Raw genomic sequence first — 57,671 nt, 5'->3', positions numbered from 1 at the left:
GATTTGGTAGGGTAGGCCAGACGGTAGTTAATAAATTTGCTGCACTCGGTGCAAAAGTGTCAGTAAGTACGAACAGTATAAGGGAATTAGCGCGCATAACAGAGATGGGTTTAAAACCAATTCCGATTGAGAAACTTCATGAACACACGAATCGATGTGACATATTAATAAATACTGTTCCTGCACTAATTATTGATGAAAAAGTAATTGGGGAATTACCGCCTAATGGTATCATTATCGACTTAGCATCTAAACCAGGAGGAACGGATTTTGAATATGCCAAGAAACGTGGAATCCAAGCAATATTAACTGGTAGTTTACCAGGTATTGTTGCCCCAAAAACTTCAGGTAGAATTTTAGCGGATGTAATAAAGCAAATTTTGCTAGGAGAAGGTGATAAATCATGAATTTAGAAGGAAAACGTATAGGAATTGGACTAACAGGTTCACATCATACATTTTCGAAAGTATTTGCACAGATAGAGAATTTGATTGAAAAGAAAGCTGATGTTTATCCGTTTGCTTCCTATACGGTACAACATACAGATACGAAATTTGGAAAAGCAGAAGAACATATAGCAAAACTAGAAGAATTAACTGGTAAAAAAGTGGTTACAACCATGCCAGAAGCAGAACCATTCGGACCAGAAATACCATTAGATTGTATGATTATCGCACCATTGACAGGAAATTCAATGGCAAAATTAGCAAATGGCATTACGGATAATCCTGTATTAATGGCGGCAAAGTCTACGATTCGTAATCAAAATCCAGTTGTACTAGGAATGACTACCAATGATGCGCTTGGATTAAATGGTGTTAATTTCATGCGTTTAATGAATAGTAAACATATCTACTTCATTCCATTTGGGCAAGATAACCCAGAAAAAAAACCGAATTCACTCGTTTCGAAATTGGACTACATGGAGGATGCGATTCTATCTGCCATGAGTGGGAAACAAATTCAACCAGTTCTTATACCATTTTCTAGTGAAAATATGTTAAAATGAAACATTAAAGAGAATATTTTCATAATATTAGGAGGAGTTTTGATATGACAGAAAAATCAGCAGTTAATATAGCAGTTGTTGGAGCTACTGGGGCCGTAGGAGAAAAGATTATTAAAATACTAGAAGACAAAGATTTTCCAGTCGATACGTTAAAACTATTATCATCAAAACGCTCAAGCGGTAAAGAACTGACATTTAAGAATCAAACAATAGTAGTAGAAGAAGCAAAGCCTGAAAGTTTCGAGGGAATTGATATCGCCTTATTCTCAGCAGGGGGATCTGTATCAAAGCAGTTAGCACCTGAGGCTGTAAAACGTGGTGCAGTAGTTGTAGACAATACAAGTGCTTTCCGAATGACGGAAGATGTTCCTTTGGTTGTACCTGAAGTGAATAAGGAAGACATTGCAAAACATAAAGGCATTATTGCAAACCCGAATTGTTCGACTATTCAAATGGTTGTGGCGTTAAAACCGCTAAAAGATAAATTTGGTCTGAGCCGTGTTATTGTTTCAACCTATCAAGCTGTTTCTGGAGCAGGGGCAAGTGCATCAACTGAATTAGAGGAACAATCAAAGCAGTTCTTGAATAAACAAGAAATGGAAGCAAATTTGTTACCTGTTAAGGGAGATAAGAAACATTTTCCAATTGCGTTTAATGCGTTACCACAAATAGACGTTTTTCAGGAAAATGGCTATACATTTGAAGAAATGAAAATGATTAACGAAACAAAGAAAATTATGCATGCACCAGAATTATCCGTTGCAGCGACATGTGTTCGTTTGCCATTTTTCACATCACATGCAGAAAGTGTGTATATTGAAGTAGAGAAAAATGGTGTAACGGTTGAGGATCTGTGGAACGAATTAGATGCAGCAGGTGGCATAATCTTACAAGATGATCCATCAACTCAAGTGTATCCTACACCATTAAGTGCTGCAGGGAAAGAGGAAGTATTTGTTGGTCGGGTTAGAAAAGACCTGGATAATGAGAAAGGTTTTCATTTATGGATTGTATCAGATAACCTTCTTAAAGGTGCTGCATGGAACACTGTTCAAATTGCTGGGGAATTAATTCAAAATAAGTGGTTATAGGAGGAAGTTCAATTAAGATGGAATGCCGTGTTTTTTGATCTTCCTCTATAAGGTGAATTTTACAGAGGTGTGAAAAATTGCAGGTACTCGTTCAAAAATTTGGCGGTACTTCCGTCCAATCTGAAGAGAAAAGAAAACATGTCATCAAGCATATAAAAAACGCTTTAATAAATGATTATAAACTCGTTGTTGTTGTATCTGCTTTGGGGAGGAATCCTGACCCGTATGCAACGGATACACTACTAAGTATGGTAAACTATCCAGCAAATCATAACTCGAAACGTGAACTTGATTTACTCATGTCGTGTGGTGAAGTAATATCAGCGGTCGTTTTATCAAATGAATTACAAAAAGAACATATAGCAGCTACTACTTTAACAGGTGCTCAAGCTGGTTTTATAACAACAGATGAATTTACGCAAGCAAAAATTAAAAAGGTAAAGCCAGGCCGTATTAGGGAAGAATTAGAAACGTATGATGTTGTTGTTGTTGCCGGATTTCAAGGACAAACAGAATCTGGAGAAATAACAACCATTGGTCGTGGTGGCAGTGACACAACAGCAGCAGCTTTAGGTGGTGCATTACAAGCAGAGAAAATAGAAATATTTACAGATGTAAATGGGATCATGACCGCAGATCCCAGAGTCGCCCGTAATGCAAGGTCACTTGATGTCGTTACCTATTCAGAAATTAGTAATCTTGCTTATCAAGGTGCTAAAGTGATTCACCCCAGAGCTGTTGAGATTGCAATGCAAGCAAAGATTCCGATTCGAGTAAGATCTACTACCTCCGATGAATCTGGAACATTGGTTACATCTTCAAGAGAAATGGAAATGGGGATTGATATACCAGATAGATTGGTAACAGGAATTGCCCACATGTCATCGATTACTCAATTAAAGGTTCAAACGAAAGAAGCATCCTACCGAAAGCAGTCTGATGTGTTTAAAGCAATGGCAGAAGCAGGCATTTCTATCGATTTTATTAATATTTCTCCAACTGGGGTAATTTATACTGTACCAGACATCGTAGCTGATAAGGCCGTTCAAATATTAGAAATGATTGGATTCCATCCAGAAGTAACAAAGAATTGCGCGAAGATATCTGCTGTTGGTGCAGGCATGACAGGCGAACCAGGGGTTGCAGCCAAAATTGTTCAAGCGTTGACAAATAAAGGTGTGCAAATCTTACAATCAGCAGATAGTCACACAACAATTTGGGTACTTGTTTACGAGAAAGATATAGAGGTTTCTGTAAATGCCTTACACGATGTTTTTGCCCTTAATAATTAGATAGGAAGTTCAAAAAGTCAGGTGAAATTCACCTTTTTGAATACGAAATAATAATTTAACATCAATATTTTTAAGTAGGTGAAGCATATGTATTTCGGTCAAGTGCTTACGGCGATGGTAACGCCCTTCGATGAGAAGGGTGCTATCCAATATGAGAAAACAAGTGATTTAATCGAATATTTATTAGCTAATGGTACGGATGGATTAGTTGTAACTGGTACAACAGGAGAATCTCCAACTTTATCGACTGATGAAAAGGTTGATTTCATTAAGCATATTGTGCAAGTAGTGAATAATAGGGTACCAGTAATTGCCGGTACCGGTAGTTATGGTACGGATGCATCAATCTCTCTAACAAAACAAGTTGAAAAAATAGGTGTCGATGGGTTTCTTATCGTTACACCTTATTATAATAAACCGAATCAGCATGGCATGTTTGAGCATTTCAAATCGATAGCAGCTTCAACCGAACTACCGATAATGCTGTACAATATCCCAGGGCGTTCGATTGTTAACTTAGAAGTTGAAACGATAGTAGCGCTTAGTAAGATAAAAAATATCGTGTCGCTAAAAGAAGCAGGATTAGACCTTGATCATGTAGCGGAAATTATTGAAAATACTGCAGATGACTTTAGTGTGTATAGTGGTAATGATAGTTTAACGATTCCGATGTTATCGGTTGGTGCAACGGGAGTTGTATCCGTTGCATCCCACATCATCGGTAATGAAATGAAAAACATGATTAGGCTGTTTTTAGATGGGAAAGTAAATGATGCTGCACAGCTACACCGTAAAATGCTACCTGTTATGAATGGATTATTTACTTCCCCATCCCCAAGTCCAGTGAAAGCAGCATTACAGTTAAATGGAATCGATGTTGGTGGCGTACGCTTACCGTTAGTTGACTTAACAAAAGCTGAAAGAGAAAAATTACATGTATTATTAAAAAATATCGACTAGTGATAGTCGGTATTTTTTATTCCATTTTTTCTCGCATTGTAATACTGGATTACGTCCATACTAAAACGTGAATGACAATAGAGAAGGAGTGAAGGTAGATGAATAAAGAGGAAGAAGAAAAGAAAGAAGACCAGTCCAATTCGTCTTCTTTGGTGCAAAAAATTCAGTCCTTGGGCCAAACAAATGTTGTACAGGCTCCAGATTCAAATATCCACGTTTTGACGATTATTGGGCAAGTGGAAGGCCATATGCAACTACCACCACAAAACAAAACAACCAAATATGAGCACTTATTACCACAATTGATTGCTATTGAGCAGAACCCCAAAATTGAAGGTGTCGTCATTCTTCTAAACACTGTTGGGGGAGACGTAGAGGCAGGACTTGCATTATCAGAAATGATTGCGTCTCTATCGAAGCCTACCGTATCAATTGTATTAGGTGGTGGTCATTCGATTGGTGTCCCTATTGCAGTATCAACAGATTACTCATTTATTGTACCTACTGCAACGATGACCATTCATCCAGTACGCCTTACAGGATTAGTAATTGGTGTTCCGCAAACATTTGAATACTTAGACAAAATGCAAGACAGGGTTATTCAATTTGTAATCAATCATTCTAACATTAAGGAAGAAAAGTTTAAGGACTTAATGTTTGCCAAAGGAAACCTTACAAGAGATATTGGTACAAATGTTGTTGGAACAGAAGCGGTAGAATATGGTTTAATCGATGAAGTCGGCGGTGTAAATGAAGCAATGAAAAAAATGAACGAATTTATCGCTAATAATAAATCGTCAGAGAATCAGGTGATCCAATGATACTTTATACACCGCTATCCGAGTCAGATATCTTTCCATCATCAGAGAACGCTTATAAGAATAGAGAATGTATTAATTATAATGGAAAAATGATTATTGCTGATAAAACAGATGACGGTTCGTATCAAATGGTTCAATTAATTTCAACCGATCCACAAGATTATCTTGATCAAAGATACATTCCTGGTACATTCCTATCTTAAGTGAAGTCAGACGATAGGTTAATGTGATATAATAAAAACCCTTGCCAATTTTTGGGCAAGGGTTAACTTTTCATGTATAATTCTATATATAGTCTACAATAAAAAATAGAATGATATTTTCGAGAGGCATTCCTGGAGTATAGAGGTGAAAACAATGGCAAGGAAACGTAAGAAACGTAAAAATAGCAAAGGTAATAAACGAACCTCGCAGATAAGATATGAACTGATCGGACTTTTATTTATATTTTTGGCTATTTTTGGAAGTGGTGCTAGTGCGATTAGTGATGGCGCAATACCTGGTGGCTTAGAGCATATTTTTCGGTTTTTATTAGGAATCTGGTATTTTGTAGCGTCTGTATTTTTACTAGTAACTGGCGTTGTCTTATTAATAAAAAGGCGATACCCTGATTTTCGCCATAAAAAAATTATTGGGTTTTATTTATTTTTCCTAGGTTTATTACTTATAACACATATTCAAACCTTTGAACGATTATTAATTCAGGACGTATCTATTATCGGTTCAACATGGAATCATTTTATTTCCTATGTTAACGGACAAGGTACCCATGTACAAACTGGCGGTGGAATGGTTGGTGCCTTACTCTTAACTTTTACAAATTATTTATTTTCAATGGTTGGAGCAAAAATTGTTGCAGTATTTACGATGCTGATAGGAATTCTCTTTATTACAGAACTTTCATTAGGTGATATTTTTGCTAAGCTATTTAATAGAATGAAAGAATCATTTGTGAAAATAAAATCTAAAATAACAGAAGTGAAATTACAAAGGGAACAAGAAATTGACACAGATGAAGTAATTACTGAAACAGAGATTATTGATAACACCGTTAATGAGGTTGAACCATTAATTAACGATTTCACAGATGTAGCATATTCACAAGCTGAGGAGCAGGTAGAAAAAGTGGTTGCTGAAAAAGTTGAACCAGATGCAAATAGGGAAGAAACAGCTCCAGATATTGACTATCCTTTGCCAATGACAGAAACGGAAAACTATGAATACTTACTACCATCACCTGATTTATTAGCAGAACCAGCACATAATACACAACAACATGAAAAATCACAAATCCAAGCAACGGTTAGGAAGCTAGAACGTACGTTTAAAAGCTTCGGTGTAAGAGCACGAATTACAAAAGTTCATGTTGGACCTGCTGTTACGAAATATGAAGTCTCGCCAGAAGCAGGAGTGAAGGTAAGTAAAATTGTCGGATTACATGATGATTTAGCATTGGCACTTGCTGCTAAAGAACTTCGTATTGAAGCACCTATTCCAGGGAAATCAGCTGTTGGTATTGAAGTACCTAACAAAGAAGTTGCGATGGTATCCTTAAGAGAAGTAATGGATAATACATGGAATAATAAAACAGCAAAATTACTTGTAGCATTAGGAAGAGATATTTCTGGGGATGCAGTCGTTGCTGAACTGAATAAGATGCCCCATTTGTTAATCGCTGGAGCAACAGGTAGTGGGAAAAGTGTTTGTGTAAATGGAATTATTACGACCTTGCTAATGAGGGCAAAACCACATGAAGTGAAACTCATGATGATTGACCCGAAAAAAGTAGAATTAAATGTATATAACGGGATCCCGCATCTACTTGCACCTGTTGTAACCGATCCAAAAAAGGCATCAAGGGCATTGAAAAAAGTTGTCTCTGAAATGGAAAGAAGATATGACTTATTTTCAGATACTGGTACAAGAAATATTGAAGGATATAATGAATATATACGAAAATACAATCAAACGACAGATGACTCCCAGCCACATCTACCATATATTGTCGTAATTGTTGATGAGTTAGCTGACTTAATGATGGTTGCCTCGAGTGATGTGGAAGATGCAATTACTAGGCTTGCACAAATGGCTCGTGCTGCTGGTATTCATTTAATCATTGCAACACAAAGACCGTCCGTAGATGTCATTACTGGTGTGATTAAAGCGAATATCCCGTCTCGAATTGCTTTTAGTGTTTCTTCACAGACAGATTCGCGAACAATCTTAGATTCTGGTGGTGCGGAGAAACTATTAGGAAAAGGGGACATGCTCTTCCTTCCTGTTGGTGCATCGAAACCAAAAAGAGTTCAAGGAGCATTTTTATCAGATGAAGAAGTGGAGAGAATTGTAGATCATTGTATTGATCAACAGAAAGCTTCTTATCAAGAGGAAATGATACCTGATGATAACGAAGAAGTGCTTGATGAAGTAGATGATGATCTCTACAATGATGCTGTAGAGTTAATTACAGAAATGCAAAGTGCAAGTGTGTCCATGTTACAACGCAGGTTCCGTATCGGGTATACACGTGCGGCTCGATTAATTGATGCGATGGAAGCTAGAGGAATTGTTGGACCATATGAAGGAAGTAAACCTAGAACCGTATTAGTATCCCAAGTAAAAGAAGAAAAGACATCATAAATATTGGGTAATAAAGCACGAATTTGAGAATAATCATATGTAGCAGACTTGAAATCAATAGCAAGTCTGTTTTTTTTCACGTATAATGGATGATAAATGGAAAAATTGTGCAAAATATAATAAGGGCCTAAACAACTTTTTGGGAGGATTATTTATGCAGCCAATAACGGAAAAATATTTAAAAGAAAAAGGATTGCGTATTCATTTTATTCAAAGTAAGAAATATAAAACAGTTAATATTGTTGCAAAATTAAAAGCACCGCTTGAGAAAGAAACGGTGACAAAAAGAGCGTTGCTTCCTTATATTTTAAAACAAGGAACGAAAAATTACCCAAGTAGAAAAGATTTGCAATTAAAGCTCGATGACCTATACGGGGCGGTCCTGGCTGTAAACGGAGGGAAAAAAGGTGAAAACCATCTTATTTCTTTAAGGTTAGAAATAGCAAATCCAAAATTTATCCCAGAAGCACAAACCATTATTAAAGATGGTATTGAATTATTCAGTGAAATTCTTTTTCATCCAAACGTTCGTGGGAATGCTTTTGATGAGAAGGTATTTGAGCGTGAGAAAGATACATTGAAACAGAAAATTCATGCAGTGAAAGATGACAAAATGCAATATGCGAATACAAGATTAATCGATGAAATGTGTAAAGATGAACCCTATGGTTTGCATGTGCATGGATATGAAGAAGAACTAGCGCGCATGACCTCAATAGAATTATATGAATACTATAAGACACGATTAACCGAAGACCAACTAGATATTTATGTGCTTGGTGATTTCAATGAAGATGAAGTACTTACACAATTGAAATCGTCCTTCAATTGGGAAGGAACTGGGTCCAATGTGCAAGTTTCTAGTAAGCAGGAGCAGAGTAACGAATCACATGAAGTAATTGAAAAAGATAACATAGGGCAAGCAAAGCTACATATCGGATACCGGACGAATGTGAGGTATAAGGATGATGATTATGCTGCACTTCAAGTGTTTAACGGTTTATTCGGAGGTTTTCCAAGCTCGAAGCTATTCATCAATGTTAGAGAAAAGAATAGCTTAGCGTATTACGCTTCTTCAAGGATGGAAAGTCATAAAGGCCTCCTATTTGTATTTAGTGGCATTGCTCCGAGTGACTTTGAAAAAGCAAGAGACATTATTCGGGAGCAGATGACAGCAATGAAGCAAGGGGATTTTACTGATAAAGAATTAAATGAAACGAAGGACTTAATTATCAATCAATTGCTTGAAACAATGGATCATTCACAAGGTTTAATTGAATTATTATATCAGCAAGTAATCGGTGAGAAGGAATTAGCACCAGATGATCTCATTGCAGCGATTAAAAATGTAACGAAAGATCAAGTCGTTCAAGTTGCACAGAAAATCAAGGAAGATACCGTCTATTTGTTAACCAGTGAAGGAGGTCAGGGAAATGAATAAGCAAACGTATGATTATATTCATGAAACAGTTTACGCGGAAAAATTTGATAATGGATTAACTGTTTTCTTGTTACCGAAGCCTGAAATGGCAAAAACATATGGGATTTTTTCAACTGATTATGGTTCGATTGATCAAACGTTTGTCCCAATTGGTGAAACGGAGCAAATCACAGTTCCTGAAGGGATTGCGCATTTTCTTGAGCACAAGCTGTTTGAAAAAGAAGATCATGATGTGTTTAGTGATTTTGGGAAACAAGGTGCTTCAGCTAATGCTTTTACATCCTTTACCAAGACTGCTTACTTATTTTCTGCTACGAGCAATATTGAAAAAAACGTGGAAACATTAATTAATTTTGTCCAAGATCCCTATTTCTCCGAAGAATCAGTGGAAAAAGAAAAAGGAATCATTGGTCAAGAAATTAAAATGTACGATGATCAACCCGATTGGCAGTCATTTATGGGAACGATTAAAGCGATGTTTAAAAATCATCCAGTAAATATTGATATTGCGGGTACTGTAGAATCCATTAGTAAGATTACAAAAGATGATTTATATACTTGCTACAACACGTTTTATCACCCAGAAAATATGACATTATTTATTGCGGGTAATTTCGATCCTGAGCGCATGATGGAACAGATTAAAATGAATCAGGAACAGAAGAAATTTGAAAAAATGCGAACGTTAAAACGTGACTTTCCCGAAGAACCAAAAGAAGTTGCGATGAGGGAAAATAAGATTACAATGGCAGTATCTATTCCGAAATGTACGGTAGGTATTAAAGAATCTTCAAGTCCACTTAACAATGAGGAATTCCTTAAGAAGGATTTACTCCAAAATATGCTTCTTGATCATTACTTTGCAAAGGGTGGAGATTTTTACCAGGATCTTTACCAAGAAAACTTAATTGATGATAGTTTTTATTTTGAAACAACATTAGATAAGAATTTTGGTTATTCACTTATTGGTAGTAACACAACAAAACCAGACGTATTTGCTAAAAGGGTTAAAGAAATGCTATTATCGACAAACAATATCACATTAACAGAAAGTGAATTTGAGCGGATGAAGAAAAAGAAAACGGGACAGTTATTACGTGCAATGAATTCTTTGGAATTTATTGCAAATAAATATATTCATTATGATACATTAGGAATAAATCTATTCGATATTGTACCTACTATCGGGTCATTAAGCGTAGATGAAGCTAATAAATTTCTGAAACAATGGATTGAAGAGGATCGACTAGCTGTCTGTCAGATTAGCGCGGAATAGGAGAAAGTAATGGGGAAGAATGTATTAATTATTGGTGCAAGTGGGGATATTGGTTGTTCCATTGCTGAAAGGCTTTCCGCCGAGGGATACCAGTTAATCCTACATTATAACCAAAACAGGCCAGTATTGGATAAATTACGTGAGAAGCTGGATGATTCCAATATTCTAAGTGTGATTCAAGCTGATTTAAGTAAGGAAAACCAGATAAAGGAATTTATAAGTCATCTCGTTTTTCCAGTTGACGCAATTATCTTTGCGAGTGGAAAGGCTCATTTCGGTTTATTTCAAGAGACGGCTGAACAAGTCATGGATGAAATGTTAAACCTTCATGTAAAGGCACCATGGATGATTACAAAAGCGATGCTTCCTGGGATGATACACAATAAGTTTGGAAAGATTATCTTTATTAGCTCTATTTGGGGTGATGTTGGGGCAAGTTATGAAGTCATTTATTCCTCTGTAAAAGGGGCACAGAATAGCTTTGTAAAGGCACTTGCGAAAGAAGTTGCTCCAAGTGGTGTTTCGGTAAATGGAATCAGTCCTGGCTACATTGATACAAAGATGAATAGTCATTTAACGGAAGAGGAGAAATTGGCTATTTATGCTGAAATACCAATGAACCGTGCAGGAACAGCGGATGAAATTGCGCATGTCACTAGCTTTTTATTGGATAAACGTTCTAATTATATTCAAGGTGATATTATAAACGTTACTGGCGGTTGGTAAGGATACTTCTTCTAAAATGCATGTATAATTGGATTAAAGTATCAAATACTATACTTGTATTAAATCCAAGGAGGCAGATATCATGTCAGTTCTTGATAACTTTGACACATGGAAAGGTTTCTTATCCAATCGCTTACAGCAGGCCGAAGCACAAGGAATGGATCAACAAACGATAACAAGTGTTGCTGCAGAAGTAGGAGATTACTTAGCGCAGAATGTTGACGCGAAAAATAAAGAAGAAGCGGTTCTAAAAGAACTTTGGAATGCTGCTTCAGAACAAGAACAACAAGCTATTGCTAGTACAATGGTAAAACTTGTTCAAAATCAAGGAAATGCTTAATAAGTGATTTTTCGAAGAAGCTGTATACTCTCACGAGTACAGCTTCTTTTCATACTTATACATAATTAAATGAATTTTCAGGTGAAAGATAGTATTAAAATTGGTTGGTAAAATTTTCATCTTACGCTTTCCACTTTGTGTAAAATCATTTATCATAGAAGTATATATTGCAATTCATTATTCGTTTGGTTACTATTAGATAAGTATACCAAAAGTGGAAGTGCCGTTTAGTGACGAACGAACAAACCCCGTAGAAGACAAAGGAAATACGCACGAGCGTAGCGTTTAAGGAAGTACGACTGTGTCGAACTGCTATCGCAGGGTGGAGAGGGAGAAGTCGCGAACAGCATGGGTGCTGGAGCTGGACGATAAAGGGGCGGATGATAATGGAAAAAACAGAATGGTATCTTGAATATGAAATCCAAACAAATCGTCCTGGTTTATTAGGTGACATTTCTTCGTTATTAGGTATGTTATCCATTAACATTATATCAATCAATGGTGTCGAAAACTCGAGAAGAGGAATGCTGCTTCTATCTGAATTTGACGAAAGTATAATGCGATTAAAAACCATTTTAGGAACAATGGATACAATAAATGTAACAAAATTACGTAAGCCTAAATTAAGAGATAAGCTTGCTGTACGCCACGGAAAGTATATTCATTCCGATGTGGATGATCGAAAAACATTTCGTTTTGTGCGAGATGAATTGGGATTATTGGTCGATTTTATGGCTGAACTGTACAAGCAGGAAGGGCATAAATTGATTGGAATCCGTGGTATGCCACGTGTAGGAAAGACGGAATCGGTTGTTGCTGCAAGTGTTTGTGCTAATAAAAAATGGTTATTCGTTTCAAGCACGATGCTAAAACAAACAGTTCGAAACAATTTAATTGAAGGTGAGTATAATACGGACAACATATTCATTATTGACGGTATTGTCTCAACGAGAAGGGCGAATGAAAAACATTGGCAATTGATTCGAGAGATTATGCAAGTACCGGCAGTAAAAGTGGTCGAGCATCCAGATATATTTGTTCGCACAACAGAATATAATCTTTCTGATTTTGATTATATTATTGAAATACGTAGTCATGAAGATGAAGAAATCACGTATGAAACAATTGAAAAACAACAGTTTAATGAAGGAAATGGTTTTTCTATGTTTGATTTCTAAAACGGAAGGTGTTTTATTATGGATATAGGGGCAAGGTTGAAAGAGGAAAGAGTCTCGAAAGGCCTATCCTTAGAAGAATTACAAGAAATAACGAAAATTCAAAAACGCTATTTAGCTGCTATTGAGGAAGGAAAGCTTGAAATTCTACCAGGTAAATTCTATGCTAGGGCCTTTATTAAGGAATATGCAAATGCTGTAGGATTAGATCCTAGCGAGTTATTGGAAGAACATAAAGAGGAAATTCCGAAAACAGAAGAGGACAGTACTGTTCAGTATAGCAGAATGCAAAGAACGAAAAAGGATAGTAATTTAGAGAAAAGCTCTAGCTTTTTTTCGATCTTTCCAACAATTATTGTTGTATTATTAATTATTGGTATTATTCTTGTGCTTTGGTTTTTTATAAAAGAAGATGGTTCTGATAATGGCTCAGGTACAGAAACAGATCAAAAGAACACGGAAGTGATTATAAATAATCCGAACGATGTGGCAAGCGAAGATAATGATAATACGGAAAATAACGAGGACGAAACAGGGGAAACTACGGAAACAGAAGAACCTGTAGAAGAAGAGCCTGAAGAGGAAGAAGGTCCTCAAGCAGAATTTGTTGTCGTAGAAGAAGGTACAGGTTCAACCCCGGAATCTACCCTTGAGTTAAACAATACTGGGGAAGAAGTTATTGTATTGTTAGAATCTGCTGAAGGAAATACATGGCTTGATGTAACAGATGCGGATGGGAAATCATTTTATAGTGCGAACTTTGATGAAAACACTTCACCACATGAGATTGATATGAGTGATACCGATCGCATTTTCTTTAATGTTGGAAATGCACCCGCATTAAAGATATCTATAAATGGGGTTGAATTAGAATATCCAGTCGATATAAGTAATGTACATCAAAGGCTGTGGGTTAATATAAATAACGAAACTGAATAAATAAAGTACAAACCCTTCCCTATTAGGGAAGGGTTAACTTAGGTGAGAAGATTAGACATTTTTTGTATATACGTTGCTATTGATATAAACTTCTGCGTAAGTGCTTTGTTGATTTCCGCTACGGGCAGTACGCTTTCCGCGGGCACGGCTTCAGCCCTCCTCGCGAGCAAAGACCGCTCACTGCGGGGTCTTCAGGCACGTGCTTTTCCCGCAGGAGTCGACTGCCCTCCACTCCAATCAACTATTTTATCAGTGCTAAACTATGACATTATTTGAGTAGAGAGCAATATGTAGTGGAGGAAACACACGAAGACTCCTACGGGAGGCTCACCAGCCGCCTGCGGAGTGTGTTTCCGGAACGACGTACTTCTCACTATACTGAATTAAAGAAATCAACACTTTATACAAATTATGTCGCAGTTATATTTTACGTCACAGCTTTTTATTTAAGTAAAAGCAACAAACCTTTGGGAAAACAGCCACAGATTTAAAAACAGGAGGAAAATGTTACAATGAATTTACCAAATAAACTTACGCTATCAAGAATTTTTTTAATTCCAATATTTATTATTTTATTAAGTGTCCCATTTGAATGGGGAGAATGGAATATTGGAGAAAATACGCTACCAGTATCCCATTTTGCTGCTGCTCTATTATTTATTGTTGCGGCTTCCACTGATTGGATTGACGGATACATTGCAAGAAAACATAATCTTGTTACAAACTTAGGGAAGTTCTTAGACCCACTAGCAGATAAATTACTCGTATCAGCTGCACTGATTTTATTCGTGGAATTAGAGCTTGCTCCTGCATGGGTTGTTATTATTATCATTAGTAGAGAGTTTGCAATTACTGGTTTACGCTTAGTAGCTGCTGGAGAAGGGATTGTCCTTGCAGCTGGGAAGATGGGGAAAATCAAAACTGCTACGCAAATGGTAGCCATCGCTGTATTACTATTACATAATTTTCCATTTTCATATATAGGGTTTCCTTTTGGAACAGTAATGTTGTATATTGCATTATTCTTCACCGTTCTATCTGGTATTGATTATTTTGTTAAAAATTGGCATGTAATGAGGGATTCCAAATGACAAAACAATTTAAAGCAGAAATTATTGGTGTTGGGACAGAGTTGTTGTTAGGGCAAATAGCAAATACAAATGCACAATGGCTTTCAGAAAAGCTTGCTTTACTTGGTATTAATGTATATAAGCATGTTGTTGTTGGAGATAACCTGCAGCGTGTAGAGGATGCATTCAGAGACGCACAAATTCGTTCGGATATTGTTATTGTTACTGGAGGACTTGGCCCGACTGATGACGATCTCACTCGAGAAGCATTCAGGAATATGAGTAATCTAGAGATGGAAGAACATATACCGTCAATAAATAAGATTGAAAGCTATTTTAAAAAGCAAAAATCAGCCATGACACCGAATAACCGAAAACAGGCTCGTGTATTTAAAGGGTGCAGTGTGCTCGACAATAAAGTTGGAATGGCACCAGGAATGATCGTTCTTTATGAAGAAAAAGTGTGGATTTTCTTACCAGGTGTCCCAAGGGAAATGAAACAACTTGTAACAGACAGTGTATTACCATTTCTCGGGAAACACACAGGTAGCGAAGAAATTATAAAATCACTCGTCTTGAAGTTCATCGGTATTGGTGAATCACAGCTTGAGCATGAAATTAGTGATATTATTCAGGCGCAAAGTAATCCAACGATTGCACCGTTAGCTCAAAATGATGGAGTGGTGATTCGATTAACTGCAAAAGAGAAATCGGAGGAAAAAGCAAACGCGTTATTAGTACAAACGAAACAGCAAATCATGGAACGTGTTGGAGAGCACTTATTTGGTATAGATGAGCAAACACTAGGGCAACAGGTTATATCATTATTAAATAAGAAGAAGATGAAGATAGCGGCTGCGGAAAGTTTAACTGGTGGCATGTTTATGGATAAACTTATTTCAGAAAGTGGTGCTTCCTCCGTTTCTCGTGGTGGAATTGTCTGTTATGATGTGAAAGTGAAAGAAGAAGTATTAGGTGTTTCTAGTAAAACCATTCGTGCGCATGGAACTGTAAGTGAAGAATGTGCTTTAGAAATGGCAAATAATGTTCGTAAAAAGCTAGATTCAACGATAGGGATTAGTTTCACTGGTGTTGCTGGACCAGAGGAAGTAGAAGGAAAGTCGGTTGGTACGGTTTATATTGGTGTATCTACTAATGATGGGTATCATAATGTACAGGAGTTTCATTTCTTTGGCGATCGTAACACAGTAAGAGGCAGAGCAACTTTAAAAGGTTTAGAAATTATTTTTAAATACCTAAAAACGATAAAATAACGCTCTTTTTTTAGTAGAATGTTATATTTGATAGATATTTATATATGTGAAATTAGATTTTTAACGATTTTTTCTTTCCAAAACATAAGAACATCTATTCGACTTTTACTTGGCAAATAGGAGAAAACATTGTATGATGGAAGTAGTTAATTAAGGAGGTAGTCAGATTTGAGCGATAGAAAACAAGCATTGGATATGGCTTTGAGGCAAATAGAGAAGCAATTTGGTAAAGGTTCCATCATGAAACTAGGTGAAAATGAACAACAAAAAATCGATACGATATCAAGTGGTTCACTAGCATTGGACGTTGCATTAGGTATTGGTGGGTATCCTAAAGGTAGAGTTATAGAAATATATGGTCCGGAATCATCAGGTAAAACAACCGTTGCACTTCATGCAATTGCTGAAGCACAAAAGAAAGGTGGACAAGCAGCTTTCATCGATGCTGAGCATGCCCTTGATCCAATTTATGCAAGAGCATTGGGCGTTAATATTGACGAATTATTACTATCCCAGCCAGATACAGGTGAGCAGGCATTAGAAATTACGGAGGCACTTGTTCGTAGTGGTGCTGTAGATATCATTGTTGTCGATTCAGTGGCAGCATTGGTTCCAAAAGCAGAGATTGAGGGGGAAATGGGTGATTCCCATATGGGCCTTCAAGCACGTCTTATGTCACAGGCTTTAAGAAAGTTATCAGGTGCAATTAATAAGTCACATTCTACTGCTATTTTCATTAACCAGGTTCGTGAAAAAATTGGTGTTATGTTCGGAAACCCTGAAACAACAACTGGTGGTCGTGCACTTAAATTCTATGCATCTGTAAGACTAGAAGTACGCAGGGCAGAACAATTAAAACAAGGTAATGAAGTTGTTGGTAGCAAGGCTAGAATTAAAGTTGTTAAAAACAAAGTAGCACCACCATTTAAACAAGCGGAAGTTGATATTATGTATGGTAAAGGTGTCTCTATAGAAGGTGAAATACTTGATATCGGAGCGGAACTTGATATTGTAGAAAAAAGCGGTGCTTGGTATTCTTATAATGGTGAAAGACTTGGACAAGGTCGCGAGAATTCGAAAATATTTTTAAAAGAAAATCTTGATATAATGAATGAAATCCATAAGAAGATTCGTGATCATTATAATTTGGACGGCGAACATGTTATAGAAGAAGATAAAGATGTTGTGCAAGAAAGCTTAGATATGTAATAGGTTAAATCCCTTATGTTTTCATAAGGGTTTTTTTATGTGCATCTTGTGACGTATTCTTGACATTTGTAATAATGACAATTACAATTGAAATGTATAATTTTATAATTTTTATAAGAATAATTGTTGATTATGCACTTTAAAATGTTACATGCCGACAATAAGAATGTACAACTTTATAGCAATAGGAGGTGAAATCATGGACATTATTTATTTAATCATCTCCATTTTGCTTGCTCTAATCGTCGGATTGTTTGTTGGTTATCTAATACGTAAATCTATTGCAGAAGCAAAAATTTCTAGTGCGGAAACTTTAGCAAAACAAATTGTTGAAGAGGCACATCGAAATGCAGAATCCTCCAAAAAAGAGGCACTTCTTGAGGCGAAGGATGAGAATCATAAACTTCGTCAGGAAACAGAAGAAGAATTGCGCGAACGTCGTATGGAAATACAAAAGCAAGAAAATCGTCTGTTGATAAAAGAAGAGAATCTTGACAGAAAAAGTGAAACATTAGACAAACGTGAGACGTTGTTAGAGAACAAAGAACAAGCGCTAACAACAAAACAACAACAAATTGAAGAAATGGAAAGCAAAGTGGAAGCTATGAAAGAACAGCAGCAAGCTGAGCTTGAACGCATTTCTGGGTATACAACAGACCAAGCAAAACAGATTATTTTAGAGCGAATAGAAAAAGAAGTAAAACACGATTCAGCTATAATGATTAAAGAAGCTGAAAATCGTGCGAAAGAGGAAGCAGATAAGAAAGCGAAGAACCTTTTATCTCTTGCCTTGCAACGCTGTGCTGCAGACCATGTTGCTGAAACAACCGTTTCTGTTGTAACCTTACCAAACGATGAAATGAAAGGTCGTATTATTGGTAGAGAAGGGCGTAATATCCGTACATTGGAAACGCTGACTGGTATTGACCTTATTATTGATGATACTCCAGAAGCAGTTGTTTTATCTGGGTTTGATCCAGTAAGACGGGAAATTGCACGTATGGCCTTAGAAAAACTTGTACAAGATGGTCGTATTCACCCTGCTCGAATTGAGGAAATGGTAGAAAAGGCCAGACGTGAAGTTGATGAGTATATACGTGAAGTTGGTGAAGAGACAACGTTTGAGGTTGGCGTACACGGTCTACATCCAGATTTAGTGAAAATTCTTGGTCGCTTAAAATATCGTACAAGCTATGGTCAAAATGTATTGAAACACTCAACAGAAGTTGCATATCTTTCTGGTTTACTTGCTGCTGAACTTGGCGAAGATGTAACGTTAGCTAGAAGAGCAGGTCTCCTTCATGATATTGGTAAAGCAATTGATCATGAAGTAGAAGGAAGTCATGTGGAAATAGGGAAAGAACTTGCAATGAAATACAAGGAACATGAGGTTGTCATTAATTCAATTGCTTCTCACCATGGAGACGAAGAACCTACTTCTGTTATTGCTGTATTAGTTGCCGCAGCTGATGCATTGTCTGCTGCAAGACCAGGTGCCAGAAGTGAAACTTTGGAAAACTATATTAAGCGATTAGAGAAATTAGAAGAAATTTCCGAGTCATTTGAAGGTGTTGAGAAATCATTCGCTATTCAAGCAGGTCGTGAGATAAGAATTATGGTGAAACCTGATGAAATTGACGATCTAGAATCTGTTCGTATCGCAAGAGATATACGGAAACGAATAGAAAATGACCTCGATTACCCTGGCCACATTAAAGTTACAGTAATAAGAGAAACAAGAGCAGTTGAATATGCGAAATAAGGAAAAGCGGTCATTCTGGCCGTTTTTTTATTTACGCGCTTAAATAAGGTATAATAGGTATATATTTTTAATAATAAGAGGGCTCTTTTCGAAATGTTTGTTACTTTGTAATCTTCGTAGTTGGTATAAAATGCGAAGTAATTTGAGATAATGTTCTTCCGCCGTTCCGGCAATACACTTCGCTTTTCGCGGGCGGCTGGTGAGCCTCCTCCGTGCTAACGCACTACGCAGTCTCACCTAGGCCTATCCTCCCGCAGAAGTCTACGTGTATTGCCTCCACTAGGTTTGTGCTATTCGACTTACTAATAATATTATTACTAGTATGTGGTTGATTGGAGCGGAGGGCAGCCAGTCGACTCCTGCGGGAAAAGCACGTGTCCGAAGACCCCGCAGCGGCGGTTTTTCCGCGAGGAGGCTGAGGCCGTGCCCGCGGAAAGCGTACTGGCTGCCCGGAGCGGAAATCAACAAAGCACTTTCTTCGCATTTTATACATATTACGATAAAAACAACAAATTTTTAGGTAGGTGGGACGAATAAACGTAGCTCCAATCTTCTCGAAAATAGCCAAAAAGAAAAAGTGAAATAATAGATAGGATGATTGAAAATGAAAATATTATTTATTGGCGATGTTGTAGGTTCTCCAGGTAGAGATATGGTAAAAGAATATTTGCCAAAGTTAAAAGAAAAGTATCGCCCAAATGTCACCATTATTAATGGAGAAAATGCTGCGGCTGGAAAAGGGATAACAGAAAAAATATATAAGCAATTTCTAGAATGGGGCTCCCAAGTTATTACAATGGGGAATCACACGTGGGATAAAAAAGAAATTTTTGAGTTTATTGATGATGCCAAATATATGATTCGTCCAGCGAACTATCCTGAGGGCACACCAGGAAAAGGGATTGTCTTTTTAAATGTAAATGGTATTGAAGTAGCAGTTATTAACCTTCAAGGTCGTACATTTTTACCTGCAATCGATGATCCATTTACAAAAGTAGATGAGCTTATTGAATTAGCGAAGAAACGCACGAATATCATTTTTGTTGATTTTCATGCAGAAGCAACGAGTGAAAAACAGGCGCTTGCATGGTATGTTAACGGGAGAGTAAGCGCGGTTGTAGGAACGCATACCCACACACAGACAGCGGATGACAGAATCCTTCCAGATGGTACTGCGTATATTACAGATGTTGGTATGACAGGTCCATACGATGGTATTTTAGGTGTAGATAGAGAATCCGTTATTAAACGTTTTTTGACAAGTTTACCTGTTCGATTTGAAGTGGTGAAAGATGGTAGAACGCAGCTGAGCGGATTTTTAGTTACAATTGATAATAATAGTGGAAAAGCAACAAAAGTCGAACGGATCTTAATTAATGACGACCATCCATTTTTTAGTTGAATACCTAGAATCTCTTAAATAAGTAATTATTATAGGGAATAAGCTTAACCTTCTAAGAATATAGTAGCAATAGAACTACATTAGTAAATGAAGGAGGTACTAGTAATGGATGTATTAAAAGTTTCAGCAAAATCAAGTCCAAATTCAGTAGCGGGTGCACTTGCGAATGTTTTACGTGAACGTGGTACAGCGGAGATTCAGGCAATTGGCGCGGGGGCATTGAACCAAGCGGTTAAAGCTGTAGCTATTGCTAGAGGATTTGTAGCACCAAGTGGGGTAGATTTAATTTGTATTCCAGCTTTTACAGATATAATGATTGATAATGAAGAGAGAACTGCAATCAAATTGATTATTGAACCTAGATAAAATGATATTATTCTTGTAGCCTTCCTTTTGGGGAAGGTTTTTATTTGCGTACTGTAAGAATTATTGTTAAATTTAAGATTAGGAGTTATACTATAATATTGTAATCTGTTATACATAGATAATCGTTTAGAAAGGAGTTTATCAATGAACGAAGAACAGCGTAAAGAACAAGCTCAAATTATCCAAGTAGACCCTGGCAACACAAATAAAGATAATATAAATCGCATAAAAAGTACATCTAGTGATGAAATGATAGCTAAATATTTCAGTACAAATCAAGCACCGGACATAAAGAAAGCAAGAAAGCGTTATAAAGAAGAAGTGAAATTTCATTATGATTTTTCCATTCCAGAAGATATGCAGGCGATTGGAAAAGGGAAGAAATTTTTGATTCGTACATATGGCTGCCAGATGAATGAACATGATACAGAGGTAATGGCTGGTATATTAAGTGAAATGGGCTATGAATCTACGTCTGATACAAATGAAGCCGATATTATTTTATTAAATACTTGTGCCATTCGTGAAAATGCAGAAAACAAAGTATTTGGTGAAATTGGTCATTTAAAACCGCTTAAATTAGAAAAACCAGATGTTATTCTTGGAGTTTGTGGCTGTATGTCACAAGAAGAGTCGGTTGTTAATCGTATCATGGAAAAACATCCACATATTGATTTAGTATTTGGAACACATAATATCCATCGCCTTCCACAACTTGTTAAAGGTGCAATGTTTAATAAAGAACAAGTTGTTGAAGTATGGTCAAAAGAAGGGGACATTATTGAGAACCTTCCAAAAGTACGTAAGGGCAAAATAAAAGCATGGGTTAATATTATGTATGGTTGTGATAAGTTCTGTACGTATTGTATTGTTCCAATGACCCGTGGGAAGGAACGAAGCCGTAGACCAGAAGATATTATCGGGGAAGTTCGTAGACTGGTTGCTGATGGTTACCAAGAAGTTACATTACTTGGACAAAATGTAAATGCATACGGTAAAGATTTTGAGGATTTGGAATATACGCTTGGTGATCTAATGAATGATATTCATAAAATTGATATTCCAAGAGTCCGTTTCACAACATCACATCCAAGAGACTTTGATGATCATTTAATTGAAGTACTAGCTCAAGGTGGAAATCTTCTTGATCATATTCATTTACCAGTTCAATCCGGAAGCAGTGAAGTACTGAAGAAAATGAATCGTAAATATACGAGAGAAGATTATCTAGAGTTAGTCGGTAAAATAAGAAAAGCGATTCCAAATGCTACGCTAACAACAGATATTATTGTTGGTTTCCCAAATGAAACCGAGGAACAATTTGAAGAAACAATGACACTTGTTGAAGAAGTAGGCTTTGAGGCAGCGTATACATTTATTTACTCACCTCGGGAAGGAACACCTGCTGCAAGAAAAAAAGATGATGTTCCAGAAGAAGTGAAGAAACAACGGTTATATCGTTTAAACGAGCTTGTTAATAAGCAGGCAGCAGAGTCTATGAAAAAATATAAAGGCAAGGTAGTAAAAGTCCTAGTTGAAGGCGAAAGTAAAAAAGACCCTGATGTATTAGCTGGATACACGGAAAAGAACAAATTAGTAAACTTTAAAGGTCCTAAATCAGCAGTTGGCAAAATTGTAGATGTCGAAATAACGGAAGCAAAAACATGGTCCTTAGATGGCATAATGGTTGAAAAAACAGTAGAGGTGAACTAACATGGCGGAATATACACGTAAACAGGTATTAGATGAAGCAAAAAAAATTGCTGAAATGTTGACAAATACAGAGGAAATTGAACGCTTCAAACAAGTAGAAGCAAAGATTAATGAAAACCAAAAAGTTCAGAAGTTAATCCAGAAGATAAAAACATTACAAAAACAAGCAGTTAACTTTCAAGCATATGGCAAACAAGAAGCGTTAAAAAAAGTGGATGAAGAAATTAATCGACTACAAAATGAAATTGATGATATTCCAGTTGTACAAGAATTCAAGGAAATTCAAGTGCTTGTAAATGAAGTTTTACAGCTTGTTTCTGGAACTATATCAAGAGAACTAACCAATAATATTATAGAATCAACTGGTGGCGACATACTATCAGGTGAAACAGGTTCAAAAGCTAAGAACAAAGCAGGCTCAGGCTGCGCACACTAAGAAGAAGAACCAGACAATGAAACAATACTGTCTGGTTCTTTTTTAAGCCTTTAAATATTGATTAATAGCCTTTCTGCGTGTTCCTTTTTCTTTTTCATTCATCAAGCTATGCACTTTAGGTGTTTGTCTTGCATAAACTGACAATGAAAAAAGAGGAGGTAAAAGTAATTATGACTTTTCTTGATAAAGAATATAGAGAAATCATTACAAAAGCAGTATGTGGAAAAGGTCGCAAATTCACGCAAGACTCTCATTCAATCGCACCATCTCACAGGCCATCAAGTATTTTAGGGTGTTGGGTAATCAACCATTTATATAATGCGAAGAAGAAATCAGAAGATACAGTTGAAATACATGGTAGCTATGATATTAATGTGTGGTATTCGTATAATGACAATACCAAAACAGAGGTGGTAACAGAGCGAGTAACGTATACGGATGTGATTCCACTTTCTGTAAAGGATGAATACACAATAAGTGATGAATACGATGTATTTGCTAAAGTGATCCAACAACCAAATTGTCTAGAGTGCAAAATTACAAACAATGGTCATAAAATTGTTGTGGAGATTGAACGTGAATTTATTGTGCAAGTGATTGGAGAGACAAAAGTATTTGTTAGAGTTGAACCGAAAAGAGATGCGTTTGATGATGACGATGATGATGCGTGGGACTACAAAGTGACAGATGATGAGTTGGAAGGTGTAAAACCAGATTTTCTAAATAAGAAAGACTAACTTCGTACGGGAGAATTCAATTCTCTCGTATTTTTTTGGTGTTTTTAAATCGTTTGTTTCATAATTATCATAGACTTCGGATCTATTTAATTCAGAATAGTGTAGTTCTCGCTCACACTTATTAATGTTAGGTGTTGTCATTCGCTCCGGCAGAATACTTCGCTTTCCACGGGCACGGCCTCAGCCTCCTCGGAAGAAAAGTCCTTCCTGCGGGGTCTTCGGACACGTGCTATTCCCGTAGGAGTCTTCGTATTCTGCCTACGCTATGTTAGTTGCTCTAAATATTTTTGAGGTTATAGTCCATATGACCACGTTACGGATCGTTGTTTTCTGTAAAAAACAGTATATTTCTAGTTTTATAAAAGTAGAGCAGATGTCTTTCCGGAACGACGTGTTATAGGGTAACTCTGAATTAAAGAAGTTCGTAGTTTACATCAATTTTGAAATTAAATAATGGGATGTTAATATTTTCTCTTGTTTTAGTCGGGCACGAAATTTGTAGATTTATGCTATAATAAAATAAGTAAATTACGGGCTTTTGGAGGATTAATCATGTCAAAGCAAACACCAATGATGGAGCAATATTTAAAAATAAAAGCAAATCATCAAGATGCCTTTTTGTTTTATCGACTAGGGGATTTTTATGAAATGTTTTATGATGATGCAGTTCATGCGGCAAGAGAATTAGAAATAACATTAACGAAGAGAAACAACGGAAAATCAGAAGGAATACCGATGTGTGGTGTACCTTATCATTCTGCTGATAATTATATAAGGTTATTGATAGATAAAGGCTACAAAGTGGCAATTTGTGAACAAGTAGAAGATCCAAAAACGGCTAAAGGTGTTGTGAAAAGAGAAGTTATTCAGGTTATTACTCCCGGAACGGTGATGGAAAGTAATATGTTGAAGGACGGAGAGAATAACTATATTGCTAGTTTATCCCATTTTTCAGACGGTTCGAATGTGATTGTGTACAATGACTTGTCTACTGGCGAAAATCGACTTGTTCTTATTAATCAAGGCTGGGATGCGGTTATTCATGAACTATTTAACCAGCCGATTAAAGAAGTCGTAATTTCATCTGAATTACCAGAAGACTTACAAAGGGAGCTTCGTGATCGACTGCAGGTTACATTATCGTATCAGGATGAAGTTACCTTTAATGCTGAATATCGTAATTTGAGCGAAAACATTAATAACGATACAAGACTAATGGAAGCATTTAGTCGTCTATTAAACTATATCCAACATACACAAAAACGATCACTTGATCATTTACAGAAGGCAGAAGTAATTGAATTAAATGAGTATTTATCCCTTGATATGTATTCGAAAAGAAATCTTGAATTAACAGAAACAATTATAAAAAAAGGGAAACATGGTAGTCTTCTATGGGTATTAGACCAAACGGTGACTGCTATGGGATCAAGAATGTTAAAAAAGTGGATAGAGCGGCCTCTATTGGACAGAACACGGATTGAAAATAGGCATGACATTGTAGAAGGTTTTTATCAAGGATTTATGGAAAGAGACTCGATCCGTGAGACGCTTAAATCTGTCTATGATTTAGAACGATTAGCTGGAAGAATTGCATTTGGTAACGTCAATGCAAGAGATTTAATCCAATTAAAACAATCGCTTGAAAAAATTCCAGAACTAAAAACCGTGTTAAATCAGTTTAATCATAAACAAATAAAACATTTAGCAAATGAACTGAATTACCCTGAACATTTACTAGAACTACTTCAATCAAGTATCGTAGAGGACCCACCTATTTCTATAAAAGAAGGTTCTATTATAAAAGATGGATATAATGAACAACTCGATACGTATCGTGATGCATCAAGAAATGGGAAACAGTGGATTGCAGCATTAGAAAAACAAGAAAAACAAGATACGAATATTAAATCACTTAAGATTGGGTTTAACCGTGTATTTGGCTATTATATTGAAGTGACAAAGGCAAATCTACATCTTTTACCAGAAGGAAGATATGAAAGAAAGCAGACGTTAACGAATGCAGAGCGATTTATCACACCTGAATTAAAAGAAAAAGAGCAATTAATCCTGGAAGCAGAAGATAAAAGTATTGAACTGGAATATCAATTATTCGTTTACATTCGTGACCAGATTAAAGAATATATCCCCGACCTTCAGCACCTTGCAGATGTTGTTAGTAATATTGATGTACTACAAGCATTTGCTCATGTGAGTGAGTCTAATAATTATAAGCGTCCTCGTTTTGTGAAAAACAAGTTGCATATAAAAAATGGACGTCATCCAGTCGTAGAAAAAGTGATGAAAGATGGGTCTTTTGTTCCGAATGATGTAGAACTGGACCAGGAGAAAAACATATTACTAATAACAGGCCCAAATATGTCTGGTAAAAGCACGTATATGCGTCAGTTAGCATTGACAGTCATTATGGGTCAAGTGGGTTGTTTCGTGCCCTGTGATGAAGCTGATTTGATTATATTTGACCAGATTTTCACGCGTATTGGTGCTGCAGATGATCTAGTGTCTGGACAGAGTACATTTATGGTAGAGATGCTTGAAGCGAATCATGCGATTACCAATGCAACAGATCGAAGTCTCATTTTATTAGATGAGATCGGTCGTGGGACAAGTACGTATGATGGAATGGCTTTAGCGCAAGCGATTGTTGAGTATATCCATAATAATATCCATGCGAAAACTTTATTCTCAACCCATTACCATGAATTAACGTCACTTGAAAAAACATTAGCCCACTTAAAAAATATTCATGTTCGTGCAGAAGAATACGAAGGAAATGTTGTTTTTCTACATCAGATGAAAGAAGGGGCAGCAGATAAGAGTTACGGTATACAAGTAGCGAAATTAGCAAGTCTACCTGAAGCACTTATCGATAGAGCAAGTACGATTTTAACGGAGTTAGAGTCTGGAAATAAGAAAGAGCAAATGACTAAAGATCAAACAGTAGGAAAAATTGATGCTGGACAATTATCTTTCTTCGTAGAGGAACAAGCCCAAATAGTGAACACGAAGGCATCACGAAATGAGAAAGAATCAGGAGCACACGAAATGGTTGCACAAGAACTCAGCGATTTAGACTTGTTTGATATGACCCCAATGGATGCGATGAACGCATTATACAAATTACAGAAAAAATTAAAGTAGGTATGTTTAAGGAGATGTTTGCATGAAGATCATACAAATGCCTGAATTATTGGCTAATAAAATTGCCGCTGGAGAAGTAGTGGAACGACCTGCCTCCGTAGTCAAGGAATTAGTTGAAAATAGTATCGATGCAAACAGCACATGGATAAAAATTGAATTAACAGAAGCTGGTCTTCAACAGATTAAGGTGTCAGACGATGGGGATGGAATGAGTGCAGAAGATGCAGAACACGCCTTCCTTCGTCATGCTACAAGTAAAATCAAGGATGAAAATGATCTGTTTCATGTAAGAACATTAGGCTTTCGTGGGGAAGCGTTGGCTAGTATTGCCTCTGTAAGTAAATTAACGGTTAAAACATCAGAAGGAGACACTGCTAGCACCTTTCTTCGCCTAGAGGGTGGAAAAGTAGTTGAGAAAAATAAAAGTGATGCACGTAAGGGAACGGAGATTACGATCGATGATTTGTTTTATAACACACCAGCACGATTGAAATATATGAAAAGCCTCCATACGGAGCTTGGACATATTACAGATTTGCTAAACCGTCTAGCCCTCTCTCATCCTGAGATTCGATTTGAGGCGATTCATAATGGAAAGGGATTATTTCGTACTTCTGGTAGTGGTGACCTACTGCATGTCATTTCATCTATTTACGGAATGAACGTTGCAAGAAAGATGCTACCGATTAAGCATGAGACATTGGATTTTACCGTACATGGTTATATTGCTAAACCAGAGGTCACAAGGGCGTCACGTACGTATATTTCGACGATCATTAATGGTCGCTATATACGTAGTAATCCACTAATCCAGTCAATTGTTCGTGGATACCATACATTACTACCGATTGGTCGTTCGCCAATTGTTGTGCTTAATATTGATATGGATCCCATTCTAGTTGATGTAAATGTGCATCCGACCAAATTAGAAGTACGTTTTAGCAAGGATAAAGAATTATACGGTGAAATTGAGAATCAAATTCGTTCGAAGTTCAGGGAAATAACATTGATTCCAGAAATGGAACAGCAATCTAAACCTAAACCAAAAGAAAAATCCTTTCAGCAGATGATGGATTTTGATCCTGTAAATAATCGAGTTGCTGAAACGAGCACTCGTCTTGCTTCTGAAAGACAACAACTAGTTGAACAAGAAGTAAATGCTACGGAGAATCGTTTCGTTCCAACTCCTCCTTCAGAACAGCCTTCAAACGGATATGAGGCACAACAAAGGGTTGAGGAAGCATTCTCGGAAAAAGAGGCAATCGATGCAACACCAGAGCTTAGAACGCAACGAGTACCAAGCATGTATCCGATTGGTCAACTACAAGGAACGTATATATTAGCTCAGAATGAAAATGGGCTATATATGATTGACCAGCATGCGGCCCAAGAACGTGTAAAATATGAGTTTTTCAAGGTGAAACTAGGTAAGCCGATAAATGAGGCACAAGAATTATTAATACCAATGACATTTGATTTTTCAAAACAGGAATCAATTTTTATCGAACAGTATAAAGAAGAATTAGAGAAAGTTGGTTTATTCTTTGATAAATTCGGTAATCAAACGTATGTAATCCGTTCCCATCCAAATTGGTTTCCAAATGGATTTGAAGAGGAAGTCATTCGTGAGATGGTCGAGCAAATCATGCAGGAAGAAAAAATTGATGTAGAGTCAATCCGTGAAGATGCGGCAATATTGATGTCATGCAAACGGTCGATTAAAGCGAACCATTATTTAAATCAAGAAGAAATGTTCCGGTTATTGGAAGATTTACGTGCAACAACCGATCCATTCACATGTCCACATGGCCGACCAATTATTGTACACTTTTCTACGTATGAGTTAGAGAAGATGTTTAAGCGTGTGATGTAACAAACAAGTATAAATTTTGCACCCTAGGTTAAGCTAAAAGAAAAGACTGGGGTGTATAAATTGGTACAAGACAACCAAAGATTAATTAACTTTTTAAATCAACTTCTCTCTAATTATTTTGTTATGTATGTAAAGCTTCACAGGTATCATTGGTTTGTTCAAGGTCGTCATTTCTTTACCTTGCATGAGAAGTTTGAAGAAATGTATGACATGTTCGCTAGTGATTTAGATGAAGTTGCTGAGCGTATTTTAGCAATCGACGGGAAACCACTTGCAACGATGGTGAAGTATTTAAAAGAAACAACACTCACAGAAGCGAATGCGGATGACAAGGAAAATGAAATTATTGAACAGTTAGTAAAAGACTTTGAGCAGATTATTTCAGAGATTAAAAAGGATGGCATTCCGCTTGCTGAGAAGCATAATGATGAGCCAACTGTTGACCTTTTAGTTACCATTCAAGGGAAATTAGAGAAACATGTGTGGATGTTAAATAGCTATCGTGCATATGAATAATTTATATATTTTAGGGGAATACTAATGAACAAAACCGTAATTGCAATTATGGGTCCAACTGCAGTAGGAAAAACGAAATTAAGCATTGAAATTGCTAAACGCTTCAATGGTGAAATAATAAGCGGCGACTCCATGCAAGTCTATAAACAAATGAATATCGGGACAGCCAAGATTAAAAAAGAAGAAACAGAAGGGATTCCTCATCATATGATTGACATTAGAAGGCCTGATGAGGAATTTTCTGTGGCTGATTTCCAAGCGCATGTTAAGAAATACATTGATGACATTTTATCACGTGGGAAACTTCCCATTATTGTTGGGGGGAGTGGATTATACATACAGGCCGCTTTATATGACTATAATTTTTCAAATCAAAAACGTGATGAATCCATTTCAAAAAAACTAGAAGCTCAAGTTAGAAAGGAAGGAATTACTACGCTTTATCATCAACTAAAAGCGGTTGATCCACAAGCTGCAGATAAAATCCATCCAAATAATCATAGACGTGTGATTCGTGCAATGGAAATCTATGAAACAACTGGAATAACGATGACAGAATATCAGAAAGAGCAACAATTGGAATCTCCTTACAATCTTATTTTGGTTGGATTAGAGATGGATAGGGAACTTCTTTATAAACGAATTAATGAGCGGGTAGACGACATGATGGAACAAGGTCTACTCGGGGAAGTGAAGGCATTGTATGAGCAAGGGTATGAACATTTCCAATCAATGCGTGCGATTGGGTATAAAGAATTTATTCCTTATTTTAAAAATCAGCAAACACTAGAGGAATCGGTCGAATTATTGAAAAGGAATTCCAGAAGGTTTGCCAAAAGGCAGTTCACATGGTTTAAAAACAAAATGAATATAACATGGTATGAACTCGCACCGGAAACAATAGACGAAAAGTTTTCAATGATTTTACAAGATTTAGCAGGATTTTTAGAAAAAAAATAGAATTGAATAATATAGATAGAAAAGAGGAGGAAGCATGATGGCACAAACCGTTAACATTCAGGACCAATACTTAAACCAATTAAGAAAGAACCATATTTCGGTTACTGTATTTTTAACAAATGGTTTTCAATTAAGGGGTATCGTAAAGGCTTTTGATAACTTTACTGTTTTATTAGAAACAGAAGGTAAACAACAATTAATCTTTAAACATGCCATTTCCACATTTGCACCAGTGAAAAATGTTACACTTGAAAAAGAATAAGGAAAACGGACGAACTCTTTCGTCCGTTTTTTTGGTATGAGAGGATGAAAATCATGAAGCCTTCGATAAAATCGCTAAAAAGATATTTTATCGGAAATATAATACTCTTTACGTTCTTAACAATAGTATACTATATTAATTATCAAAGTAATGATTCCTCCGTACTTACTTTAGAAAATTTTACGCTTGTAATTGGAATTACTTTATTGCTTGTTTCAACACTTTCATATATTTCAATGAAGATATATGAAAAAAAACGTAATAAAAAAAATAGAGATAAAAAAGCGATATATTTTTAAAAATGAATTTAATTTATTGAGTTAACCTGTTCCGCAATCGGGCGTGATTGTTGAATATATTTTTAAAGAGAGTATCTTGTCTTTGGTTTTAAATTAGTTTACTAAAAATGTTGTTTCGGAATAGAAATATACTTTAAGCGGCGTGATGTAGCATATCCCTATAAGTTACACAGAAGTTAATAGCAACTACGAGGTTAAAGGCACAATCATTACGGAAAATAATTTGTTTAACAATTAGGCGTTTGTCACAATGTTTTTCATTCATACGTATACTATGGTTGAATGAAGGGGTGATGGTGTGGAATCGCAAAGGAATCGTTATAAAAATGGGCAAATAAACATAATTCTCAATGATAGTAAAAAGATACAGGTGGAACAAAGAAAAAATGTACATTATATCGAAAGTAGCCCATTTAAAAAAATTGATAATCATTTTTCATCTTTTATTGGAATGAATAAATTAAAAACAACGATAAAAGAAATATATGCAACAGTAGTAATAAACGAAAAAAGAAAAGAGTTAGGGTTAAAGGACGAAAAACAAGTGCTCCACATGCTTTTTAAAGGAAATCCAGGAACAGGGAAAACGACTGTGGCTAGACAGCTAGCAAAGCTTTATTTTGAAATGAATATACTATCTAAAGGCCATTTTATTGAAGCGGAAAGAGCAGATTTAGTAGGAGAATATATTGGTCAAACGGCTCAAAAAACACGTGCAATTATACAAAAGGCGATGGGTGGCGTATTATTTATAGATGAGGCCTATTCGTTAGCACGTGGTGGGGAAAAGGATTTTGGTAAGGAAGCGATCGATAGCCTCGTAAAACATATGGAAGATAATCATAATGACTTTGTGCTCATTCTAGCTGGATACCCGTATGAAATGGATCGTTTCTTGCAACTTAATCCAGGGCTTAAATCAAGGTTCCCGTTTATTCTTAACTTTGATGATTATGAAGTAGATGAACTAATGCGGATTGCAAAGCTCATGGCTACAGAAAAGGAATTTAAGTTAAGTAAGGAAGCAGAATGGGAATTAAGGACCCATCTCTTTAAGAAAACCCAAGAAAGTGGCCGGAATTTTGCGAATGCGAGGTATGTCCGGAATGTCATTGAGCATGCCATCCGGATGCAGGCAGTACGATTATTAGAAAATGAAAAGTTTGATTTAGATGACCTAGTACTTATTACAGCGGAAGATTTTCAAATGGAACAACTAGCCCGTAATCTTGGGATGGAATGATAAGGCTGCCTCCAGTTGAACCACCAATCTGGAGGTATTACTATTTCATGAAAACATACAATATGGGAAATATACATGGTGTAGTTTTTATAGGGAAAGAGGTTTACATATGACGGAAGAAAGAGAAAGCGTATTAGTAATTGCAGTAAAGACTAAGAAGCAAGATGAAGACCATTTTGACTCTTCATTAGAGGAGTTAATATCATTAGGAAAAACAGCTGGTGGTTCAGTCGTAGGGTTTGTCACACAGAATAGAGATCGAATTCATCCTGCGACATACATGGGCGAAGGAAAGATAGATGAAGTAAAAACGGCGGTAGAAGATAATGATATCGATTTAGTTATTGCAAATGATGAGCTTTCACCTAGCCAACTTCGAAATGTAAGTACCCATTTAGGTGTTAGGGTTATTGATCGAAGTCAACTCATTTTAGATATTTTTGCTAGACGTGCCAAAACGAAGGAAGGGAAGTTACAAGTCGAATTGGCCCAATTGGAGTACATGTTGCCAAGGTTGATGGGACATGGGGTAGAAATGTCCCGTTTGGGAGCTGGTATTGGAACGAGAGGACCAGGGGAAACGAAACTTGAAACAGATCGACGCCATATTAGAAATAGAATCGTTGAAATCAAACGTAGACTGAAACAAGTGGAAAAGCAGAGAGAACAATACCGTAAACGAAGAAAGTCAAATGAGAGCTTCCAAATTGCCATTACAGGTTATACGAATGCAGGGAAGTCGACCATTTTTAATCGTTTAACTGATAGTAAATCATTAGAAGAGGATAAATTATTTGCGACACTCGACCCGCTAACAAGGAAAGTACAGCTACCATCAGGTTTACAGGCATTAATAACAGATACGGTAGGCTTTCTTCAAGATTTACCGACATCCTTAATTGCTGCATTTCGTTCCACATTGCAAGAAGTGGCAGAAGCAGATTTTCTACTGCATGTTGTAGATGCATCTGACAAGGATCAAATCCAACAGCAGAAAACCGTATTAAAACTACTTGAAGAGCTTGATGCGGATAAAATACCGTTATTAACAGTGTACAATAAAAGTGATTTAACCGATATTGATTTTATACCATTGAATCATCCTTACATCTATATGAGTGCGTATGATCAGAATGATTTAATAAGACTGCTCGATAAGATGGAGGAACTACTTAAAGAGGAATGGAATAAATATTTCATTGAATTGGATGCTAATAATAGTAATATGCTATCCCGACTGCAACATGATACAATTGTAACGGCTAGTGGATTTAATGAAGATAAAGAGAAATACATTGTTCAAGGGTATATTAGAGACAGACATCCATTACATTATTTAGTCCTCGGTAAAGAAAATAGCAACAATGAATCAGAATAGGAGTAAGAGTAGCGTATGATTGAAGAGATTGTAAAACAAACAGAAAAAGATTGCGTGACAGAACATCAAAAGGTAGACAGTATTGTAGCTTTTAATCAAAAAAAGGTATTAGATGCATTTATTAAAAATCGGGTGAGTGATAGCCACTTCCATTCAACGACAGGTTACGGTTATGATGACGCCGGTAGAGAGGCGCTAGAAGCTGTGTATGCCGACGTATTTGGAGGGGAAGATGCCTTAGTGAGACCACAAATTGTCTCAGGCACACACGCGATTACGACTGCTTTATTTGGTTTGTTACGGCCGAATGACGAGTTAATGTATATTACTGGAAAACCATACGACACGTTAGAAGAAGTAATCGGGATTAGAGGAAATAGTGCAGGGTCTCTAAAAGATTATCACGTAGCATATAAGCAAGTTGATTTAAGTGAGGGTGGAAGGATTGACCTACCAGCAGTTAGAGAGGCAATTACAAAACAAACAAAAGTTATTGGAATCCAACGATCAAAAGGATATGATGACAGACCATCCATTACGATAGAGGAAATTAAAGAAGCGGTCGCTTTTATTAAAGACATAAACGAAGAAATTATTATATTTGTCGATAATTGTTACGGAGAATTTGTTGAGAAACAAGAACCACTAGAGGTTGGTGCTGACATCATTGCTGGTTCATTAATTAAAAACCCTGGTGGTGGGATTGTTCGCGCAGGCGGGTATATCGCAGGAAGACAAGATCTTATCTTCATGTGTGGGAATCGTTTAACAGCACCAGGTTTAGGGAAAGAAACTGGTGCTACCTTTGATATGCTTAGGGAAATGTTTCAAGGTTTCTTTCTAGCACCACATGTAGTAGGAGAAGCATTAAAAGGTGCAATTTTTACGTCGCGATTTTTAGAATTAATTGGTTTCAGAACGACGCCACATTATAAAGCAAAACGCACCGATTTAATTCAATCGGTAACCTTTGAAGCGGCAGATCAAATGATAGCATTTAGTCAGGCTATCCAGAAGAACTCTCCTGTTAATTCCTATGTGACACCGTATCCTAGTGAAATGCCAGGTTATGAAGACAAAGTAATTATGGCTGCGGGAACATTTATCCAGGGTGCTAGTATCGAATTATCTGCGGATGGTCCGATTCGTGAGCCTTATACGGTATTTATTCAAGGTGGGTTAACCTATGCACATGTTAAAATTGCCTTGATTGAAGCGGTCAAAGCACTAGGTGTATAAGGCTTTATAACGCATGTTAGATTATCTAACATATTATTGACAGGTAACCTTACATACATTAAACTAGATAAAGTAGTGATTAGGGGGTCATCCTTTGAATGATAAAGAGCGGCGTATGATGCCCTTGTTCTCCATTGGTATTGTTATGAAACTAACAGAATTAACTGCTAGACAAATCAGATACTACGAGGAACATAAGTTAATATTTCCAGAACGGACATCTGGGAATCAACGTCTGTTTTCTTTCAATGATGTTGACAGATTGCTAGAAATAAAAAAATTATTAGATAATGGTCTTAATTTAACTGGAATTAAGCTGCTTTTGGATGAATCAGATGTAGAAAAAGAAAAGTTAGCGAAAATAAGAAAGTCTGAGCTAACAGAAAAAGAATTAAGAACGATATTAAAAAATGAATTAAGTCACCCAAGTAAGTTAGGGAAAACGAACTTGCGACAAGGGGAACTAGCAAGGTTCTTTTCAAAACATTAGTGTATTATTTGGAAATAAAGCGGCTATTTTGCTACTCGCAGCGGTATGCTTGTATTTCCTTTTCAAATACGTAAACATTTATTTCATACATTTCTAGGAGGCGAACGAATGGGAAAATATACGAGAGAAGACGTTGTAAAGCAAATTAAAGAACAAAATGTAAGGTTTATTCGTTTACAGTTCACTGACATGCTTGGAACAATCAAAAACGTAGAAATACCACTAAGTCAATTGAACAAAGCCTTGGATAATAAAATGATGTTTGATGGTTCTTCTATTGAAGGGTTTGTTCGAATAGAAGAATCGGATATGTATTTATATCCTGATATAGATACGTTTGTTGTATTCCCATGGACATCAGAAAAAGGGAAAGTAGCCCGCTTTATTTGTGATATTTATAAACCAGATGGAACACCATTTGAAGGGGATCCAAGATATAATCTGAAAAGGAATCTTAAGAAAATGGAAGAGCTTGGTTTTGATGCTTTTAACATTGGTGCGGAGCCAGAATTTTTCCTGTTTAAGCTGGACGAAAAAGGCAACCCTTCTTTAGAACTGAATGACCAAGGTGGATATTTTGACTTGTCTCCGACTGATTTAGGTGAAAATTGCCGCCGAGATATCGTCCTTGAATTAGAAGAAATGGGCTTTGAAATTGAAGCCTCACACCATGAAGTTGCTCCTGGTCAACATGAGATTGACTTTAAATATTCGGACGCTGTAAAACATGCTGATGATATTCAAACGTTTAAATTAGTTGTTAAAACAATTGCAAGAAAGCATAATTTACATGCGACATTTATGCCAAAACCATTATTTGGTGTCAATGGGTCTGGCATGCATGTGAATATGTCGCTATTCAAAAAAGGTGAAAATGCATTTTATAATCCAAAAGGTGATCTACAATTAAGTGATACGGCATATCACTTCTTAGCTGGTATTATAAAACATGCTACAAACTATACTGCAATAACGAATCCGACTGTTAATTCTTATAAACGTTTAGTACCTGGTTATGAAGCACCATCTTATGTTGCGTGGTCTGCTTCAAATAGAAGTCCATTATTACGTGTCCCTAATTCTAGGGGACTTAGTACGCGTTTAGAAGTACGTAGTGTCGATCCATCTGCTAACCCATACATGGCATTATCTGTATTACTTGCTGCTGGTTTAGATGGAGTTGAAAATAAATTAACACCGCCAGGGGCAGTTGATAGAAATATTTATGTAATGACGAAAGAAGAACGTGAAGAAGCTGGAATTGTGGATCTACCCAGCACACTATATGGTGCATTAGAACAATTAGTGAAGGATGAAGTAATTGTTCATGCATTAGGTGAGCATCTCTTTGAACACTTTATTGAAGCAAAAGAGATTGAATGGGATATGTTCCGTACACAGGTACATCCATGGGAGCGGGAGCAATATTTGACTAATTACTAGCCTTAGTTTGATAGGGTTTGTCTTATCGGTAAACTAGTTGTTGTGAACATATTCGTAGATAAGATCCACGAAACGCCTATCATAAATGTTAAAGTTCTTTTCACATATTTGTTGCTTTTTTTATAATTGATATTTTATATAAACTGCCAACTATGAGTTGAATTTACAATAACTGAAAAGACAACAATCATTAAGAAAACAGCCAATGTTAAAAATACCGTTCAGGTATGATTTAAACTGAACGGTATTTTTTTGTTTCATATTCATATAAGAATCACTTTCTATGTAATGCGTACCTTCTTTACAGTCGCTTGCTTGAAAGCTATTTACCATGTAAAATAAGTCCATATATGGAGGAGGGACGTTTTAATGAACTTTAACTATCAAACGCCACGATATTTAGTTGTTATTGATCAAATTAAAGGGAAAATAGGAAATGGTGAACTTGAGCCAGGGGAACGATTACCTTCAGAAATGACATTCGCCAAGGAATTAGGGGTTTCTAGAAATACACTTAGAGAGGCATTACGAATATTAGAAGAAGAAAATATCATCATTAGAAAACATGGGGTAGGTACTTTTGTTAACAATAAACCAGTTTTTTCTGGTGGGATCGAGGAACTATTTAGTATTACCACGATGATTGAGAGGGAAGGGAAAACACCAGGCACAGAACTTCTTTTCGCGGGATATGTTGACCCACATGGTGATGATATAAAGGAATTAAACCTCGGAGAAAACGAACTAGTTTTACTAGTAAAACGATTAAGGACTGCAGATGAAGAACCATTGGTTTATTGTATTGATAAAATTCCTTCCAATCTACTTTCTAAAGGCTATAAGGTAGATAAGGAATCTATATTTTCCTCTTTAGAAGAATTGGGGATTACCATAGGTTATGCAGAAGCAGAGATCAAAACAATTGGGTATCATGAAGAAATTTCAAATATTATGAATTGTGACAAAGAAACACCGTTATTAATCCTAAGGCAAATACATTATGATCTCAACGACCGACCAGTTTTATATTCGATTAATTTCTTTAAATCAGATCAAATTGCATTTAATGTCTTACGAAAACGAACCTATTAACATATATTAGTGACTTCCGACATGGGAAGCATGGAAGATTATTGTCGGAAGGAACAATGCTGTAGGTGCGTATTTCTCCTTGGTCAATATATCATCTTTTCACCTTTTTCTGAATATAAGTTATTACCTAAAATACAGTTGACTTGTTGGACATCCTACCTTAAACTAGATATGTAATCAAATTGTAAGGGATTACAATACGATATTGTTGTTGGACGTCCTATCAATTTAATGCAGTTTCATATTTAAATAAATTAAGGTGAGGTAGAGTCTAGATGAATATATTATGGGGAATCTTCGGTATTTTAGTAGTTTTACTCATTGCTTTTCTCTTTTCAAATCAAAAGAAAGCGATTAAATTAAGGACCGTTATTGGTGGGTTGGCCATTCAAATAGCGTTTGCATTTATCGTGTTAAAGTGGGAAGCAGGGCGTACCGCTTTAGAATGGTTCACTTTAAGGGTACAAGATATTATTAATTATGCTAATGAGGGAATCAGCTTTTTATTCGGCTCTTTAGCTGATAGTGATCAATTCGGTTCCATTTTTGCATTTCACGTCCTACCAATTATTGTGTTTTTCTCAGCATTAATATCAGTATTATATTATCTAGGAATTATGCAATGGTTTATTCGAATCATTGGTGGGGCATTATCGAAGTTATTAGGTACTAGTAAAACGGAGTCAATGTCTGCAGCAGCAAATATTTTTGTTGGACAAACAGAGGCACCACTTGTTGTCCGTCCATTTCTAGATAAGATGACTAATTCGGAATTATTTGCAGTAATGACTGGTGGATTAGCTTCTGTTTCAGGCGCTGTATTAGTAGGGTATTCATTGTTAGGGGTACCACTTGATTACCTCTTAGCAGCATGTTTCATGGCGGCACCAGGGGGATTGGTTATGGCAAAAATAATGCTGCCAGAAACGGAAAAGTCGGAAACCTCTGATGAAATTACACTTGAAAAAGATAAAGATACAGCTAATGTCATCGATGCAGCAGCAAAAGGTGCATCTGATGGTTTATCACTGGCGTTAAACGTTGGTGCCATGTTACTAGCGTTTATTGCTTTAATCGCTTTAATAAATGGAATAATAGGTATTTTTGGTGGAATTACGTTGGAACAAATTTTAGGGTATGTGTTTGCTCCACTTGCATTTGCAGTAGGTGTTCCTTGGGAAGAGGCGATTACTGCAGGGAGTTTCATTGGTCAAAAACTGGTTCTTAACGAATTTGTAGCATATGCTTCATTTGCTCCTGAAATAGCAGCGTTATCTGAAAAAACAGTTCTAATTATAAGTTTTGCATTATGTGGATTTGCTAACCTGAGCTCAATGGGAATATTATTAGGTGGGTTAGGCGGTATGGCCCCGAATCGTCGTGCTGACATAGCAAAATTAGGTCTAAAAGCGATTGCTGCAGGTATGCTAGTGTCATTGCTAAGTGCTTCAATTGCAGGGATGTTCTTTTAAGTAATATAAAATAGATAAAAAAAGGATGATGGTCAACATGAGAATGATCGACATAATTGAGAAAAAACGTGATGGACAAGAATTAACAAAAGAAGAGATTTATTTTGTAATAGAAGGTTACACAAACGGTGATATTCCAGATTACCAAATGTCTGCTTTTGCAATGGCTATATATTTCCAAGATATGACATCCAGTGAAAGAGTTAATTTAACGATGGCAATGGTAGAGTCTGGTGACCAAATTGATTTATCCGATATTAAGGGGATAAAAGTGGACAAGCATAGTACTGGTGGTGTTGGTGATACGACAACATTGATTTTAGCTCCTCTCGTTGCATCCGTTAGTGTACCAGTAGCTAAAATGTCAGGCCGTGGATTAGGTCATACTGGTGGTACGGTTGATAAGTTAGAAGCTATAGAAGGATTCCAGGTAGAAATAGATGGGAAAACTTTCAATGAATTAGTTAATAAAAATAAGCTAGCTGTTGTTGGCCAGAGCGGAAACTTAACTCCTGCTGATAAGAAACTTTACGGTTTACGTGATGTAACAGCAACTGTTGATGCGATTCCATTAATAGCTAGTTCAATTATGAGTAAGAAAATTGCCTCGGGCGCAGACGCAATTGTACTTGATGTAAAAACTGGATCAGGTGCATTTATGAAAGATATCGAAGGAGCAAAAGAACTCGCACATGCCATGGTTCAAATTGGTAATGGAGCAGGTCGCAATACGATTGCAGTTATTTCTGACATGAGTGAGCCTCTAGGGTTTGCAATCGGAAACGCGTTAGAAATAAAAGAGGCAATTGATACACTCAAAGGACAGGGGCCTAAAGACTTAGAAGAATTATGTTTAACACTTGGAAGTCAGATGGTTTACTTGGGAGGAAAAGCAGAAACGATTGAAGATGCACGTGAAAAATTAATCGAAGTAATGAAATCTGGTAAAGCAATTGAGACATTCAAAACTTTTGTTGCTGCACAAGGTGGAGATGATTCCGTTATAGATCATCCAGAAAAATTACCAACTGCTTCTTATACGTTTGAAGTAGAGGCGAAGCAAGATGGCTTTGTATCTGAGATTATTGCAAATGAAATCGGAATTGCAGCAAGTGTACTAGGTGCTGGTCGTGCAACAAAAGAATCAGAAATCGATTTAGCAGTAGGATTAGTTTTAAACAAAAAAGTTGGAGAACAAGTGAAAAAAGGCGAGTCACTTGTCACAATCCACAGTAACCGTGAAGATGTAACAGATGTTGTAGAAAAGATTTATCATGCATATGGCATTTCAGAACAAACGGTAGACGCAAATCCATTGGTTTACGATATTATTTACAATTAAACGGGTCCAATAGGGCCCTTATTTTTGACTTTTAGAGGTTGGACGTCTTACAATGTAGGTGGATGATAAAGGAGGTATTTTTAAATGGATTTGAGATTTAAACGTTTTTTTTTAATCGTTATGGATTCGGTAGGTATCGGGGAATCACCAGATGCAAAGAGCTATAATGACGAAGGTGCTGATACCTTAGGTCACATTGCTTCTCATATGGGAGGATTAAAGATGCCAAACATGGGGGCGCTAGGACTAAGTAATATTCGTGAAATCGGGGGAATCACACCAACAAGCAAACCTTTAGCGCATTATACAAAAATGCAGGAAGCGTCACGAGGGAAAGATACGATGACAGGACATTGGGAAATTATGGGGCTTCATATTGATACACCATTCCGTACATTCCCTGATGGATTTCCTGATGAAATCATTAACAAATTAGAAGAAAAAACGGGTAGAAAAGTTATCGGAAATAAACCAGCATCAGGAACAGAAATTCTTGAAGAACTTGGTGAGGAACATATGCAGACAGGTAGTTTAATCGTATACACATCAGCTGATTCAGTATTACAAATTGCAGCACATGAGGAAGTTGTTCCGTTAGAAGAACTTTATGAGATTTGTGAATATGCAAGAGAATTATTGAATGACCCAGCATACATGGTCGGTCGTGTTATTGCTCGTCCATTCGTTGGAAAGCCAGGTGCGTTTGAACGAACACCGAATCGTCATGACTACGCATTAAAACCTTTTGGCCGTACAGTAATGAACGAATTAAAAGATGCAAATTACGATGTTATTTCGATAGGGAAAATTTCTGATATTTTTGATGGCGAAGGAGTAACCAAGTCGCTTCGCACGGTGTCTAACATGGATGGTATGGATAAACTTCTAGAAACATTAGATATGGACTTTACTGGACTAAGCTTTTTAAATTTAGTTGATTTTGACGCGAAATATGGTCACAGACGTGATCCACAAGGATACGGTGAAGCATTAGAAGCATATGATGCCAGATTACCAGAAGTGTTCGAGAAATTAAGAGAAGATGATTTACTTATTATTACAGCAGACCATGGAAACGATCCAATTCACCATGGTACAGACCATACGAGAGAATATGTTCCATTACTCGTTCATCATAAAGGAATTGAAGAGGGAATCCATTTACCAATTAGAGAATCATTTGCAGACATTGGTGAAACAATAGCTAATAACTTCCAAGTGACAAGTCCAAAAAATGGGAAAAGTTTTTTAAACGAAATTAATTAAGAGGTGAAAAAGATGAACATCAATAAAATTAAAGAAGCTGCGAGCTTTATTTCAGGACAAATAACTTCGATGCCGAAAGTTGGTCTTATCTTAGGATCAGGATTAGGTGTACTTGCAGATGAAATAGAAAATCCAACAAAAATCAAATACGAAAATATTCCAGGATTTCCTGTATCAACCGTTGAAGGCCATGCTGGTCAGTTAGTAATTGGTGAATTACAGGGAATGACTGTATTAGCGATGCAAGGACGTTTTCATTTCTATGAAGGATATAAATTGGATGAAGTAACTTTCCCAGTACGCGTGATGAAAGCATTAAATATCGAGACCGTTATTGTAACGAATGCGGCAGGAGGCGTTAATCGTTCCTTTGTACCTGGTGATCTAATGTTAATTACGGATCATATTAACAATGTTGGTATTGATCCGTTAATTGGTCCGAACGACTCTGAATTAGGTGTGCGTTTTCCAGATATGTCAACTGCTTATACAAGAAATATGCAAGAAATCGTACGTCAGGCTGCAAATGATTTAAACATCAAGTTAAAAGAAGGCGTATATGTTTGGAATAGTGGTCCAAGTTATGAAACACCAGCAGAAATTCGCATGTTAGAAAAAATTGGTGGAGATGCTGTAGGAATGTCTACAGTGCCAGAAGTAATTGTAGCTCGTCATGCAAACATGAATGTTATTGGCATTTCATGTATCACAAATATGGCAGCAGGTATTTTAGATCAACCACTTTCTCATGAAGAAGTTATTGAAACGACGGAGAAAGTGAGAGAAGATTTCTTAGGCTTAGTTAAAGCAACTGTTCAAGGATTAGCAGATTAATCGATAAAATAATATGAGGTGAAAAAATTGGAAAAGAATTTAGCAAAGATGATTGACCATACCGTATTAAAAGCCGAAACAACGAAAGAACAAATTGTGACAGTTTGTGAAGAAGCGAAGCAGCACAATTTCTATTCTGTATGTATTAATCCTACATGGGTAAAAGAAGCTGCATCATTGTTGAGCGATTCAGAGGTTAAAGTATGTACCGTAATTGGTTTTCCTTTAGGTGCAACTACTTCAGAAGTGAAAGCATTCGAAACAAAGAATGCAATTGAAAATGGTGCTGGTGAAATCGATATGGTTATTAATATCGGCAAACTAAAAGATGGAGACGTAGACTTTGTTAAAGAAGACATCAGAAAAGTAGTTGAAGCGGCAAAAGAAAAGGCGCTTGTAAAAGTAATTATTGAAACATGTTTACTAACAGATGATGAAAAAGAAATTGCATGCAAACTTGCTGTCGAAGCTGGTGCTGACTATGTTAAGACTTCTACTGGTTTTTCAACAGGTGGAGCAACAGTCCACGATATTAAGTTAATGCGTAAAACCGTAGGCCCTGATATTGGTGTGAAAGCTTCTGGTGGTGTAAGAGATCGCGAGGCAGTATTAGCGATGATCGAAGCTGGCGCAACTCGTATCGGTGCAAGCTCTGGTGTTGCAATTGTTTCAGGTGAAGTTGGAAGTAGTGATTATTAAGTGAATTTATGGTCTTTCGGATAGGAAAGACTGGGTGGGCGAGGGATATTACTAAATTGGTGTTCAAAAAGAGGGTTAAACTGTCTTTTTGAACACCAATTAAAAGAAGGAAGTAAAAATGTTTAAAGAAAAAATTAATAACCTCACAGGTGTTTATGATAAAGGCTCAACAATAAAAAGAGAGATACTTGCAGGCTGTGTGTCATTCTTTACGATTGTTTATATTATTGTAGTAAATTCAACGATATTAGGTGATGCAGGAATTCCGATTGAAGCAGCTGTTTGGGCAACAATATTGACCTCAATGGTTGGATGTTTAATTATGGGAATTTGGGGGAATTTACCTTTCATCCTCGTACCAGGAATGGGTGTCAATGCGATGTTCACCTATACCTTTGTTCATTCCATGGGATTAACTTGGCAAGAAGCACTTGCTGTTGTTTTTCTATCTGGAATCTTTTTTGTTATTATTGCTTTTACTAAATTGTCAAAAATCCTAGCAACCTCGATTCCGGCTTCCTTAAAGGATGCGATTAGTGTTGGTTTAGGTTTATTTCTTGCGCTAATCGGACTTGAGAAAAGCCAAATTATTGTGAAGGGTGAGCACTCTCTAATACAATTAGGCGATATTGGTAGTTTAGAAGTAATCGCTTTTCTATTGACCTTTGTCATCGCAATTATATTGTTTTTACGTAATGTACCAGCTAACTTTTTAATTACTATATTAATGGGAACTTTCATTGCATGGATCTTTGGTCTTGTAGACACAAGTGAAATGGGGAGTTTTGGGATTACGGCAGGTGACTATGGACAAGTATTTGCTGCGATGTCCTTTGAAAGGATAGCATCTTTAACGTTTTGGGTAGCGATCTTTTCACTTACAATGGTACTAGTATTTGAACATATTGGACTCTTAAGTGGCCAGGTATCCCAAATAAATCAACCAGAAAAATATAGCACAGGCTTTCGTGTGAGTTCCGTTTCTACAATATTTAGTAGTATTTTTGGCTCAAGCCCAACGGTTTCTACCGTGGAAGGTGCTGCAGGAATTGCAGCAGGTGGACGTACTGGAATTACGTCAATTGTCACAGGAATTCTATTTTTATTATCCATCTTTTTCATTCCATTTGTAAAAATCATTCCAGGAAGCGCAATTGCCCCAATTCTAATTATTATTGGGGGGTTAATGTTACAGAATGTGAAGAATATTAATCTTCAAGACTTATCAGAAGCTATACCCGCATTTTTAATCATCATTATGATTCCATTTTCGTATAGCATTGCAGATGGTATTGCATTTGGCTTTATCGCTTATCCACTTGCTAAGCTAGTAGTAGGAAAATCAAATCAAGTTTCCATACCTTTATATATTGTTGCAGGTCTTTTCTTAATCAATTTTATATTACATGGAGTGTAAGTTTTGTAAGAGAAGTATCAAAAAGGGAAAGCGAAACTTAACTAATGTGGAATACTAACTCGTGATGCAGGTCTATTACTGGGATAAGAAAAAAATCAAACGAATTATATATAGAAATAAAAAATGGAGACTTTTCCTTAGAATGGAAAGTCTCCATTTTTGTTAGACAAAAAATTACTGATTAGTCAATATTTCGGTGTAAGCCGACTACTTTACCAAGAATAGATACGTTTTGGTAGATTAAAGGTTCCATCGTTGCGTTTTCTGGTTGCAGTCTGATATGTCCCTTTTCTTTAAAGAAACGCTTAACTGTAGCTTCGTTATCTTCTGTCATTGCTACGACAATATCTCCGTTATCTGCAGTGTTCTGTTGCTTCACAATCACCATGTCTTTATCAAGGATTCCTGCTTCAATCATACTTTCTCCATCGATGACGAGTACAAATAGATTGTCATCAGGACTCGCACTGGAACTAGGTACTGGAATGTATTCTTCTATGTTCTCTACTGCAGTAATTGGTATACCGGCAGTAACTTTCCCAATCACTGGTGCATACCGTACGCCATCTTTTGGAATATTTCGGTCATTGTCCAACTGTTCTAAAATCTCTATTGCCCTTGGTTTTGTAGGGTCTCTTCTAATATATCCTTTATTCTCAAGTCTTTCTAAGTGACCATGCACAGTAGAACTAGAGGCTAACCCAACAGCTGCAGCGATTTCACGAACGGAAGGTGGGTAACCTTTTTTTCTAACTTCATCTTTAATAAAGTCTAGTATCATTTGTTGCCGATTTGAAAGTTTTGTCATCTATTAAACTCCTCATGCATATGATTTGTTAATAGTAGTTTACCATTTTATTCTATCATTAGCAAACATTCGTTCTAAAAAAACAATTGACAAGACCGTATGTTCGTGAGATACTATCGTCAGACGAACAAAGGTTCTTGGTTTAGTAAGGGAGGGCTTCGTATGTTTAGTAAAATTAATAAGACAGATGCGTTTTACTTGGTATCTTTTGGATTAACATTAGCATTTTTATATGTTTCAATGATAATAGTAAGTTAGATAGATAAGGGGTCTTCATTTTGAAAGCAATTATATATTGTAGGGTTAGTACGGATAAACGGACACAGGAAACGTCCTTAAAACGGCAAAAGGAGGAATTATTAAGGCTTGCCGAACGCTATCATGTAACTGTAGTTGAAAGTATTGAAGAACAAGAGAGTGGATATGAAATAGATCGTGATGGCATATTTAGAATGCTAGAGCTTTTCTCGGATAAAAAAGCTGATTGCCTCTTTATTCAAGATGAAACACGATTAGGTCGTGGTAATACAAAAATAGCATTGTTTCATCAATTACATAAAATGAATATTCCAATCTATACTGCCATTCATGATGGGAAACTCGAGCTATCTGAGTCTGATTCAATGGTTTTGCAAATTGTTGGTGTTGTTGAAGAATATCAACGAAAAATTCATAATGCAAAGATTAGAAGAGGGATGAAGAGAGCTGTTGAAAAGGGATTTAATCCAAGCAAAAACCTTTCAAATCAACATTTAGCTTCTGGTAGAGAAAGAAAAGCTTTTCCTATTGAAGAAGTAGTACGATTAAGACAAAAAGAAATGACTTTTGAAGAGATAGCACAAACGTTAAATGGGATGGGCTATCATGTGTCTAAGGCAACCGTTCATAGAAGGTACAAAGAATTCCATAATACTTGAATATTATCGAGCAGAATAGTAAGATTTAGAAACAAGAACAATATTTTTTCGTTCTTGTTTTTCTGTTTTAATAAACAATAGGGAACTACTTGTGTAAGGAAGGATAATGACAATGCTGTCAAAAGAAAATTTAAATAGAATTAATGAATTAGCAAGGAAATCGAAAACAGAAGAATTAACGGAACAGGAGAAAGAAGAGCAAAAGAAACTTCGTGAAGCGTATTTGAAAAATGTAAGAAGTTCTTTTAAAAATCAATTAAAGACCATGACAGTTATCGATCCGAATGGAGAGGATGTCACTCCAGAGAAATTAAAACATTTTCAGCAAAGAAATAAAAAGCATTAGTCCTTCTTTCACATTAGTGTAACAAACAATAGATAAATCTGCTTGTTACAAACGCTTTTTCCGTATAAAATAGGGAAGGACACTAAAATCCATTACATAAGTGAAAGGAGCACACAACATGTCAAATAATGTTGAACAATTATCAATCAATACAATAAGAACACTATCCATTGATGCTATTGAAAATGCAAATTCAGGTCATCCAGGGTTACCAATGGGGGCAGCCCCAATGGCATATACATTATGGACAGACTTTATGAATCATAATCCAAAAAATTCGAAATGGTTTAATCGTGACCGTTTTGTACTTTCTGCTGGCCATGGTTCCATGCTTTTATATAGTTTACTTCATTTATCTGGTTATAATTTGACCATTGAGGACTTAAAACAGTTCCGTCAATGGGGATCAAAAACACCAGGACATCCTGAAGTACATCATACAGATGGTGTTGAAGCAACAACAGGTCCACTTGGTCAAGGAATTGCAATGTCTGTTGGGATGGCGATGGCTGAATCCCATTTAGCTGCTAAATATAATAAAGAGGACATCTCTGTTGTTGATCATTACACCTATGCACTTGTAAGTGATGGCGATTTAATGGAAGGCATTTCCCATGAAGCAGCATCTTTAGCTGGTCACTTAGGATTAGGTAAATTAATTGCGCTATATGATTCCAATGATATCTCATTAGATGGTGAGTTAAACCTTTCATTCTCTGAGAACACAGAACAACGCTTTAAAGCATATGGCTGGCAAGTACTTCGTGTGGAAGATGGAAACGATACGAATGCAATTAGAGCTGCTATTAAAGAAGCTCAGGAGAACACAGAACAACCAACATTAATCGAAGTTCGCACAGTAATTGGATATGGTTCGCCAAACAAATCTGCTTCATCTGCATCTCATGGTGCACCACTTGGAACAGACGAAGTGAAGCTTACAAAAGAATTTTACGAATGGGGACATGACGATTTCCATGTACCGGAAGAAGTATATGCTGATTTCAACGAGAAAATCGTTAAAAACGGTGCAGAACAAGAAACAAAATGGAATGAATTATTAAACACCTATAAAGAAAAGTATCCAGAATTAGCTACAGAGCTTGAACTTGCAATGAAAGGTGAACTTCCTGAAGGCTGGGAAAAAGATTTACCTGTATATGAAGCTGGTAGCTCACTTGCATCAAGAGCATCTTCTGGTGAAGTATTAAACGGGATTGCAAAAGCGGTACCAAACTTCTTCGGAGGTAGTGCAGACTTAGCTGGATCAAACAAAACATACATGAATGGTGAAGATGATTACTCTCGTAACAACTATGCTGGACGTAATATCTGGTTTGGTGTTCGTGAACATGCTATGGGAGCTGCATTAAATGGTATGGCCCTACATGGTGGCTTAAATGTATTTGGTGGTACGTTCTTCGTATTCAGTGACTACTTAAGACCATCTATCCGTTTAGCATCAATCATGAATATGCCTGTAACGTACGTGTTCACACATGATTCGATTGCTGTTGGGGAAGATGGACCAACACATGAACCTGTTGAGCAATTAGCAGCATTACGCGCAATGCCAGGTCTATCTGTTATGCGTCCTGCTGATGGTAATGAAACAAATGCTGCATGGCGTCTAGCTGTTGAATCTACGGATACACCAACTGCTTTAGTACTAACAAGACAAAACCTTGTAACACAAGAGGGCACAAAAGAAAATGCCTATGAAGGTGTTAAAAAAGGTGCATATGTTATTAGTAAATCAGAAAATGAAACAGCAGATGCATTGTTACTTGCGTCTGGATCTGAAGTACAACTTGCTGTTAATGCCAAAGAAGCATTGAAAGCTAAAGGAATTGATGTAAGTGTTGTAAGTATGCCTTCATGGGATCGTTTCAACGCGCAAGATGAAGCATATAAAAACACTGTATTACCAAAAGAAGTGAAAAACAGAGTTGCAATTGAAATGGCTTCTTCCATAGGATGGCACCGCTATGTTGGGGATAACGGAATCGTTATCGGAATCGACACTTTTGGAGCATCTGCACCAGGTGAAAAAGTAATGGAAGAGTATGGATTCACAGTAGATAACGTAGTGAAGCAAGTAGAATCTTTAGTGAAATAATATAATAAAAAGGTGGTTCCAATAGCGGAACCACCTTTTTTTGATGTTATTGTTATAAGCTAGGACGTAAAAGATATAAACTGCGCAGTAAGATGAGATAGTACTCATCCTACCGTTCCGGCAATACACTTCGCTTTCCGCGGGCGGCTGGTGAGCCTCCTCCGTGCTAACGCACTCCGTAGTCTCACCTAGGCCTGTCCTCCCGCAGGAGTCTGCGTGTATTGCCTACACTGGGATTGTGCTATTTAACTTCTACGGTAATACTGCCATATGATGGTTGATTGTAGCGGAGGGCAGTCGACTCCTGCGGGAAAAGCACGTGTCCGAAGACCAGGAAGAAGCGTTCTTGGCGTCACGAGGGGGCTGAGGCCGTGCCCGCGGAAAGCGTACTGCCCGCAGCGGAAATCAACACGCACTTACCGCGCATTTTATATCAATTGTTCATTAAGATACAATATTTGAGATAAAGTAATACTTTTTTTCAACTTATCGTAAAAAAATACCCTTTCGACAAAACTAGTAAACCTTTGCAAGAAATAGTGACATTCTTTTTAGGATAAATGCGTATAATAGAATAAAAGGGAGGTTTTATAGAGATGTATGAGTATTCTATTTATTGGATAAGAGAAGAAATCGCAAGTCATTACTTTCACAAAAGTGATATTTTGTATCGCTTTTTCGGGGAATATCAAGATAATTCGAATCGAATAGATTTAAGAAAGCAATACCTCTATATTACAAATCGTTTCTCAAAAAACACCATGATCTCCCACATAAGCATGCATTTAAAAGATAATGTCAATTTTCATATGAAAGGTTCTTCAATGGAAATATACACTGATAGACAGTATATTTCTTTACATATCAGTGAAAAACAATTAAAATTTCGTAGTGGGTCCCTTCAAGATGCAGAAGAAATTCTGTTTCCAGTTTTACGAATTTTTCAACCGTTTTTATTTGTAATCGGAAATACAGATGAAAAATATGGCTGGATTACGCCAGTGAAACTTCCTAAAGCTGAACGAGAAAATCGAGTATTGTATTCTTGGTAGTGATTTAATATACTATATTAGAGACAACACGAAGGAGGAAGCTAGAAATGGACATAATTTGGGTCGTACTAATTGCTATAGGAACATTAATTGCCGGTGTTGCTCTAGGTTTTTTCCTAGCAAGAAAATATATGATGGACTATCTTAAAAAGAATCCGCCTATTAATGAGCAAATGCTTCGTACAATGATGATGCAAATGGGTCAAAAACCATCGCAAAAGAAAATCAATCAAATGATGCGTGCAATGAACAATCAAGCAGATAAGAAATAGAAATTATAGATGATGTATTCATTGCACAAAAATACCCCTAAACAGATTGTTTAAGGGGTGTTTTTATCATCTGACGATAAATGTTTCCTATTTTTGTCATATTCATTTCTTTTATTTGCATTACATTTTGCTACAATAGAGACAGATAGGGGGATTATTATGTCTGAAATAAATATTTTTCTTGCGTTTGGTGCGGGTTTCTTATCATTTGTGTCGCCATGTGTATTACCACTGTTTCCAGTGTTTTTATCGTACATAACTGGCATGAGCGTCAGTGAAATAAAGGAAGAGAATACGAAGTTAAATCGTAAAGCATTGATACATACTATTTGCTTCTTATTAGGTTTTTCGAGCATTTTTATTATGATTGGTTTTGCCACAACCTTTATCGGAGAATTCTTATTAACCTACCAGGATATTATAAGACAGGTTGGGGCTATACTAATTATATTCTTTGGATTGGTTATTGTAGGAATTTTTAATTTTGAATTCTTAATGAAAGATCGAAAAATACAATTTAAAAATCGACCAGCAGGATTTTTTGGTTCCTTCTTGATTGGGATGGCTTTCTCGTTAGGCTGGACGCCGTGTACAGGACCGATTCTTGCCATTGTCTTATCATTAGCAGCCACACAACCTGATATAGGGATGGTCATGATGGTTAGCTATATCTTAGGATTTTCTATTCCATTTTTAGTTTTAGCATTTTTTGTTGGTAAATTAAACTGGTTTAAAAAACACAGCGAAAAAATGGTAAAAATTGGTGGTTATGTGATGATTTTCATGGGTATAGCATTATTTTTTGATTGGATGACGAAACTTACAGCATTCTTGGCGGGCTGGTTTGGTTTTTCAGGCTTTTAATGGAAATTATCACGTGTTATACTTTATAATAGGGGACGTTCAAAAAGTCTGATGAAAATGACAGATCGCCGTTTCTAGTTGGCTTAAGATTGTGCTACTTACGTATTCGTAGTATATGTTTCGTCTGTCAAAGCGACGCCGACTCGAACTTCTCGGTCTTTTTTCCTCCTTTTTGAATGAATACTTATATAAATAAGTTAAGGAGATTCTAATATGTACAAACAAAACAATCTAATTTTACGTACAACAACTTCCCTAATCGCTTTTCTTTTATTAGGTTTTGCCTTGTATTTATTATTCGCTGGACACAATGACCCTGGTGGTGGATTTGTCGGTGGATTGTTGACTTCAGGAGCAATTCTATTGTTATATATGGCTTATGGGATTGAAGCAATGAAAAAGATGCTGCCATTTGATTTTAAGGTACTCATTCCAATCGGATTAACTACCGCTGTTTTAACAAGTGCTGGTTCCTTTTTATTTGGAGTTCCTTTTTTATCCCACACTTTTGGATACTTTCAATTTCCTATCTTTGGTGAAGTTGAATTAGCAACTGCCATGCTATTTGACTTCGGTGTTTATTTTACAGTTGTCGGGGTAGTGATGACAATAATTATAACTATTGCAGAGGATCAATAACCAGGAGATAGGGGGACTAATTGATGGCTAGAGTAGTAATAGTAGATGATGCTAAATTCATGCGCGTTACGCTAGCGAATATGCTAACGAAGGCTGGACATGAAATTATAGGAGAGGCTGATAACGGCAGGGAAGCTGTGAAGCAATATCAATCACTCTCTCCTGATATCGTAACAATGGATATTACAATGCCCGTGATGAACGGTATTGAAGCAACAAAAGCAATAACGCAGTCAGATAAGGATGCAAAAATTATTGTTTGCTCTGCAATGGGACAGCAAAAAGTTGTTATGGAGGCAATTGAAGCTGGTGCAAAAGATTTTATCGTAAAACCTTTTGATGAGACGCGTGTATTAGATACAATTAGTCGAATATTAGGTTAAACTGTAAACGTTATTATTACATAAGAATGACTTTTTAAACTTACTTAAGATTATTATGCTGTATGAGAGTGAGAGAGTATATGTTTTATATAATAGGAAGCACAGTCGTTTTTGCGTTTATGGCCACGATGATGGTATTCATTCGGCTAAAAGCATCGAAGAAACCAGCATCAATTAAAAAAATTATATTACCACCAATCATGATGAGTACTGGTGCATTCATGTTTCTATTCCCAGTTTTTCAAATACAATGGATACAAGTAGTAGAAGCACTAATTGTTGGTGCAATTTTTTCTATTCTTTTAATAAAAACTTCTAAGTTTGAAATAAAAGGGGGAAATATATATCTAACTCCTTCCCGCGTATTTCCGATTGTTCTTCTAGGTTTAATTGTAGTAAGATTAATAATTAAACTAATTGTCGGTAGTTATATTTCATTAGGGGAGACGACAGGGATGTTTTTTATCCTTGCATTAGGAATGATTTTAACTTGGAGAACTACAATGCTTATACAATATTTACAAATTAGAAAAGAACAAGAAAATGCGCCAATCTAATGATTTGGCGCATTTTTTTGTTTTTTGTACTTTGTTTCCCAATTTTCTTGATAGTTATCTTTTGAAAGAGCAAATAGTTCTTCAAATGGTGTAACATCTATTTCTTTTTCTTTTAACTTCTTTCTTAAGAATTTATGATCGCGTTTGGGAGTAGCGATAATATATCCTTCAATTACGATATCTTGTGTAATAAGACTGTTGTTCTTCTTAAGTGCAATTTCTCCGATCTTGCTCGCTATTTTCTGTCTAGCAACATCACGAAACAACTCAGGAACTGGTGAGATTAATTCTTCTAGGAGTTTCTTTTCATTTTCTTTCCACAAACCCTTTGTTTTTTCGAAATAATATACTTCCCAATCCATGACTGACTTTCCATCGGCTTTTGGGATTTGCTTAAGAAATTTACGGAACATAAAGAAACCGCCAATAGCCAGAAAACCAATAAGGAAGAATCCCCATAATACCAATACAATTTCCATGTTTTCACCTTATTCTCTTATTAATAGTTACGAAAATTTAATTAATATATCATAATTAATTTATTTTTCCTGAGGTTTATAGTATGATTACTTCATAAATAGATTATCTACATATATACAATTATAATCGTTAATATTTAGACAAACAAGTATCATATTCGATAGAACTTTTCATATACTGATATAAAGAAAGTATTTCAACGTCAGATTGGTATAAAAGGGGAGGAAGTGATGGGATTTGAAGAACTTCATTCAAAAATTAACGAACCAGGGGAATCTAGTAAAGATAGTTTTACAATAGGGCAGGTACTTAACAAATTTACAAACTACTCCACATTACCTGATGTGATGCTGGATTGGATTGAATATAATCAAGGTGAAATCATCATCATATGGAATAAAGTTGGCGAAATTGTGTTTATATCTAATTCGGTTGAAAGGTTACTCGGATATAAGAAGTCGGAACTGCTTGGGAGATACTGGCGTGAATTCGTTTCTTTAGAAGAAGAGGTGGATTACGTAAAAACGCATTTCGATAGATTGGTTGAAAAGAAACAACGTTTTACGGTTACAATGGATCATAAAGATGGAAAATGTATGGTTACAGAGTGTTTATCTGAAAAAATATACGATGAACAAACACAGGAAGTTTATTATGTATCATCTTTGAAAGATATAACGGATAGAAAAGAAACGGAAAAACTATTGGTACGTTCTGAGAAGATGTCAGTGGCTGGACAACTTGCTGCTGGAATAGCACATGAAATTCGTAATCCATTAACTTCTATAAAGGGCTTCTTACAATTAATACAAGCAGGCGTCAATCGGAAAGAAGAATATTATAAAATTATGATTGAAGAAATCGAAAAAATGGAGAAAATTACCTCAGAGTTGTTGTTTATCTCTAAACCGTTGACAGATATGAAGCAATTAGAATCTGTTGACGATATGGTTAAAGATGTTGAACATTTACTTGCTACACAGGCTAAATTGAAGAATATTGATATTGTTATTGCTGAGCCGATTACAGCGTCTATTTTTTGCGATAAATCTCAGATTAAGCAAGTGCTAATTAATCTTATGAAAAATGCGATCGAAGCAATGAATGAAGCTGGTTTTATTACACTACATGTACATGACACAGATGCAGAAGTGGAGATTCTTGTATGTGATGAAGGACCTGGTATTCCACACGAAATCATAAATAAATTGGGTGAACCATTCTTCACAACGAAACAAAGTGGAACAGGCTTAGGTATCATGATTTCCAAACAGATTTTAGAATCGCATCACGGAAGAATGGAGATAATGAATAACGAAGGGAAAGGGACGACATTTAAATTAGTCTTCCCGAAATATTACAAGCGTAAGGTGTAGGAACGATAACTATTAGAATAATAGATTTATATTTAGTATAAGCAAAACTTATCGGAATACATAACTTATTAATATATTATTGATTAACCATATTTTATTGTTTTATACCTACAATTCCTATATTATAGAATTGTAGGTATTCTATTTTACTATTTTAGTAGTGATTATTTTTGTCTGATTACCTCACTATTTGAAGTGGGCATGGCAAAAATGAATGAAAGGGGTATTTTTATGGGGAATGAAAACGCATTTAACGCGAAAAAACAGTTTGATCTAAATGGAAAAACGTATAATTATTATGATTTAAAAACATTAGAAGACGCAGGTTTAGGTAATATTAGCCGCTTACCATTTTCAGTGAGAGTATTATTAGAATCGGTAGTTCGACAACATGATGGACGTCAAATAAAAGATGAGCATGTAAAAGGACTTACAAAATGGGGCACGAGTGAAGGTGAAGGTGTAGATGTTCCATTTAAACCATCACGTGTTATCCTTCAAGATTTTACAGGTGTACCGGCAGTGGTTGACTTAGCGTCTTTACGTAAAGCAATGGTTGACTTGGGTGGAAAAGCAGATGAAATCAACCCTGAAGTACCAGTTGATCTTGTAATCGATCACTCTGTACAGGTAGATCAATATGGTACAGTGAATGCACTTAGGACAAATATGGATTTAGAATTTAAACGGAATACGGAGCGTTATGAATTCTTAAACTGGGCACAAAAGGCATTTGATAATTATCGTGCGGTTCCACCAGCAACTGGTATTGTTCACCAAGTAAACCTTGAATACCTTGCGAACGTCGTGCATGGTATAGAAAATGATAAAGGTGAATATGATGCATATCCAGATACATTAGTTGGTACAGATTCACATACGACAATGATTAATGGTTTAGGTGTACTTGGCTGGGGTGTAGGTGGTATTGAAGCAGAAGCAGGAATGCTTGGACAACCTTCTTACCTAACACAACCAGAAGTAATTGGTGTTAAATTTACTGGAAGCTTCCCGAACGGAACGACAGCTACAGACTTGGCTTTAAAAGTTACCCAAGTACTACGTGAACAGCAAGTAGTAGGTAAATTTGTTGAATATTTTGGACCTGGACTTAAAGATATGCCGCTTGCTGATCGAGCGACAATTTCAAACATGGCTCCTGAATATGGTGCAACATGCGGATTCTTCCCAGTTGATGAGGAGACATTAAACTACCTTCGTTTAACTGGTCGTAGCGAAGAACAAATTGATTTAGTAGAAACATATTCGAAAGCGAATAACTTATGGTATTCACCTGATCAAGCAGATCCAGAATATACAAAAGTAATTGAAATCAACCTTTCTGAATTGGAACCAAATCTTTCTGGTCCAAAACGTCCACAAGATTTAATTCCTTTATCAAAAATGAAAGATGAATTCAATAAAGCAATTACAGCACCAGAAGGAAACCAAGGTTTCGGTTTAGATAAATCTGAATTTGATAAAGAAGTAACCGTTACACTTAAAGATGGTTCAACGACTGTTATGAAAACGGGTTCTATCGCTATCGCTGCAATCACTTCATGTACGAACACGTCTAACCCTTATGTAATGTTAGGTGCTGGTCTAGTAGCGAAGAAAGCGGTTGAAAAAGGACTTACCGTTCCAGCTTCTGTGAAAACTTCCTTAGCACCTGGTTCAAAAGTTGTAACACGTTACCTTGAAGATGCTGGATTACAAACCTATTTAGATCAATTAGGATTCAACCTAGTCGGCTATGGTTGTACAACATGTATTGGTAACTCTGGTCCATTGCTTGAAGAGATTGAAACTGCAATTCAGGACAGTGATTTAATCGCATCTTCTGTTCTGTCAGGTAACCGAAACTTTGAGGGACGTATTCATCCATTCGTGAAAGCGAACTATTTAGCTTCACCACCACTTGTTGTTGCATATGCTTTAGCAGGTACAGTGGATATCGACCTTGCAAATGAAGCCCTTGGTAAAGATGCAGACGGCAATGATGTCTTTATGAAAGATATTTGGCCAACAATGGATGAAATTAAACAAGAAGTGAATAAAGTTGTTACACCAGAAATCTTCCAAAAAGAATATGAAAATGTATTTGATTCAAATGAAAAATGGAATGCAATTGAAACAACAGATGAGCCAATCTTTGAATGGGATAGTGAGTCCACGTATATTCAAAATCCTCCATTCTTTGAAGGGTTATCAAAAGATCCAGATACAGTTAAACCCTTAAATAATTTACGTACTGTAGGTAAATTCGGCGATTCAGTAACAACAGACCATATTTCACCAGCTGGAGCTATCGCAAAAGACATGCCAGCAGGTAAGTATTTACAAGAAAAAGGAGTTTCACCTAGAAACTTCAACTCTTATGGATCTCGTCGTGGTAACCATGAAATTATGATGCGCGGTACATTTGCAAATATCCGTATCCGTAACCAAATCGCACCAGGTACAGAAGGTGGATATACTACTTACTGGCCAACTGGTGAAGTAATGCCAATTTTCGATGCGGCGATGAAATATAAAGAGGATGGTACTGGACTTGCAATCCTTGCAGGAAAAGATTACGGAATGGGATCTTCTCGTGACTGGGCAGCGAAAGGTACAAATCTATTAGGTATTAAGACAGTAATTGCTGAGAGCTTCGAACGTATCCACCGTTCAAACCTAGTAATGATGGGTGTACTACCATTGCAGTTTGAAAAAGGAGATAGTGCAGATAGCCTTGGGTTAACTGGTAAAGAAGTATTCAACGTTGAAATCGATGAAAACGTAAAACCTCAGGATGTCGTTAAAGTAACTGCAACTGACGAAGAAACAGGCAAAGAAACAGTATTTAACGCTGTTGTACGTTTCGATAGTGAAGTTGAAATCGACTACTATCGTCATGGCGGTATTTTACAAATGGTACTACGTAGCAAAGTAACCGTAGGAGCGTAATAACCGTCAGTATAAAAACTCTTGCACAATTATGTGCAGGAGTTTTTTGTTTTGTTAAAGCCTTTTTATAATCAATGTTGTTGTGTTATATCTATATAGTTGATGTAAACTTCGGACTAATTTAATTCAGTATTGTGTGAAGCACATCGTTCCGGAAACACACTTCGCTTTCCACGGGCGGCTGGTGAGCCTACTACGTGCTATCGCACTCCATAGTCTCACCTAGGCCTGTCCTCCCGT

The 57,671-nt window shown here is 36.4% G+C and carries 53 protein-coding genes (1 of these 53 running past the window's edge); 51 read left to right on the top strand and 2 right to left on the bottom strand.

Annotated elements, in window-relative coordinates; all coding sequences use genetic code 11:
- The 40 genes from dpaA to D8M05_RS04455 all read left to right on the top strand — a co-directional run.
- On the top strand, positions 1-407 hold the 3' portion of the coding sequence (gene dpaA / locus D8M05_RS04655) for a dipicolinic acid synthetase subunit A (RefSeq protein ID WP_121129140.1). It extends 478 nt beyond the left edge of the window; the window shows 407 of its 885 coding nt (coding positions 479-885); its start codon lies beyond the left edge, outside the window; its stop codon occupies positions 405-407.
- The gene (dpaB, locus tag D8M05_RS04650) at positions 404-1,009 is read left to right on the top strand and encodes a dipicolinate synthase subunit B (protein ID WP_121129138.1); all 606 of its coding nucleotides are present in this window, start codon (positions 404-406) and stop codon (positions 1,007-1,009) included. Before dpaA ends, dpaB begins: the two co-directional genes overlap by 4 nt.
- Before the next feature lie 44 nt (positions 1,010-1,053).
- Positions 1,054-2,100 (top strand): aspartate-semialdehyde dehydrogenase, encoded by a 1,047-nt coding sequence (gene asd, locus D8M05_RS04645; RefSeq protein ID WP_121129136.1) that lies wholly within the window; start codon positions 1,054-1,056, stop codon positions 2,098-2,100.
- Between the two features lie 77 nt (positions 2,101-2,177).
- Entirely contained in the window at positions 2,178-3,392 is a 1,215-nt protein-coding gene (gene dapG / locus D8M05_RS04640) for an aspartate kinase (RefSeq protein ID WP_121129134.1), read from the top strand.
- A gap of 87 nt (positions 3,393-3,479) precedes the next feature.
- On the top strand, positions 3,480-4,352 hold the full coding sequence (gene dapA / locus D8M05_RS04635) for a 4-hydroxy-tetrahydrodipicolinate synthase (RefSeq protein ID WP_121129132.1): 873 nt from the start codon (positions 3,480-3,482) through the stop codon (positions 4,350-4,352).
- Positions 4,353-4,450: 98 nt separating this feature from the next.
- On the top strand, positions 4,451-5,173 hold the full coding sequence (locus D8M05_RS04630; protein WP_121129130.1) for a ClpP family protease: 723 nt from the start codon (positions 4,451-4,453) through the stop codon (positions 5,171-5,173).
- Positions 5,170-5,376, top strand: coding sequence for a YlzJ-like family protein (locus D8M05_RS04625; RefSeq protein ID WP_121129128.1), 207 nt, complete (start codon positions 5,170-5,172; stop codon positions 5,374-5,376). Before D8M05_RS04630 ends, D8M05_RS04625 begins: the two co-directional genes overlap by 4 nt.
- A gap of 154 nt (positions 5,377-5,530) precedes the next feature.
- Positions 5,531-7,813 carry an FtsK/SpoIIIE family DNA translocase gene (locus D8M05_RS04620; RefSeq protein WP_121129126.1) on the top strand — a complete coding sequence of 761 codons (2,283 nt, stop codon included), beginning with the start codon at positions 5,531-5,533 and terminating at the stop codon, positions 7,811-7,813.
- Positions 7,814-7,967: 154 nt separating this feature from the next.
- Positions 7,968-9,254 (top strand): EF-P 5-aminopentanol modification-associated protein YfmF, encoded by a 1,287-nt coding sequence (gene yfmF / locus D8M05_RS04615; protein WP_121129124.1) that lies wholly within the window; start codon positions 7,968-7,970, stop codon positions 9,252-9,254.
- Entirely contained in the window at positions 9,247-10,530 is a 1,284-nt protein-coding gene (gene yfmH, locus D8M05_RS04610) for an EF-P 5-aminopentanol modification-associated protein YfmH (protein WP_121129123.1), read from the top strand. Before yfmF ends, yfmH begins: the two co-directional genes overlap by 8 nt.
- A gap of 9 nt (positions 10,531-10,539) precedes the next feature.
- Complete coding sequence (gene ymfI, locus D8M05_RS04605; RefSeq protein WP_121129121.1) at positions 10,540-11,256, top strand: elongation factor P 5-aminopentanone reductase; 717 nt, start codon at positions 10,540-10,542, stop codon at positions 11,254-11,256.
- Positions 11,257-11,338: 82 nt separating this feature from the next.
- Complete coding sequence (locus tag D8M05_RS04600; RefSeq protein ID WP_121129119.1) at positions 11,339-11,596, top strand: DUF3243 domain-containing protein; 258 nt, start codon at positions 11,339-11,341, stop codon at positions 11,594-11,596.
- Positions 11,597-11,982: 386 nt separating this feature from the next.
- Positions 11,983-12,774, top strand: a complete 792-nt coding sequence (locus D8M05_RS04595; protein ID WP_121129117.1) for a YmfK family protein — start codon at positions 11,983-11,985, stop codon at positions 12,772-12,774.
- A gap of 18 nt (positions 12,775-12,792) precedes the next feature.
- A complete protein-coding gene (locus tag D8M05_RS04590) occupies positions 12,793-13,710 on the top strand; it encodes a helix-turn-helix domain-containing protein (protein WP_121129115.1) in 918 nt (305 codons plus the stop codon).
- A gap of 512 nt (positions 13,711-14,222) precedes the next feature.
- On the top strand, positions 14,223-14,801 hold the full coding sequence (pgsA, locus tag D8M05_RS04585) for a CDP-diacylglycerol--glycerol-3-phosphate 3-phosphatidyltransferase (protein WP_121129113.1): 579 nt from the start codon (positions 14,223-14,225) through the stop codon (positions 14,799-14,801).
- Complete coding sequence (locus D8M05_RS04580; RefSeq protein ID WP_121129111.1) at positions 14,798-16,054, top strand: competence/damage-inducible protein A; 1,257 nt, start codon at positions 14,798-14,800, stop codon at positions 16,052-16,054. The genes pgsA and D8M05_RS04580 overlap by 4 nt, the downstream gene beginning before the upstream one ends.
- 168 nt (positions 16,055-16,222) lie before the next feature.
- Entirely contained in the window at positions 16,223-17,263 is a 1,041-nt protein-coding gene (recA, locus tag D8M05_RS04575; RefSeq protein WP_121129109.1) for a recombinase RecA, read from the top strand.
- A 199-nt stretch (positions 17,264-17,462) separates the two neighbouring features.
- Complete coding sequence (rny, locus tag D8M05_RS04570) at positions 17,463-19,025, top strand: ribonuclease Y (protein WP_121129107.1); 1,563 nt, start codon at positions 17,463-17,465, stop codon at positions 19,023-19,025.
- Positions 19,026-19,629: 604 nt separating this feature from the next.
- On the top strand, positions 19,630-20,427 hold the full coding sequence (locus D8M05_RS04565) for a TIGR00282 family metallophosphoesterase (protein WP_121129105.1): 798 nt from the start codon (positions 19,630-19,632) through the stop codon (positions 20,425-20,427).
- Between the two features lie 105 nt (positions 20,428-20,532).
- On the top strand, positions 20,533-20,793 hold the full coding sequence (locus tag D8M05_RS04560; protein ID WP_121129103.1) for a stage V sporulation protein S: 261 nt from the start codon (positions 20,533-20,535) through the stop codon (positions 20,791-20,793).
- A 144-nt stretch (positions 20,794-20,937) separates the two neighbouring features.
- Positions 20,938-22,506, top strand: a complete 1,569-nt coding sequence (gene miaB, locus D8M05_RS04555; protein ID WP_121129101.1) for a tRNA (N6-isopentenyl adenosine(37)-C2)-methylthiotransferase MiaB — start codon at positions 20,938-20,940, stop codon at positions 22,504-22,506.
- Position 22,507: 1 nt separating this feature from the next.
- Positions 22,508-22,942: a YlbF/YmcA family competence regulator gene (locus D8M05_RS04550; RefSeq protein WP_121129099.1), complete on the top strand. Its 435-nt coding sequence runs from the start codon at positions 22,508-22,510 to the stop codon at positions 22,940-22,942.
- A gap of 170 nt (positions 22,943-23,112) precedes the next feature.
- On the top strand, positions 23,113-23,679 hold the full coding sequence (locus D8M05_RS04545; RefSeq protein WP_121129097.1) for an outer spore coat protein CotE: 567 nt from the start codon (positions 23,113-23,115) through the stop codon (positions 23,677-23,679).
- Between the two features lie 552 nt (positions 23,680-24,231).
- Positions 24,232-26,841 carry a DNA mismatch repair protein MutS gene (gene mutS, locus D8M05_RS04540; protein ID WP_121129095.1) on the top strand — a complete coding sequence of 870 codons (2,610 nt, stop codon included), beginning with the start codon at positions 24,232-24,234 and terminating at the stop codon, positions 26,839-26,841.
- Between the two features lie 22 nt (positions 26,842-26,863).
- Entirely contained in the window at positions 26,864-28,714 is a 1,851-nt protein-coding gene (mutL, locus tag D8M05_RS04535) for a DNA mismatch repair endonuclease MutL (protein WP_121129093.1), read from the top strand.
- Positions 28,715-28,774: 60 nt separating this feature from the next.
- The gene (locus D8M05_RS04530) at positions 28,775-29,230 is read left to right on the top strand and encodes a Dps family protein (RefSeq protein WP_342772237.1); all 456 of its coding nucleotides are present in this window, start codon (positions 28,775-28,777) and stop codon (positions 29,228-29,230) included.
- Between the two features lie 24 nt (positions 29,231-29,254).
- Positions 29,255-30,190, top strand: a complete 936-nt coding sequence (gene miaA, locus D8M05_RS04525) for a tRNA (adenosine(37)-N6)-dimethylallyltransferase MiaA (protein WP_121129091.1) — start codon at positions 29,255-29,257, stop codon at positions 30,188-30,190.
- Between the two features lie 37 nt (positions 30,191-30,227).
- The gene (hfq, locus tag D8M05_RS04520; protein ID WP_121129089.1) at positions 30,228-30,452 is read left to right on the top strand and encodes an RNA chaperone Hfq; all 225 of its coding nucleotides are present in this window, start codon (positions 30,228-30,230) and stop codon (positions 30,450-30,452) included.
- A gap of 597 nt (positions 30,453-31,049) precedes the next feature.
- On the top strand, positions 31,050-31,994 hold the full coding sequence (spoVK, locus tag D8M05_RS04510) for a stage V sporulation protein K (protein ID WP_121129085.1): 945 nt from the start codon (positions 31,050-31,052) through the stop codon (positions 31,992-31,994).
- A gap of 109 nt (positions 31,995-32,103) precedes the next feature.
- Complete coding sequence (gene hflX, locus D8M05_RS04505) at positions 32,104-33,372, top strand: GTPase HflX (protein ID WP_121129083.1); 1,269 nt, start codon at positions 32,104-32,106, stop codon at positions 33,370-33,372.
- Between the two features lie 15 nt (positions 33,373-33,387).
- On the top strand, positions 33,388-34,611 hold the full coding sequence (locus D8M05_RS04500; RefSeq protein WP_121129081.1) for a methionine gamma-lyase family protein: 1,224 nt from the start codon (positions 33,388-33,390) through the stop codon (positions 34,609-34,611).
- Between the two features lie 94 nt (positions 34,612-34,705).
- Complete coding sequence (locus tag D8M05_RS04495) at positions 34,706-35,101, top strand: MerR family transcriptional regulator (protein ID WP_121129080.1); 396 nt, start codon at positions 34,706-34,708, stop codon at positions 35,099-35,101.
- A gap of 108 nt (positions 35,102-35,209) precedes the next feature.
- Positions 35,210-36,544 (top strand): type I glutamate--ammonia ligase, encoded by a 1,335-nt coding sequence (gene glnA, locus D8M05_RS04490; protein WP_121129078.1) that lies wholly within the window; start codon positions 35,210-35,212, stop codon positions 36,542-36,544.
- A 369-nt stretch (positions 36,545-36,913) separates the two neighbouring features.
- Positions 36,914-37,636, top strand: a complete 723-nt coding sequence (locus D8M05_RS04485) for a GntR family transcriptional regulator (RefSeq protein WP_121129076.1) — start codon at positions 36,914-36,916, stop codon at positions 37,634-37,636.
- A 275-nt stretch (positions 37,637-37,911) separates the two neighbouring features.
- Positions 37,912-39,108 (top strand): NupC/NupG family nucleoside CNT transporter, encoded by a 1,197-nt coding sequence (locus D8M05_RS04480; RefSeq protein ID WP_121129074.1) that lies wholly within the window; start codon positions 37,912-37,914, stop codon positions 39,106-39,108.
- A 37-nt stretch (positions 39,109-39,145) separates the two neighbouring features.
- Entirely contained in the window at positions 39,146-40,450 is a 1,305-nt protein-coding gene (locus D8M05_RS04475) for a pyrimidine-nucleoside phosphorylase (RefSeq protein ID WP_121129072.1), read from the top strand.
- An 84-nt stretch (positions 40,451-40,534) separates the two neighbouring features.
- A complete protein-coding gene (gene deoB, locus D8M05_RS04470) occupies positions 40,535-41,716 on the top strand; it encodes a phosphopentomutase (RefSeq protein WP_121129070.1) in 1,182 nt (393 codons plus the stop codon).
- 12 nt (positions 41,717-41,728) lie between these two features.
- A complete protein-coding gene (locus D8M05_RS04465; protein WP_121129068.1) occupies positions 41,729-42,550 on the top strand; it encodes a purine-nucleoside phosphorylase in 822 nt (273 codons plus the stop codon).
- Positions 42,551-42,577: 27 nt separating this feature from the next.
- The gene (gene deoC, locus D8M05_RS04460; protein WP_121129066.1) at positions 42,578-43,249 is read left to right on the top strand and encodes a deoxyribose-phosphate aldolase; all 672 of its coding nucleotides are present in this window, start codon (positions 42,578-42,580) and stop codon (positions 43,247-43,249) included.
- Between the two features lie 118 nt (positions 43,250-43,367).
- Positions 43,368-44,666: an NCS2 family permease gene (locus D8M05_RS04455; RefSeq protein WP_121129064.1), complete on the top strand. Its 1,299-nt coding sequence runs from the start codon at positions 43,368-43,370 to the stop codon at positions 44,664-44,666.
- 181 nt (positions 44,667-44,847) lie between these two features.
- On the opposite strand, the gene lexA is transcribed toward D8M05_RS04455, so the two are convergent.
- Positions 44,848-45,474 (bottom strand): transcriptional repressor LexA, encoded by a 627-nt coding sequence (gene lexA, locus D8M05_RS04450; protein ID WP_121129062.1) that lies wholly within the window; start codon positions 45,472-45,474, stop codon positions 44,848-44,850.
- Positions 45,475-45,752: 278 nt separating this feature from the next.
- Between lexA and D8M05_RS04445 the strand changes: the two genes are divergently transcribed.
- The 9 genes from D8M05_RS04445 to D8M05_RS04405 all read left to right on the top strand — a co-directional run bounded on the left by D8M05_RS04445 (position 45,753) and on the right by D8M05_RS04405 (position 52,623).
- Entirely contained in the window at positions 45,753-46,391 is a 639-nt protein-coding gene (locus D8M05_RS04445) for a YneB family resolvase-like protein (RefSeq protein WP_121129060.1), read from the top strand.
- Positions 46,392-46,503: 112 nt separating this feature from the next.
- Positions 46,504-46,737, top strand: coding sequence for a DUF896 domain-containing protein (locus tag D8M05_RS04440; RefSeq protein WP_121129058.1), 234 nt, complete (start codon positions 46,504-46,506; stop codon positions 46,735-46,737).
- Between the two features lie 118 nt (positions 46,738-46,855).
- Positions 46,856-48,856 carry a transketolase gene (gene tkt / locus D8M05_RS04435; RefSeq protein WP_121129056.1) on the top strand — a complete coding sequence of 667 codons (2,001 nt, stop codon included), beginning with the start codon at positions 46,856-46,858 and terminating at the stop codon, positions 48,854-48,856.
- Between the two features lie 596 nt (positions 48,857-49,452).
- Positions 49,453-49,908 carry a sporulation inhibitor of replication protein SirA gene (gene sirA / locus D8M05_RS04430; RefSeq protein WP_121129054.1) on the top strand — a complete coding sequence of 152 codons (456 nt, stop codon included), beginning with the start codon at positions 49,453-49,455 and terminating at the stop codon, positions 49,906-49,908.
- A gap of 47 nt (positions 49,909-49,955) precedes the next feature.
- Positions 49,956-50,180, top strand: coding sequence for a YneF family protein (locus tag D8M05_RS04425; RefSeq protein WP_121129052.1), 225 nt, complete (start codon positions 49,956-49,958; stop codon positions 50,178-50,180).
- Positions 50,181-50,339: 159 nt separating this feature from the next.
- Positions 50,340-51,044 carry a cytochrome c biogenesis CcdA family protein gene (locus tag D8M05_RS04420; RefSeq protein WP_121129050.1) on the top strand — a complete coding sequence of 235 codons (705 nt, stop codon included), beginning with the start codon at positions 50,340-50,342 and terminating at the stop codon, positions 51,042-51,044.
- 213 nt (positions 51,045-51,257) lie between these two features.
- Positions 51,258-51,683 carry a Na(+)/H(+) antiporter subunit B gene (locus tag D8M05_RS04415; protein WP_121129047.1) on the top strand — a complete coding sequence of 142 codons (426 nt, stop codon included), beginning with the start codon at positions 51,258-51,260 and terminating at the stop codon, positions 51,681-51,683.
- 23 nt (positions 51,684-51,706) lie between these two features.
- Positions 51,707-52,066, top strand: coding sequence for a response regulator (locus tag D8M05_RS04410; RefSeq protein ID WP_121129045.1), 360 nt, complete (start codon positions 51,707-51,709; stop codon positions 52,064-52,066).
- Between the two features lie 80 nt (positions 52,067-52,146).
- Positions 52,147-52,623, top strand: a complete 477-nt coding sequence (locus D8M05_RS04405) for a CcdC family protein (protein WP_121129043.1) — start codon at positions 52,147-52,149, stop codon at positions 52,621-52,623.
- Here D8M05_RS04405 and D8M05_RS04400 read toward each other — a convergent pair.
- Positions 52,620-53,102 (bottom strand): DUF2621 family protein, encoded by a 483-nt coding sequence (locus D8M05_RS04400; RefSeq protein ID WP_121129042.1) that lies wholly within the window; start codon positions 53,100-53,102, stop codon positions 52,620-52,622. The genes D8M05_RS04405 and D8M05_RS04400 overlap by 4 nt on opposite strands.
- A 231-nt stretch (positions 53,103-53,333) precedes the next feature.
- Between D8M05_RS04400 and D8M05_RS04395 the strand changes: the two genes are divergently transcribed.
- On the top strand, positions 53,334-54,479 hold the full coding sequence (locus D8M05_RS04395) for an ATP-binding protein (protein ID WP_245985194.1): 1,146 nt from the start codon (positions 53,334-53,336) through the stop codon (positions 54,477-54,479).
- A 231-nt stretch (positions 54,480-54,710) separates the two neighbouring features.
- Positions 54,711-57,431, top strand: coding sequence for an aconitate hydratase AcnA (gene acnA, locus D8M05_RS04390; protein WP_121129040.1), 2,721 nt, complete (start codon positions 54,711-54,713; stop codon positions 57,429-57,431).
- Positions 57,432-57,671 lie beyond the last annotated feature (240 nt).

Origin of the sequence: Oceanobacillus bengalensis (genome assembly GCF_003628445.1) — a bacterium.
Classification (GTDB): Bacteria; Bacillota; Bacilli; order Bacillales; family Amphibacillaceae; genus Oceanobacillus; species Oceanobacillus bengalensis.
Note: the sequence above shows the minus strand (reverse complement) of the source record. Positions and strands in the feature narration are given on the sequence as shown.

What these genes read in the sequence shown, in the direction of transcription:
- mutL (WP_121129093.1), top strand. Translation starts at nt 26,864, where the DNA reads ATGAAGATCATACAAATGCCTGAATTATTGGCTAATAAAATTGCCGCT.
- D8M05_RS04475 (WP_121129072.1), top strand. Translation starts at nt 39,146, where the DNA reads ATGAGAATGATCGACATAATTGAGAAAAAACGTGATGGACAAGAATTA.
- pgsA (WP_121129113.1), top strand. Translation starts at nt 14,223, where the DNA reads ATGAATTTACCAAATAAACTTACGCTATCAAGAATTTTTTTAATTCCA.
- miaA (WP_121129091.1), top strand. Translation starts at nt 29,255, where the DNA reads ATGAACAAAACCGTAATTGCAATTATGGGTCCAACTGCAGTAGGAAAA.
- D8M05_RS04440 (WP_121129058.1), top strand. Translation starts at nt 46,504, where the DNA reads ATGCTGTCAAAAGAAAATTTAAATAGAATTAATGAATTAGCAAGGAAA.
- D8M05_RS04565 (WP_121129105.1), top strand. Translation starts at nt 19,630, where the DNA reads ATGAAAATATTATTTATTGGCGATGTTGTAGGTTCTCCAGGTAGAGAT.
- D8M05_RS04485 (WP_121129076.1), top strand. Translation starts at nt 36,914, where the DNA reads ATGAACTTTAACTATCAAACGCCACGATATTTAGTTGTTATTGATCAA.
- miaB (WP_121129101.1), top strand. Translation starts at nt 20,938, where the DNA reads ATGAACGAAGAACAGCGTAAAGAACAAGCTCAAATTATCCAAGTAGAC.
- sirA (WP_121129054.1), top strand. Translation starts at nt 49,453, where the DNA reads ATGTATGAGTATTCTATTTATTGGATAAGAGAAGAAATCGCAAGTCAT.
- rny (WP_121129107.1), top strand. Translation starts at nt 17,463, where the DNA reads ATGGACATTATTTATTTAATCATCTCCATTTTGCTTGCTCTAATCGTC.
- D8M05_RS04625 (WP_121129128.1), top strand. Translation starts at nt 5,170, where the DNA reads ATGATACTTTATACACCGCTATCCGAGTCAGATATCTTTCCATCATCA.
- D8M05_RS04630 (WP_121129130.1), top strand. Translation starts at nt 4,451, where the DNA reads ATGAATAAAGAGGAAGAAGAAAAGAAAGAAGACCAGTCCAATTCGTCT.
- mutS (WP_121129095.1), top strand. Translation starts at nt 24,232, where the DNA reads ATGTCAAAGCAAACACCAATGATGGAGCAATATTTAAAAATAAAAGCA.
- yfmH (WP_121129123.1), top strand. Translation starts at nt 9,247, where the DNA reads ATGAATAAGCAAACGTATGATTATATTCATGAAACAGTTTACGCGGAA.
- D8M05_RS04455 (WP_121129064.1), top strand. Translation starts at nt 43,368, where the DNA reads ATGTTTAAAGAAAAAATTAATAACCTCACAGGTGTTTATGATAAAGGC.
- deoB (WP_121129070.1), top strand. Translation starts at nt 40,535, where the DNA reads ATGGATTTGAGATTTAAACGTTTTTTTTTAATCGTTATGGATTCGGTA.
- D8M05_RS04400 (WP_121129042.1), bottom strand. Translation starts at nt 53,102, where the DNA reads ATGGAAATTGTATTGGTATTATGGGGATTCTTCCTTATTGGTTTTCTG.
- asd (WP_121129136.1), top strand. Translation starts at nt 1,054, where the DNA reads ATGACAGAAAAATCAGCAGTTAATATAGCAGTTGTTGGAGCTACTGGG.
- D8M05_RS04595 (WP_121129117.1), top strand. Translation starts at nt 11,983, where the DNA reads ATGGAAAAAACAGAATGGTATCTTGAATATGAAATCCAAACAAATCGT.
- hfq (WP_121129089.1), top strand. Translation starts at nt 30,228, where the DNA reads ATGGCACAAACCGTTAACATTCAGGACCAATACTTAAACCAATTAAGA.
- D8M05_RS04410 (WP_121129045.1), top strand. Translation starts at nt 51,707, where the DNA reads ATGGCTAGAGTAGTAATAGTAGATGATGCTAAATTCATGCGCGTTACG.
- yfmF (WP_121129124.1), top strand. Translation starts at nt 7,968, where the DNA reads ATGCAGCCAATAACGGAAAAATATTTAAAAGAAAAAGGATTGCGTATT.
- D8M05_RS04560 (WP_121129103.1), top strand. Translation starts at nt 20,533, where the DNA reads ATGGATGTATTAAAAGTTTCAGCAAAATCAAGTCCAAATTCAGTAGCG.
- tkt (WP_121129056.1), top strand. Translation starts at nt 46,856, where the DNA reads ATGTCAAATAATGTTGAACAATTATCAATCAATACAATAAGAACACTA.
- acnA (WP_121129040.1), top strand. Translation starts at nt 54,711, where the DNA reads ATGGGGAATGAAAACGCATTTAACGCGAAAAAACAGTTTGATCTAAAT.
- D8M05_RS04465 (WP_121129068.1), top strand. Translation starts at nt 41,729, where the DNA reads ATGAACATCAATAAAATTAAAGAAGCTGCGAGCTTTATTTCAGGACAA.
- D8M05_RS04420 (WP_121129050.1), top strand. Translation starts at nt 50,340, where the DNA reads ATGTCTGAAATAAATATTTTTCTTGCGTTTGGTGCGGGTTTCTTATCA.
- D8M05_RS04405 (WP_121129043.1), top strand. Translation starts at nt 52,147, where the DNA reads ATGTTTTATATAATAGGAAGCACAGTCGTTTTTGCGTTTATGGCCACG.
- D8M05_RS04415 (WP_121129047.1), top strand. Translation starts at nt 51,258, where the DNA reads ATGTACAAACAAAACAATCTAATTTTACGTACAACAACTTCCCTAATC.
- dapA (WP_121129132.1), top strand. Translation starts at nt 3,480, where the DNA reads ATGTATTTCGGTCAAGTGCTTACGGCGATGGTAACGCCCTTCGATGAG.
- D8M05_RS04545 (WP_121129097.1), top strand. Translation starts at nt 23,113, where the DNA reads ATGACTTTTCTTGATAAAGAATATAGAGAAATCATTACAAAAGCAGTA.
- lexA (WP_121129062.1), bottom strand. Translation starts at nt 45,474, where the DNA reads ATGACAAAACTTTCAAATCGGCAACAAATGATACTAGACTTTATTAAA.
- D8M05_RS04590 (WP_121129115.1), top strand. Translation starts at nt 12,793, where the DNA reads ATGGATATAGGGGCAAGGTTGAAAGAGGAAAGAGTCTCGAAAGGCCTA.
- glnA (WP_121129078.1), top strand. Translation starts at nt 35,210, where the DNA reads ATGGGAAAATATACGAGAGAAGACGTTGTAAAGCAAATTAAAGAACAA.
- D8M05_RS04580 (WP_121129111.1), top strand. Translation starts at nt 14,798, where the DNA reads ATGACAAAACAATTTAAAGCAGAAATTATTGGTGTTGGGACAGAGTTG.
- D8M05_RS04500 (WP_121129081.1), top strand. Translation starts at nt 33,388, where the DNA reads ATGATTGAAGAGATTGTAAAACAAACAGAAAAAGATTGCGTGACAGAA.
- D8M05_RS04620 (WP_121129126.1), top strand. Translation starts at nt 5,531, where the DNA reads ATGGCAAGGAAACGTAAGAAACGTAAAAATAGCAAAGGTAATAAACGA.
- D8M05_RS04600 (WP_121129119.1), top strand. Translation starts at nt 11,339, where the DNA reads ATGTCAGTTCTTGATAACTTTGACACATGGAAAGGTTTCTTATCCAAT.
- D8M05_RS04395 (WP_245985194.1), top strand. Translation starts at nt 53,334, where the DNA reads ATGGGATTTGAAGAACTTCATTCAAAAATTAACGAACCAGGGGAATCT.
- D8M05_RS04550 (WP_121129099.1), top strand. Translation starts at nt 22,508, where the DNA reads ATGGCGGAATATACACGTAAACAGGTATTAGATGAAGCAAAAAAAATT.
- hflX (WP_121129083.1), top strand. Translation starts at nt 32,104, where the DNA reads ATGACGGAAGAAAGAGAAAGCGTATTAGTAATTGCAGTAAAGACTAAG.
- dpaB (WP_121129138.1), top strand. Translation starts at nt 404, where the DNA reads ATGAATTTAGAAGGAAAACGTATAGGAATTGGACTAACAGGTTCACAT.
- ymfI (WP_121129121.1), top strand. Translation starts at nt 10,540, where the DNA reads ATGGGGAAGAATGTATTAATTATTGGTGCAAGTGGGGATATTGGTTGT.
- D8M05_RS04425 (WP_121129052.1), top strand. Translation starts at nt 49,956, where the DNA reads ATGGACATAATTTGGGTCGTACTAATTGCTATAGGAACATTAATTGCC.
- D8M05_RS04480 (WP_121129074.1), top strand. Translation starts at nt 37,912, where the DNA reads ATGAATATATTATGGGGAATCTTCGGTATTTTAGTAGTTTTACTCATT.